Genomic DNA, 53,778 nt, shown 5'->3' on the forward strand with positions numbered 1-53,778 from the left:
TGGACCTACAAGATCATCCGCAAGGTGCAGGCTTCCAAGGAGCTGTGGGGCATGATCACCGGCAAGGTGGATACCCGTGAGAAGTTCGAGTCGCACCGGCGCGAGATGGCGGAGCGGGAGTGGCAACGAATGAAAGAGACCGATTCGCGCGAGTGCCGCAACTGCCACAACTTCGAGTACATGGACTTCTCCCTGCAGGGGCAGCGTGCCGCCAAGATGCACTCTACCAATCTGGCCAGTGGTGAAAGTACCTGCATCGACTGTCACAAGGGGATAGCTCACCAGCTGCCCGACATGACCGGGGTGAAAGGGTTCTGATCCTACGACGACAGGCCGGGTTTGCCCGGCCTGCGTTTTGTTCATATATGGGACAAGCATCAGATTTGTGTGTCTTTTAAATCCCATATCTCGTGAAACCTTTGATAGAATCAGCCCGCCGTCACACGCTTGAGCAAGTTGGTCACCCCTGTCTGCGTCCGTTTTTGCGCCCTGACAGCTGGCCTCTCATACCCCTTCTCTTCCTGCCTCGTTGACGGCCCATAGCCACAAGGAGCTGCCCGATGGGACAGAAACACAACGCATTTATTCCCCTCAAGATCGCCGTGTTGACGGTCTCCGACAGCCGCACCGCCGCCGATGACAGCTCGGGCGACTATCTGGTCTCGGCCCTTACCGACGCGGGCCATCAGCTGGCCGATCGGGCGCTCTGCCCGGACAACCTGTTTCGCATCCGCGCGCGGGTGAGCGAGTGGATCGCCGATGAGGGGGTGCAGGTGGTGCTGATTAACGGCGGTACCGGCTTCAATGAACAGAACCGGGTACCGGAAGCGGTCGGTGTGCTGTTCGAGCGCACCGTACAGGGTTTTGGCGAGATGTTCCGTCAACTCTCTTTTGCCGAGATTAAAGGCTCCGCCATGCAGAGCCGTGCACTGGCGGGACTCGCCAATCGCACCCTGATCTGCTGTCTGCCGGGCTCCACCGGCGCCTGTCGGCTGGGTTGGGAGCAACTGATCCGCGATCAGCTCGATGCCCGCACCAAGCCGTGCAACTTTGTCTCCCACCTCTGAGAGCAAACGATGAACCAGACCGATCCCAAGCAGACCCAGCCCAACCTGACGCATCTGAACCAGAGCGGCGAAGCCCATATGGTGGATGTGACCGACAAGCAGGTGACCGAGCGTGAAGCCCGTGCCGAAGCGTTTGTTGCCATGGCCCCCGAGACCCTGGCGCTGATCCTGAGCGGCCAGCACCACAAGGGGGACGTGTTCGCCACCGCCCGCATCGCCGGTATCATGGCCGCCAAGAAGACCTCCGATCTCATCCCCCTCTGCCATCCGCTGGCCCTGACCCGAGTTGAGGTGGAGATAGTGCCGCTGCCCGAGCAGCAAAAGGTGCATATCCGCACCCTCTGCAAACTCTCCGGCAAGACTGGTGTCGAGATGGAGGCACTGACCGCAGCGTCGGTAGCGGCGCTGACCATCTACGACATGTGCAAGGCGGTACAAAAGGACATGGTGATCGAACAGGTGCGGCTGGTAGAGAAAAAGGGCGGCAAGTCCGGCCATTTTCAGCTGGGGTCAAATAGCGGGGAGCAAGCATGATCAAGGTACTGTTTTTTGCGCAAGTAAGAGAGCTGGTGGCCTGCGATGAGCTGAGCCTGCCGTGCGACTACGCCACCGCCGAACAACTGCGCGCGGCGCTCTGTGAGCGTGGCGACAAGTGGGCGCTGGCGCTGGAAGCAGGCAAGCTCTTGGTCGCGGTCAATCAGACCTTGGTGCCCCTCGATACCCCCATCAATGATGGCGATGAGGTGGCCTTCTTCCCGCCGGTGACCGGAGGTTAAGGATGAGCGAGGCAACCATGACCGATCGCATTATGGTCCAGCGGGAGGATTTCTCGCTGGCGGACGAATATGCCCGTCTCGCCACCCGCCCCGACAGTGGCGCCATCGTCACCTTCGTTGGCAAGGTTCGCGACTTCAATCAGGGGGAGGAGGTGAAGGGGTTGGCCCTCGAGCACTACCCCGGCATGACCGAGAAGGCGCTGGCCGATATCGTGCAGGAGGCCCGTCGCCGCTGGCCGCTGCAGGAGTGTACCCTCATTCATCGTATCGGCGAGTTGTGGCTTGGCGATCAGATCGTGCTGGTGGCGGTGAGCAGTGCCCACCGCGACGCCGCCTTTGACGCCTGTCACTTCATCATGGATTTCTTGAAAACCCGGGCGCCGTTCTGGAAAAAAGAGCTGACCGCCGAGGGTGTGCAACGCTGGGTCGAGGCCAAGGAGAGCGACAACGCCGCCGCTGCCCGCTGGCAAGCCTGACCTGTTCATCACGAGGGGCGCAGGTTCAACGGGAACCACGGCCCCGCCAAGGGGCGCGGATGTGCGGGCCCCATCAGGAGAAAGGGAATGAAACCGTTGTTATCTGTTGTCATCGCCGGTGTCTGCGCCGCCACCTTGCATACCGGTGTCGTGCAGGCCGATGAAGTGAAAGTGGCCGTGGCCGCCAACTTCAAGGGAACCATCGAGCGTATCGGTAAGGCGTTCACCGCCAAGACCGGCCACACCCTGGCCATCTCGTCTGCCGCCACCGGGGTGCTCTACACCCAGATCAGTCACGGCGCACCGTTCGATCTCTTCCTCTCCGCCGATGCGGCGACCCCCGAGAAGCTGGAAAAAGAGGGCAAGGGGAGCGATCGCTTCACCTACGCCATCGGCCAGCTGGGGGTGTGGAAGAAGGGGGGGCCAGCCCCTGACGAGGCGACCCTGCGCAATTGGAAGGGCAACCTCGCCATCGCCAATGCCCGCACAGCTCCCTATGGTGCTGCCGCCATGGCGACCCTCACCCATCTCAAAATCGATCCCAAGCAGTACCGGCTGCTGACCGGCGCCAACATCGGCCAGACCTGGCAATTTGTCGACACCGGCAATGCCGAACTGGGCTTTGTCGCCTGGGCCAATCTGGTGGAAGCGGACAAGACCGGTGAAGCCTGGGCCGTACCGGCTGACTTCTATCCCCCCATCGAACAGCAGGGGCTGGTATTGAAGAAAGGGAGTGCGGTCGAGGCACTGGTCGCCTGGCTCAAGGGGCCGGGTCAGGCGCAGATCAAGGCAGCTGGTTATGCCCTGCCCCAATAAGGGGATGGGCCTGATGTGATACCCTGAGTGGTCGGCCTTCGGGTCGGCCACTCTTTGCAATAAGGATAGATACCATGCTGTTGGGGGCATTTATCAATCGGGAGGTCGGCAATGAGTGAAGGGGATCTGCTGGCGGTCTGGCTCACCCTGAAGCTTGCGGCCTGCACCACAGCGATTTTGCTGTTGCTGGCACCGCCGCTGGCCTGGTGGCTGTCGCGCAGTCAGAACCGCCTGCGGCCGCTGGTGGAGGCGCTGGTGGCGCTGCCGCTGGTGCTGCCCCCCACTGTGCTGGGTTTTTATCTGCTGCTCGCCTTCTCCCCCGAATATGGCTTCGGCGCCTGGTGGCGCGACACTTTTGGTGCCCCCCTTGCCTTCAGCTTTCCCGGCCTGCTGTTTGCCTCCATCCTCTATTCGCTGCCGTTTGTGGTGCAGCCGCTCACCTCCGCCTTCGTCAACATGGGCAACAAGGAATTGGAGGCCGCCGCTACCCTGGGGCTAGGCCCGCTGGAACGCTTCTTCCACATCATCTTGCCGATGACCCTGCCCAGCTTCGTGATGGCGGCGGCCCTCGGCTTTGCCCACACCCTGGGGGAGTTTGGCGTAGTGCTGATGATTGGCGGCAATATCCCGGGTGAGACCCAGGTACTCTCCATCGCCCTGTTTGATCATGTGGAGGCGATGGATTACCGACAAGCCCACTATCTGGCGGGCGGTTTGATGGCCTTCTCGCTGGTGATGCTGGTGCTGGTCTATGGTGTGCTGCAGCGTAGACAGCGGAGAGTGTTTGGATGAACCAGCCCGCCACTATGCCGCCAGTGAACGAGCCGCACCGCCATGCCCTGAACCTCTATGTTCGGCGCGAGTTTGGCTCCTTTACCCTCGATTGCGCACTGACCCTCGAGCTGGGGGGGATCCTCGGCCTGTTCGGCCCCTCCGGCTGCGGCAAGAGCACACTGCTGCGCATCATCGTCGGACTCGATCGCCGAAGTGGGGATCGCTTGCGGTGGCGCGATCGGGAGTATGCTCAACTTCTGCCCGAAGCGCGCCGGATCGGATTGGTGTTTCAGGACTCGCGCCTCTTCCCCCATCTGACGGTGCTCGGCAATCTGCAACTGGCGGCCCGCAAGGGGCGAGGGCGCTGGCAGCCCGAAGCGCTGGCGGCGCGACTCGGTTTTGCCGATCTGCTGGGGCAGCCTGCCCATGCGCTTTCTGGCGGTCAACGCCAGCGGGTATCGCTGGGGCGGGCGCTGCTGGCCGAGCCTGATCTGCTGCTGCTCGATGAGCCTTTCTCGGCGCTCGATCGGCGCAGCCGCATCCATCAGGCCCATGTGCTCAAGGGGTTGCAGCAGGAGAGCGGCATCCCGATGATCTTCGTCAGCCACGCTATGGAGGAGGTGAGTTTGCTCTGCGATCAGCTGGTGCTGCTGGAAGGTGGCAGGGTAGAGGCGCAAGGCAGGCCGAGGGAGATTTTCGCCCGCACCGATCTCTCGCTCGCCAGTCGCGACGATGCCGGGGTGATGCTGGCGGCGACCCTCTCTCACTACGATGAAGAGGAGCAGATGGCGACCCTGCAGCTTGGTGAGCAGCAACTGCGGGTCACCATGACCCATGTGCCGGACGAGAGCGGCCCCTTGCAGATCAAGGTGGCCGGGCGCGATGTGGTGATCGCCACCGCCCCCATCGAGCACTCCAGCCTTTCCAACTGTCTCGTCACCCGTCTGCTGGCGGTGCGCGAGGTGCGCCCCGGCCAGACCCTGTTGCAGTTGGCGCTGGGTGAGCAGATACTGCTGGCCCGGATCACCAGCCGCTCCGCCAGGCGGCTGGCGCTGGTGCCGGAGCAGCAGATCTACGCTTACATCAAGGCGGTGAGTCTGGTCAGCGAAGGCTGATGGGGCGCCGTGCTGATAACGTGGCAGGATGGCCACGGGCAACATAACAACAAGAGATGGTTCAGGTGATGAGTCGAGAGGCAATACACTGATGCGCCGCAATCAGGTGATGAAATTCAACGGTCTTGCCCTGCGCAGTGCGGGGGAGGGCCCCTTGCTGTTGCTGCTGCATGGGCTGGGCTCCTCCAGCCTCGACTGGCAGGCGCAGATCGAACGGTTTTCCGAGCACTACCGGGTGGTGGCGCTGGACTTGCGCGGCCACGGCCAGAGCATGCAGGAGGGGCCGTTCGATGTGGCGACCCTGGCAGCCGATGTGGTGAACTGGCTCGATGCACAGCCAGAACCCGCCTGGGTGGTGGGATTGTCGCTGGGGGCCATGGTCGCGCTGGAGCTGGCGCTGCAACTGCCCCACAAGGTGCAGGGGCTGGTGCTGGTCAACGGTTTTAGTGAGTTTCTGCTGGAGACCCCCAAAGAGCAGGAGCGTTACGCCCAGCGCCTCAAGTGGCTGCGCTGGTTTGGCATGCGGCCGCTCGCCTGGTGGCTGGGGCGCGAGCTTTTTCCCGGCCCGGAGCTGGCTCAGGTGCGCCACACCTTCCGGCTGCGTTTCGTGCGCAATAAAAAGAAAACCTACAAGGCGCTGCTGGAGGCGTTACCCGGCTGGTCGGTGCGCGCCCGGCTCGGCTCAATCTGGCAGCCGGTGGCCATCATCTCCACCAGTCACGACTACCTGCCGCTGGCCAAACGGGTAGAGCAGTTTGCCGCCTTGCCCAACGCCACCATCCACACCCCCAACGGCCACCACGCTTGGCCCGCTGAAGACCCCTCGGGCTTTAACCACCTGTTGCAACGGATCCTCACGACCCATTAAAGAAGGGGTTGTTAGGTGCAGATACCAAAAAGCCGAACCACAGGGTTCGGCTTTTTTGATCCCGTTTGCGTCAAGGATGGGAGCAGACCGGGCAGTCGGGGCGCTTGGGCAGCTTCATCTCGCGGAAAGTGCCGCTCAGGCCGTCGATCATCAGCAGGCGGCCGCTGTAGCTCTTGCCCATGCTGGCCAGTAGCTTGATGGCTTCCAGTGCCTGCAGGCTACCCACCAATCCCACCACGGGGGCGAGTACGCCCGCCTCGACGCAGGTGAGGGCCTGCTCGCCAAACAGGGCGCTGAGGCAGGCGTAGCAGGGCTCATCTTCCTGCCAGGTGAAGCTGCAGAGCTGGCCCTCCAGCCGGATGGCGGCGCCACTGACCAGCGGCACCCTGTGCTGGCGTGCTTTTTGATTCAGCAGGTTGCGAATGGTCAGGTTGTCGGTGCAATCGAGCACCAGCTGATGCCGTGGCAGTAGGGTATCGAGCAGTGCCTCATCGGCCACGGCAGCGTGGGTCTCGATGTTGAGCCAGGGATTGAGGGCACGAAGCGACTGCGCTGCTGAGTCCACCTTGTAGTGACCGATGCGCTCATCGTTGTGCAGCACCTGACGCTGCAGGTTGGAGAGCTCCACCTTGTCGAAATCGACCAGGGTGAGCTGGCCAACCCCGGCCACCGCCAGATACTGGCTGGCGGCGCAGCCAAGGCCACCGGCGCCGATCACTAACACCCTGGCTTGCTTGAGCGCCTCCTGCCCCTCGAAATCGAAGGATTTGAGGATGATCTGGCGGTTGTAACGCAGCAGTTCGGCGTCGCTCAGGATCTCGCTCACAGCAGCAATCCCCCGAATGGCTCCACGGTCACCGTTTCGCCCGCGGCGACGCGGCCCCGTTCCCGTTCAAGAACGATGTAGCAGTTGGCTCGCGACAGGGAGCTGAACACGGCGGAGTCTTGCGAGCCGGTGCTGCGCACCTCGAGGCCGTTTGGCCCCTGACTCAGGATGCCGCGCTGGAAGTCGAGTCGGCCCGGGCTCTTTTTGAGTGGCTCGGCCGCAATGGCTTGCAGCTGGAGCGGGCGCTCGAAGTGCTGACCTGCCAGCTTGGCCAGCGCCGGTTGCACCAGCTGATCGAAGGTGACCATGGCGGAGACGGGGTTGCCCGGCAGGCCGAAGAACCAGGCGCGGGGCAGACGGCCAAAGGCAAACGGCTTGCCCGGCTTGATGGCCAGCTTCCAGAAGCCAATCTCGCCGAGCTCGTCCAGCAGTTGTTTGGTGAAGTCCGCTTCCCCCACCGAGACGCCGCCGGTAGTGATGAGCACATCGGCCTCTTCATCGGCGCGGATAAAGGCGGCGCGCAGTTGGGCGGGCTCATCCGGGATGATGCCAAGGTCGAGGCAGTCGCAGCCCATGCGCGCCAGCATGGCCCGCACGCCGTAGCGGTTGGAGTCATAGATATCGCCGTGGGCGAGCGGGGTACCAACCGGCTTGAGCTCGTCGCCGGTGCTGAAGATAGCTACTTTCAGCGGTCGGCGCACCGTGACGGTAGCCACGCCGAGGGAGGCCAGCAGTGGCATTTCGCGCGGGGTGAGGCGAGTACCGGCTGGCAGCACGCAGGCGCCTTTGCCGATATCGCTGCCGGCGCGGCGGATATTCTGGCCCGGTTCGGGTTGTGCCAGAAAAGTGATCCGATCGCCGTCGGCCTGCGTTTCTTCCTGCATCACCACCGCATCGGTGCCTGCGGGTACCGGGGCGCCGGTCATGATCCGCACGCAGTGGCCGGCGGGCCATTCGCCCTGATAGGGCTGACCGGCAAAGGCTTTGCCCGCCATGATGAGCGGGATGCCAGCGGCGAGATCGGCCAACCGCACGGCGTAACCGTCCATGGCGGAGTTGTCGAAGGGGGGCACGGCGAGGGGAGAGGCGATGTCGCTGGCAAGAACCCGGCCAAGGGCCTCTGGCAGGGGCTGCTGCTCGCTGTCGCAGCAGCAGGCGAGTTGTTCCAGCATCCCTTGCAGGGCATCGCTTAAGGGGAGTAGTCCGCTGGTATCAAATCCCATCGTCATGACCTCTTTCTATGATTGAAGGCGGGATTATCACAAAAATCCCCGGGGATGGGCAGGTTATCTCAAGGGAATCTCGGGGTAATCGGCGCTGAAACGGGGTGAGATGGCCATAAAGTATGAGGTGACGCACAAGTTGACTTGAATCTTGGCGGCAATGGCCGTTTACTATGCCGCCATAACAGATGGCCGTTACATCTCGTGTGGCGACCATTACAGCGATACCGTCGGCCCTGTACGCCGCCATAACATAAGGGGTTGCTCCTTGAGCGGCCCTCACAGTCCCTGAGCGTGGGAGAGAAGATAATGACAACCTTAAGTCCGGAAGCCTTGCTGGTCAGGGCTGCCCTCGAAGCCCAGGGACTGGAAACCCCCCTGGTCACCAACGAGCTGAACAGCCAGCAGAAGCGGGAGAAGATCGAAGGCCATATGCGCTCCATCATGGAGACACTGGGGCTGGATCTGACCGATGACAGTCTGGCCGAAACGCCGCATCGCATCGCCAAGATGTACGTCAACGAGATCTTCTCAGGCCTCGACTATTCCACCTTCCCCAAGGTGACGGTGATCGAGAACAAGATGCAGGTGGACGAGATGATCATGGTGCGGGATATCAGCCTCACCAGCACCTGCGAACACCACTTCGTCACCATCGACGGCATGGCCCATGTGGCCTATATCCCTCGGGGCAAGGTGATTGGCCTGTCGAAGATCAACCGCATCGTGCAGTTTTTCGCTCGCCGTCCCCAGGTGCAGGAGCGGCTCACCCAGCAGATCCTGCTGGCGCTGCAGACCCTGCTCGGTACCAAGGACGTGGCCATCAGCATCAAGGCGACCCACTACTGCGTCAAGGCGCGCGGCGTGATGGACTCCACTTCCTATACCACCACCACCTCCCTCGGCGGTGTGTTCAAGACCCAGCCCGATACCCGGGCCGAATTTCTCGGTGGCCTGCGTGGATAAGATGGCGGTTGTTTTGTAACCGCCACGCTGAATAAACGAGACGCCAGCAGCTATTGCTGGCGTTTTTCATTGGTTCCGGATGAGAGTGGCGGCCTGCAACGGCTTGACCCGCGCGGCTTGCCTTATGCAAACGTTATGCATTTTTTCGATTTATTCATCTGAGCGGTATATTTAATCGAGTACGATAAATCCCTCGTTTTCACCTTACAAAAAGTAACCGGACAGACTCTTTCCGAACCGTCACAATCCGGTTACTCTAGCGCCCCCTCACGGCTCTCGCTGCCGCTCATGGAATTCAGAGATATTCATCAAGGTTAGATGGTGCGCCACTGAACAGGTGGCCAGATAGTTCATGTCAGGAGGGCGTGAACCGGACGAGTGCTACGAATTTAACGACCACCAGGATATCCCATGAATACCAGTACCATGACCATAGGTAAAAAACTCACCGCCGGCTTTGCCGTGCTCGGTTTGATGGTCGCCTTTATCGGCGGTTTTTCCCTTGTCCAGTTTGGCAACATGAATGATGTTGCCATCCGGTTTACCGACAGCATCCTGCCTGCGGTCAATCGCACAAGTGCGATCGGGGATTCTCTCGGTGAGTTGCGTCGTTATGAGCTGGGTTATTTCGTGGTGGCTGCCGAGCCGCTGAAAAGGGCTGAATATCGGAGTATTGCCAGTCAACAGCTTAACTCGATCGCGCAGCAGCTGATTGCCCATGACAAGACGATCTGGCCTGAGGATGTGGCGGAGCGCCGTACCTTCGATACGGTGAAATCTGACTGGGATCGTTACGTCGCCCTGCACCAGCGAGTCAAACAGCTGCAAGACAGCGATCAGCTTGCCGAAGCCCAACGCATCTTCCTTGAGGAGGGGGTTCCCCTTTACACCGCGCTGAGCAAGTCAGTGGCCTCCCTTATCCAGATTAACCATGGTTATGCGTCTGAATCCCGCAGCGATATTGTCGACTCTTATCAATCCGCCAATCTGAGTGTCACCATCGCGCTGGTGATCGGTTTGATCCTTGTGGTGGTGCTCTCCGTGGTACTGACCCGCCAGATCCGCGACCCGCTGATCATGCTGGCCCGTCAGGCCCAGCGTATTGCCAATGGCGATCTGGGTCAGGGCGAACTGCAGCAGTGGATCCGTGACAGCCGCTTCAACCGCGATGAACTGGGTCAGCTGGGTTCTGCCATCAACCGGATGCAGGGCTCCCTCTCCGAGCTGGTGAGCGAGATCGCCGGCTCCGTGAGCCAACTCAGCAGCGCAGTGGAGGAGGTGAGCGCCATCTCCAGCCAGTCAGCCAGCGGCATGGCCATCCAGCAGAACGAAGTCTCCCAGGTGGCGACCGCCATGAACGAGATGCAGTCCACCGTCAATGAAGTGGCCCGCAACACCACGGATGCCATGAGCGCCGCCAAGGATGCCTCCCGCACCTCCGCTGCCGGCAGCGAAGTGGTACGCAGCTCCATTGCCAGCATCGAAGAGGTGTCGGTCAAGATTGAACAGGCGGGCACAGTGGTGCAGCAGCTGGAGGCCGACAGCGCCAACATCAGCGTGGTGCTGGATGTGATCCGCGATATCGCCGGTCAGACCAACCTGCTGGCCCTTAACGCAGCCATCGAAGCGGCCCGTGCCGGTGAGCAGGGTCGTGGTTTTGCGGTCGTTGCGGATGAAGTGCGTTCATTGGCCCAGCGTACCCAGGACTCCACCGCCGAGATCAGCAAGATGATCGAGCTCTTGCAGAGCCGCGCCGCCGAGGCGGGCAACGCCATGCAGCTGAGTCGTCACCAGATGCAGGAGAGCGTCGGTCTGGCGCGGGATGCCGGTACCAGTATCGAGACCATCAATGGTGCCGTGGTGCGCATCACCGACATGAACACCCTGATCGCCACCGCCACCGAAGAGCAGAACGCGGTGACCGAAGAGCTCAACCGCAGCATCGTCAACATTCACAATGCCGCTGACGAGAATGCCCAGGGCGCTCATCAGATCGCCCAGGCTTGCGTCGAGCTGAGCAAGCTGGCCAACACCCTGCACCATATGACCCAGCGCTTCACCCTCTAAGGGTTGATGCATGGATAACAGAAGGCCCCGCAATTGGCGGGGCCTTGTTGTTTCTGGCGTTGTGGAAGGGCTCAGCTCAGGCCGACTATCTCGCCGTTCTCATCGATATCGATATGGCGATAGGCAGGCAGACTGCCCAGCCCCGGCATGGTCATGATGGGGCCCGCCAGCGCATAGACGAACCCGGCACCGGCGCAGAGCTTCACCTCGTCGATAGGCACCTCGAAATCGGTCGGCACCCCTTTGAGGGCTAGGTCGTGGCTGATGGAGAGCGGCGTCTTGGCCACGCAGATAGGCAAGTGATCCCATCCTTCGGCGGAGAGCTGTGCCAGCTGCTGGCGCGCTTTGTCGGAGAGCTGCACTCCGCGGCCACCGTAGCCGCACTCCACCAGGGTCACCAGTTTGCCGTCTAGGCTCATCTCATCGGGGTAGAGCAGTTTCACCTTGCTGGGTTGCTCGCAGGCGGCGACCACGGCGCGGGCCAGCTCGCTGGCACCGGCGCCACCCTGGGTGAAGGCGTTGGAGATGGCCGCGCCACAGGCACCGGCTTGCTGCGCTTCATGGGCCAGCAGCGCCAGCTCGGCCTCGCTGTCGGTGGGGAAGCGGTTGATGGCGACCACCACCGGCCCCCCGTAGCGCCGGGCGTTCCGGATATGCCAGGCGAGGTTGGCGCAGCCCTGCTTGAGGGTTGGCAGATCTTCCCCTTGCAGGCTGGCTGGCAGCGGCTGGCCCGGGCGGATATCGAGCAGGCCGCTGTTGGCCTTGAGGCCGCGCACCGTGGCCACCAGCACCACGCAGGCGGGGGTAATACCTGATTGGCGGCTCTTGATGTTGAAGAACTTCTCCAGCCCCATGTCGGAGCCAAAACCTGCCTCGGTCACCACATAGTCGGTCAGGCCAAGGGCGATACGATCGGCGATCACCGAGGAGTTGCCGTGGGCGATGTTGGCAAAGGGGCCGGCGTGCACCAGCACCGGCGTCTGCTCGGTGGTCTGCATCAGGGTCGGTTGCAGCGCATCTTTGAGCAGCACCGTCATGGCGCCCGCTACTTCCAGCTGTTCGGCAGTGATGGGCTTGCCGTGAATATCGCGGGCCAGCTGGATGCGGCCGATGCGCTGGCGCAGGTCTTTCAGATCGCTCGCCAGCGCCAGAATGGCCATCAGCTCGGAGGCGGCGGTGATTACGAAGCGATCGCTGCGCTCCACACCATCGGCAGCGCCCCCCTGTCCAATCGTGAGGTGGCGCAGTGCGCGGTCATTCATGTCGAGGGTGCGTGGCCAGAGGATGTTGTCAGCATCGATATCGAGCCGCGGGAGGCCGGTTTTGGCGGTGAACTCGGCACCCAGTTTCTGTTCGTGGAACAGGCGGGCATCGAGGGCTGCTGCCGCCAGATTGTGGGCCGCCGTCAGGGCGTGAAAATCGCCAGTGAGGTGGAGGTTCATCTCCTCCATCGGCACCACCTGGGCGTGGCCGCCACCGGCAGCGCCCCCCTTGACCCCGAATACCGGCCCGAGGCTCGGCTGGCGGATAGTGGCGATGCTGGGCTGGCCGATATGGTTGAGCCCCATGGAGAGGCCAAGGGTAGTCACCGTTTTCCCTTCACCGAGCGGGGTCGGGGTGATGGCGCTCACTAGTACCAGCTTGCCGCTCTGCTTGGGCTGAGACTTGAGCAGGTCGAGGCTGAGCTTGCCTTTGTAGTGGCCATGAGGGCTGAGCAGGTGCTGGGGGATGGCGAGGCGTTCGGCCAGCGCGTGGATTGAGAGACGGGGGGACTGGCGGGAGATCTCGATATCGCTTAGCATCAGCACCTCGTTGGCATATCGGGGTAAAATATGCGGCGCAGTCTAGTGGAATATAACGGGTAATCCAATGACGAAAACGATTTTATTTGGTGAAGGTGAGGTTCGTCAGAATCCTGTTCGGCTGGATCTCAACGCACTCTATCATCCCCCCAAGCAGCCGATGACGGCGCTGGGGATTGTCAGCGCGCTGGTGCCGTTGTTCGGTTTCGGCTGGCAGGCGATGACCCAGGACCCCGAAACCCAGCTGCGCCACGAGATCCGCAAACGGGTCAACAAGCACAAGACCGACGAGGCAAACCTCATTTTGATCCTGCAGCTGGCCGCCATGTTTGACTGCCCCGAGATTGAAGTGGCGCTCCCCTATGCCCTCAGTGAGCCGCAGTTGTCGGTGATCCGCACCCGTCTGCCACGCTGGCAGTTAAGCCTCGAGCAGGAGCGTCTGCTAGCCAAGCTCACCCCTGTTGCCGCATCCACCACCGCACCCGACCAGCGTTAGGTTTCAAGCTGGACCAGCAGGCCGTACCCTCTGCTCTGGCCATCAGGTCGTCGCATCCCACTGTTGCGGGGCGAGATAGCGCTCCTGCACGAACTCGATAAAGCAGCGCACCTTGGCCGAGACGAAGCGGCGGTGCGGATAGACCGCATAAAGTCCCACCTCTCCCTTGTCCCACTCCGGCAGCAGGCTGACCAGCTGTCCTGACCGCAGGGCCTCCCCCACGATAAAGGTGGGCTGCAATATGATGCCCTGATCATCACAAGCGGCGCGGGTCAGCGCCACCCCGTTGTTGGCCCGCAGCGGCCCCTGTGGCCGGATGCTCTGCTGCTCGTTTCCCCGTTTGAAGTGCCACTCCGGCTGGGTCAGGGTGTAGATCAGACAGTCGTGCTGCTTGAGATCCTCGGGTTTTTCCGGTCTGCCCTTGCGCGCTAGATAGGCGGGGCTGGCGCAAAGCTCGACCCGAATGGTGGCAAGCTGGCGCGCCACCAGCGAGGAGTCGCTGAGGTGGCCGATCCGCAGCGCCAGATCGAATCCCTCTTCCACCAGCGCTACCCGCCGGTCACTGTACTCGATATCGAGCTTGAGATCGGGAAAGCGCTGGCGAAACAGCGGCAGGGCGGGGGAGAGGTGCAGATAGCCAAAATCCATCGGCACCGAGAGCTTGAGGGTGCCGTTCGGCTGCTGGTTGTGGTGAGTCAGCTGGCTGTGGGTCTCTTCCAACTCCGCCAGCAGGGCGAGGGAGCGCTGGTAGTAGAACTGGCCCGCTTCGGTGGGATTGACCTGACGGGTGGTGCGCGACAGCAGCCGGGTGGCGAGGGACTCCTCCAGCTGCTGCATTAGCTTGGAGGCCATGGCGACCGAGATGCCGAGCTGGTTGGCGGCCTTGGTAAAGCTCTGGCACTCCACCACCTTGATAAAGGTACGCATGGCGGCGATCTGGTCCATTTTCCATCCTCAGTAAATAATGAATTTAATAAATCACTGATTATTCATCTTCAGAACGAGGTTAGCATTTTAACCACTGATGTGAACCCCAAGATGAAGGAACGAACGGATGAAAATGACCAAGGCTCTGCTGGCCTCCTGCCTGTTTATGGCTACCCCTCTGATGGCGGCGGATTACGATGTGGATGCGGCGCACACCACAGTGCAGTTCAAGGTGGGTCACCTGGGCTTCTCCGAGCTGGTGGGTCGCTTCAACACCTTCAGCGGCACCTTCAGCATGGATGACGCCAACCCGGCGGCCGCCAAGGCGAGCTTTGAAGTGGATGCCGCCAGCGTCGATTCCAACCACGAGGCCCGCGACAAGCACCTGCGCAGTCCGGATTTCCTCGACGTGAAGCAGTATCCCAAGATGACCTTCGTCAGCTCCGCTTACGAGGGCACCAAGGATAAAGGCGTGCTGAAAGGGATCCTGACTCTGCACGGCGTCTCCAAGGAAGTGGCTTTCGATCTGGTCAAGATCGGTGAGGGCAAGGATCCCTGGGGCGGCTACCGCAGCGGCTTCAACGCCTCCACCACCATCAAGCGCAGTGACTTTGGCGTGAGCTACATGCTGCCCGGCATTCCGGACGAGATGAACATCAACCTGTTTGTCGAAGGCGTGCGCAAGTAATGGGCGCGGAACTTCTGCTGCAAACCCTGGCGGCTCCTCTGGGAGCCGCTTTGCTATCGTGGCGCTGGCCGCGACTGGGTTATCTGTGGGGCGCGCTGGCGCTCTGGCTGGTGGGCTCATTGCTCGGCGGTCTCTATGGTATTCCGGCCAAGGCGTGGCAGTGGCTGCCGCTGACCCTGCTGGTGCCCGCCATTGCGGCTCAGGTGAACGATCTGCGCGGTTCACTGCTGCTCTTTGCGGTGTTCAGTGCGCTGGTGTGGTGGCAGGGATTGGCCTCGGTACTGGCGAGCGAACCCGGGATCTGGCTGGCGCTACTGCCCGCCATCCTCTGGTTTGGCTGGAGCTCCTTGCGCTGTGACAGCCGCGAAGGGCTCGGGTTTGCCCTCGGCTTTATCTGGTTGGCACTGGTGATCGGCATCGATGGCAGTCTGCTGATTGCCCAGCTGGCCGGTGCGCTGGCCACTTTCGCCGGTTTTCGTGCCCTGCTTGCCACCTTTGTTGGCACCAAGGTAGCCCCAGCCGGTCTGGCGCTGGCCCTCGCCTTCGTCCAGATGCTGGCCTGGCAATATGTGGAGGTGCCGCTGGTGGTGTTGCTGCCGGTCTGGTTGCTGCCGCTGCTGGAGTGGGCGTTACGTGACAAACCGTGGCCAGTGTGTTGGGGTGGGCTGATCCTGCTCGCTGCCGCGGGAACCGGGCTCAGCCTATGGTGGGTCTGGCCTGCTGCTTCTTTGTACTGATACTTGTGTGGAAAATGGTCAAATGGCGCCATTTTTGCATACCTGCTCATACTCTTGGCAGATAATGATTGAGCCCCCTATGTGTTTCAGATAAAAAGGATTTTCATTTTATTTGGACACACACAGAACCCGGCCGCGCCGGGTTCTGTTTGCCTGCTTTGCGGCACATAAGGAGGCCACAGTTGCGCAGTCAAGGATCTGAGCATCTGTTTTTTCGCCATTTCACCGGACAGGGACGTATCGACGGTCTCTGCATTCTGCTGGTCACTCACCTGCTTCCCGATCGCCCCCGTTTTATCGATGCCCTCGGTCAGATTGGGCGGATTGGCGCGATTTTACCCAAACCGAAATCGGTACACGGACCTACCTTCGAGTGGGTATCCCAGCACTATCCGGTGCTGCCCCTTAACCGGCACTGGACCAATGATCCCGACAGTCTCATCCAGCAAATTGCACCGCTGGTGGCCCCCCACGAGCGGTTGCTGATCCTCGACATAGGCGGTTACTTTGCCAAAACCCAGGTGATCTTGAGTGAATACTTCGGCCCCCGTTTCCTCGGGGTGGTGGAGATGACCGAGAACGGCCATCAACGCTATGAGCAGGAGGTGCTGGCGACCCCGGTTGTGTCGGTGGCGCGCAGCCCCCTCAAGCAGGCCGAGGATATCCAGATTGGTTTGAGCGTGGTCTACTCCGCGGAGTCGCTGGCTCGCACCCTCAATCGCACCTTCAACGTCTGCGAAGCCGTGCTCTTTGGCTATGGCAAGGTGGGGCGCAGCATCGCCCGCGACCTGCGCTGTCGCAACCTCCATCTCGGGCTGGTGGAGACCGATGTGCTGCGACAGGTCGAAGCGCTCTCTCACGGTTTTCGCCTGATCACCAAGGCCGAGGCGTTGAGCCGTGCCGAGCTGGTGATCTGCTCTACCGGCAACGGCTCGCTGGACTTGGCGGATCTGCAAGCGCTGCGCCCCGGCACCATGGTCGCTTCGGTCACCTCGGCTGACGACGAGTTCGCCTTCTCGCTGGCCCAGTTGCCGTGGCCGAGCGAAGAGGTGTGCCCCCATGTGCTGGCCCTCAACCGGCCGGATGGTACCCAGATCTACCTGCTCAACCGGGGCGAGGCGGTCAACTTCGTCCATGGCGCCGTGATTGGTGAATATGTCTATCTGGTGCTGGCGGAGATCATGGAAGGGATCCGGATGCTGGCGGCAGGCCCTCTTGCACCCGGCCTGTTCGAGCTGCCAGAATCGGCGATGCGTACCATTGCCCGCCATTGGCTGGCCGATTTTCATGGGGTTGATCAGCACTGATTTGACCAAACCGGGATCGGCCATTGGGCAGCGGTACGCCACTTCCCGCCATTGTCGCTTTTTTATGGAGTCACTCATGACCGAGTCTGAAACCCTGATCAGCAAACCCCGCATCGAAATCCGCTACTGCACCCTCTGTCGCTGGATGCTGCGCGCCGCTTGGCTGGCGCAGGAGCTGCTATCCACCTTTGACAGCGATCTGGGGGAGGTGGCGCTGGTGCCGGCCAGCAAGGGGGAGTTTCGCATTCTGGTGGGCGGGGTGCAGGTGTGGGATCGGGTGGTCGATGACGGCTTCCCCGAGGCCAAGGAGATCAAGCAGCGGGTGCGCGATGTCATCGCCCCTGAGCGGGATCTCGGCCACTCGGATCGCAAGGCGGCCGAGTAACGCCAGATGGGCCGAGCGCCTCGAAAAGGTGCTGAGCATGAGAGCGAAAGGAGAGGGAGGCGATGGCCTCTCTCTCCTTTTTTGCATTTGGCTGTTTGCCTGGCTCCAGCAGGGTTATAAGCGCGGCTCGGCCTGATGGCTGCCGATATAGCGGGCCCGCTTGTGGGACTTGATGCGGCTCACATCGACCCACACCAGCCCGTCGATGCAGTGGTTGAAGTCGGGGTCGATGCCAAAGTCCATAAACTGCACTCCGCCCGGCTCGCACAGCTCGGAATACTGCTTGTAGAGGGTAGGGATGGCGCAGCCCAGATTGTCGAGGCGGGCCTTGAGCGCTTTGAGGTCGGCGCCATAATCCACCCCTTCGAACAGAGGCTGCGTCTCGGGGTAGGGACGGCGGGAGGGGGCCAGAGCCAGCTCGGGGGCAAAGTGCTGGCGGTAGAAGCTCACCAGCAGATCCTTGGCCGCCGGCGGCAGGCTGCCGGAGAGCGACACAGGGCCAAACAGGTAGCGGTAGCGGGGATAGCGGGCCAGATAGGCACCGATGCCGAACCAGAGATAATCGAGCCCTCGCTTGCCCCAGTAGGCGGGCTGGATAAAGCTGCGGCCAAGCTCGATGGCCTGCTCCAGCCGGGGCAGCAGCTTATCCTCGAAGCCGAACAGGGTGTGGCTGTAGAGGCCATCCTTCCCCTTGCTGGCCAGCAGCTCCGCCACTGGGGCGAACCGGTAGGCGCCGATAATGTCGAGTCGGGCCGGATCCCAGAGGATCAGGTGGTGATAGTCGTTGTCAAAGCCATCGAGATCCCGCCGCTTGCCGGATCCTTCCCCCACTGCGCGAAAGGCGATCTCCCGCAGTCGCCCCAGCTCGCGCAGGATCACCGAGTGACTCAGTTCATGGCGGCGGTAGAGGTAGATCCCCTGACCATCCGGGGTGGTGCCGAGCTGTTCGCAGCTTTCGATGGCCTGTTTGAGCTGGCGGCGATCCTCCGGCAGGGCGATGGGGGCCTCGGTCAGCAGCCGTCCCGCCTTGCCACGGCCAATCCGGTAGAGGTGGTTGCGCACCAGCCGCGCCGCCGTCTTGGCGGGTAGATCCTGAAAACTGCCGAGTGGAATGCGTGCTCCTATGGTCACCGGCAGGGTCTGCCCCTGCTGGCGAAACAGCTGGCGTACCAGCAACAGGGCAGAGGCGGGCTTGTTGAGCCAGGAGGCGAGATAGAACCAGAGGCTATTGCGTCCCCCCAGATGGATGGGCACCAGCGGGGTGCGGGTGCGCTGGGCCAGCTTGATAAAGCCTGCCTGCCAGGGGCCATCTTTCACCCCCTTGAAGCCAAGCCGCGAGACTTCACCTGCGGGGAAGATCACCAGCGCCCCTTCATGGGCGAGGTGTTCGTTCATGGCGAGGATGGCCTGTCGATCGGTCTTGCCCTCCATATTGTCCACCGGCAATAGCAAAGGGCGCAGCGGCGCGAGCTGGGCCAGCAGCTGGTTGGCGACGATCTTCACATCGGGGCGGATGCGACCGAGCAGTTGCAGCAGCGCCAGTCCGTCCAGCGAGCCGATGGGGTGGTTGGCGACAAGAATGACCCGGCCGCTGGCGGGAATATGCTCCAGCTGCGCCTCGCTGACCCGATAGTCGAAATCGAGCTGGGTCAGCGCCTGCTCGACAAAGTCGAGGCCGCGCAGGTGCGGGTAGCGGGTGGCAAAGTCGGCAAAGGCACGTTCGTTGAGCAGCCAGCCCAGCAGCCGCTTGAACAACGGGGTAAGCAGAGGGTAGCCAAGCAGGTGGGGGAAGTGCTGGGTCAGCAGGGTATCGATAGTGAACATCTGGAGGGCTCCGGCGATCCGTTGCTCCCAGCATGATGTGGCACTGTTCCCGCGACATGTCAGCGGGATGACAGTTTGATGGCTGCGGCAGCCAGTAGCTCCTGAGCGACCCTCCCCGGTTTACCTTTCTTGATGGGTGATGGCCAGATAGCAAGGGGGGCCGGTTGACCGGCTCCCCCTTGGTTGTCGCGGTAAAGATAGCGACCCGATTAACCGCGCCAGGCTGCGGTGAGGCGCACCAGCTCCACCAGGGTGGCGACCGATTTCTCCATGGACTGCAGCGGGATGAACTCGTGCTTGCCGTGGAAGTTGTGGCCACCGGTGAAGAGGTTGGGGCAGGGCAGGCCCATAAAGGAGAGACGGGCGCCATCGGTACCGCCGCGAATGGGCTTGATCTTCGGCACCACGTCGGCGGCCTCCATGGCGGCCTTGGCCAGCTCGACGATATGCATGTGCGGCTCGATCTGGCTGCGCATGTTGCGATAGCTGTCGGTCAGGGTCAGCTCGATGCGGGCCTTGGGATACTCGGCCTGCAGGGCGGCCACCCGGCTCTGCATCTCGGCCTTGCGCGCGGCGAAGTGCTCGTCGTCGAAGTCACGGATGATGTAGTGCAGGGTGCTCTCCTCCACGGTGCCGCTCATCTGGGCCAGATGGAAGAAGCCCTCATACCCGTCAGTGCACTCCGGGGTCTCGTCGACTGGCATGGCGGCGTGGAAGCGGGCGGCCAGGGTCTGGCTGTTGATCATGCTCCCCTTGGCGGTGCCGGGGTGGACGTTATTGCCGATAAAACGCACCGTGGCGCTGGCGGCGTTGAAGTTTTCATACTCCAGCTCGCCCAGTTCGCCACCATCCACGGTATAGGCCCACTTGGCCGGGAATCTCTCCAGCGGAAACAGGTTGGCGCCGCGGCCGATCTCCTCATCCGGAGTAAAGCCGACCCAGATATCGCCGCGCGGGATCTCGGGGTGCGCCTGCAGGTGGTCGATGGCACTGAGGATCTCGGCGATACCCGCCTTGTCGTCGGCGCCGAGAAGGGTAGTGCCGTCGGTGGTGATGAGATCCTGACCCAGGTAGTTTTTCAGGAAGCGGTAGTCACGAATGGCGAGCACCTCGTCACCCTTGCCAAGACAGATATCGCCGCCCTGATAGTTCTCGATGATTTGCGGTACCACGTGCTCTGCCTCGTAGTCGGCGGTATCCATGTGGGCAATCAGGCCGATGGCGGGGGCGTCCGGCTGGTTGCCTGGCAGGCAGCCGGTGAGGTAGCCGTGCTCATCCAGGGTGACCCGGGTCAGCCCTAGCGACTTCATCTCTTCTTGCAGGGCACGGGCAAAGATCAGCTGGCCTTCGCTGCTCGGGCAGGCTGGATTGGTCTCATCGGAGCGGGTATGAAAAGTTACGTAACGCAGAAAACGCTCAAGCAGGGTATCCATTAGTCAGCCTCTAACCGATTGTGAGCGGCCATTGTGGCCAATCCGTGCGGGGCACTCATTGCGTCAGCGCAGGTTTTTCCCATTTTTTGACGCAAGGGGAGAGCGGGTGAGGTGCGGCGTGCGACGCAACGTCCGGGAGGGAGATCGCATAAATGTGGCATTTATTGCGATATTTAGGCGCTGGCGGTGGCGGCCAAATTCCCCTCAGCCACCGCACAGCAAGGCGTCAGCCCAATTGTGGCGTTTTCACACACTTTTCAAGGGGAAACCGGGCTGTCGCATAACCTGCGCCATCCCAGAGCCCGCCTGCCCGCCAGCAAGATTTGATCGACTCATTAAAAGGGGATTTTGAACACTATTTTTTATTGTCACTGCCCGCGGTAAGTGTGTACACTCCGCGCCGATCCAAGGGCAACCCTGAAGCAGGCAGAGCCGCCAGAAACCCGACCGATCATACGCCTATAGGGCGAGGCACGCAGAAACGACAGACACTGCTGGGGAATGGTTTCTTTAATACCGGTTAGGCTCCGGTATCAGGGAGAACAACAGACTCTCATCCTTCATTTGACCGAGTGGGCCACCGGCTCATCATCTTCCCTTGTCATGGGCGGTCACTGACGGTGAGGTGGGCTGTGGTTGTTGTCGTCTATCAACACGCATGCGTGCTGGCGCCTTCGCTTCTCTTCCTTGGAACCCTCTCCTTCTGTCGGGATCGCTGCCGAATGATGAACTGACGGCGTGGCTGATGTCGTCTGTCATCAAAGTACCGCGGCGCTACGGCATAGTGGCACCGCATACCGTTGAGCTTGATGTAAAGCCACCAGCCCCACATCAAGACTCGTTACTTCCCCAAGATCCACCAGGCAGCCTCTGGCTTGCCGCGATGTGCAAAGCGCTGGTTTGGGTGGCTGCGTCTCGTGATGGCAGCGCTCGCCGTACTCTGCACTAGATGGTCTGGATGTGATTGAGGGTAACGAAGGCGACTTTGGGTCGCTCATTTGCGAGGCATAGCCCATGACTAACTGGTCCAGCAAGGACTCCTTGAAGGTCTACAACGTTCCCTACTGGGGTGCGGGTTTTTTCAATATCAATGACGCCGGTCATGTGACCGTTGCTCCCGACAAGTCACGCCCTGACGCACAAATCGTGCTTTCTGACGCCATCGAACAGTTGCGTCAATCCGGGCTGACCACTCCGGTACTGCTGCGTTTCCCCGACATCCTCAAGAGCCGGGTCGATGCGCTGTTCAACGCCTTCGGTCAGGCCATCGAGAAGTCAGGCTATGAAGGGGACTACCTGTGCGTTTACCCGATCAAGGTAAACCAGCAGCGTCGCGTCATCGAGACCATCAGCCAGTCCTACAGCGACAAGCCCCGGCTTGGCCTGGAAGCTGGTTCCAAACCGGAACTGCTGGCCGTGCTGTCCCATCACCATGAGCAAGGCTCGGTGATCGTCTGCAACGGTTACAAAGACCGCGAATATATCCGCCACGCTCTGCTCGGCAACCTGATGGGCCACAAGGTCTACATCGTGGTAGAGAAGCCCTCCGAGCTGGAGATGGTGCTGGACGAGTCAGCTCGTCTCAACATCAAGCCCAATATCGGCGTGCGCGCCAAGCTCGCCTCCACTGGCTCCGGCATGTGGGAATCGAGCGGCGGCTCCATGTCCAAATTCGGCCTGTCAGCCTCCCAGATCCTGGCGCTGATCGAGCGTCTGCGCAGTGTCGGCAAGCTGGATTGCCTGCAACTGCTGCACTTCCATCTGGGTTCCCAGATCGCCAACATCCGTGACATTCAGGGCGGTATCCGCGAGTGCGGCCGTTTCTACGCCGAACTGCGTCGCCTCGGTGCCAACATCGAAGTCGTTGACGTCGGTGGCGGCCTGGGGGTGGACTACGAGGGAACCCGTTCCCAGAGCCACTGCTCCGCCAACTACAGCCTCTCCGAGTACGCCAACAACGTGGTCTGGGGTATCGGCGATGTCTGCCGCGAGTTCGACCTGCCGCACCCGACCATCATCAGCGAGTCCGGCCGTGCCCTGACCGCTCACCACGCCGTACTGGTCACCAACATCATTGGTGCCGAAGGGGTGGAGATGAACGACATCAGCGCGCCGGGCGAAGATGCGCCGACCATTCTGCAGAACATGTGGAAAGGGTGGCAGGATCTGAGTGGTGAAGATCCCTCCCTGCTGGAGATCTTCCACGACTCGGTTGCCGATCTGGCTGACGTCAACACCCAGTACACCATGGGGCTGCTCAACCTCGAACAGCGTGCCTGGGCCGAGATGCTGCATCAGAACACCTGTCTGGCGCTCAAAGAGCTGCTCAATCCGGTCAACCGCAACCACCGTGCGCTGGCTGACGAACTGAGTGAAAAGCTGGCTGACAAGTGCTTTGCCAACTTCTCCCTGTTCCAGTCCCTGCCGGATGCCTGGGGTATCGGTCAGGTATTCCCGGTGATGCCGCTGGCCGGTCTCGAGCGTCCGCTCAGCCGTCGCGGCATCCTGATGGATATCACCTGTGACTCCGACGGTCAGGTCGAGCACTACGTCGACGGTCTGGGGGTCGAGAGCACCCTGCCGATGCCGGTTTACGGCGAGAATGAAGAGTGCCACGTCGGCTTCTTCCTGGTGGGTGCCTATCAGGAGATCCTGGGCGATCTGCACAACCTGTTCGGTGACACCCACTGCGCAGAAGTGTGGCTGGACGAAGAGGGCAAGATGGACATTCGCAACGTGGTGCGCGGCGATACCGTCGACCAGCTGCTGCGTTACGTCAACATCGACCCGTCCGTGATCCGCGAGAACTATCAGCGGATCGCTTCCCACCCGGCGCTGGACGACGCAACCCGTAAAGCCCTGCTCGACGAGCTGGAGCTGGGTCTGCAAGGCTACGCCTATCTGGAAGACGAATAAGCCTTTTGGCTTGCCCCTCGCTTTGGCGGGGAGATGAAAAAACGGCGCCTGCGGGCGCCGTTTTTGTTGTGGAACGCCCGCAATGCTGTCGCGGGGCTTTCCCCATCTTCATTCGGATAGCAATGGGCCACTCCGGGCCGTGCAGGCCACAGATCCGGCAGATATCTGCGGTTGTCAGCCGCTTCTCTTGATCTGCATCAAGTGTGATCCGCGGCGGTTACTTTACGGTCAGAAGTGATGTTGATGGGATGTAACAAAAGGATGTGCATATGGAACTGAAAAGGGACCCGAGATGCTATACCGACGTCTGTATCGACGGTAAGTGGTATCACTACGACCACTGCAGCACCAATGTCTACATGCTGATGGGAGGCGCCGCGCCGAGCCTTCAGCTGGCCTATGAGCCGAGCAGCGAAGAGGAGCTAATCGAGATGCTCCAGCAGCTGGGGCGCTTCTGACTCACCGAATTGATGTCTTGCCATATGGCCATCGGGCACGTTGCCACGATGGCCACGACTCTTTACCGTTGTACCTAATCTCGACGGGTTTTATTGCCTAATAGCCCCTTGCCAATCACCAGCATGGCGACGGCTGCGGCATAGGTGCTATCGGACTTGCCTATCTCATCGGCCACATAGAGGAAGTTGGAGCGATACTTCTCCACCGCCTCGCGCGGGTTAGCTGCGTCGATAAAATCCTCTTCCACCTCGAACCCCTGCGTCAGCAGCGCCGCTTTCTCGGTCAGGAAGGTGGGGGAGGCCATGTCGATAAAAGTGTACTGCTGCCGGTTGGAGGCCGGGATAGAGAAAAACTGGTACTTCGCCATTTGCGATACCTCGCCTGAACGGTTGTGTCGTGATGCGAGCTTCCTCTCGCCGAACTCTTGTCGAACTGCCTATCGGGCGTCGAACTGATCCCCGGGCCTGTGGCTGGCAAAAAGGTAACGTTCGAATCTTATTGTGGCTGAAGATTACTCCGCTTTATCCTCATCGCACAATGGTTAGTCGATACTTTTTTCGCCAAGAAAAACAATGCTGCCTGATCGTCTGAATTTGCAAAAAACCAGCCCCGGTAGGGGCTGGCGATGGAGTGGGGGCGGGCGCTGGCTCAGAGCACGAAGCTCTGTACCATGGCGCGCAGCTGTTCGGTGAGCTGGTGGATCTGGCGGGCTGCATCGCGGGCGGCGTTGGCTACTTGCAGCGCCTCGTCGCTGCCATCCGAGATGCGCACCACGTTGCGTTCGATCTCGTTTACCACCGCACCCTGCTGCTCGATGGCGCTGGCGATGATGGCGTTGGTATCGACCATCCGATCCACCTTCTCGGTGATGGCGCCGAAGGCCTGTTTTGCCTCCTGCGCCAGCCCGACCCCCTCCTGCGCTTCATGGCTGGCCGCCGACATGGCGGTGACCGAGGCGCGTGCGCCGGATTGCAGCTGTTCAATCATCTGCTGGATCTCGACGGTAGCCCCCTGGGTGCGGTTGGCAAGAGACCGCACCTCGTCGGCCACCACCGCAAAGCCGCGACCCTGCTCACCGGCCCGGGCCGCTTCGATGGCCGCGTTGAGGGCCAGCAGGTTGGTCTGTTCGGCGATGCCGCGGATCACGCTGATGACGCCGCCAATCTGGCTGCACTGCTGCTCCAGCTGGCCTATGGTATCGGCGGTGCGCAGCACCTCGCGGTTGATATGGTCGATGGCCTTGATGGTGCGCTCCACCACATCCTCGCCCTGACCGACCACGTTCTGCGCCTCCTGGGTCATGCGGGCGGCTTGCAGGGCGTTACCCGCCATGTCCTGTGAGGTGGCGGCCAGCTCCTTGATGGCGGTGGCGACCTGATGGGTCTCTCCTTGCTGATCAGCAATCACCTCCTGTGAGCGGCAGGTGCGCGCTTCGATCTCGGTGGCGCTCTCCACCACGGTGACGCCATTTTCCCGCACTCGCAGCATCAGGGTGCGCAGGGTCTCCAGCGTCACGTTGTAATCGTGGCTGATGGCGGCCAGTTCGTCCTGACCGACGATCTCGATATGCTGGCTGAGATCCTGGGCGTTGACCCGGGCGGCAATATCACGCACCCGCCCTACGGTTTCGTGCAGGGAGAGATAGGCGCCGATCATCAGGTAGAGGTAGAGCAGCAAGCTGACGGTCAGCGGCGCTGTGACCCACCAGAAGTGGCGCTGGTTGGCGGCCAGCCGCTGATGCAGGTCGGCCTCCAGCCGCTGGCGTACCTGGCCTGCCAACGCGCTGATAGCCTCGTCCATCTTATCCCCCAGTGCCTGTACCTCCTTGGTGGAGAGCTGCACCAGCTGATCCTTCATCATCTTGTTTTCCATGGTCTCGACCCCCTGACGCACCCGCTGTATCAGAGCATCAGTTTGCTGACCCAGCTCGGTGCGGTATGCCGGTTCGATCTGGTAGAGCAGGGTCAGATCGGCCTCCAGCTCCTGCAGGGTGGCGTTGATGAGGTCGAGACGAAAACGCAGGCCGCTGTAGCCCTCTGCCTGAAACAGGCCGAAATCGGCGATGGTGGCGGCGCGATCCCGCACCTGGGCCAGCAAGTCGCGCAGCTGCGGCAACCGTTCGCTGGCGAGGATTACCATGTAGTAGGTACCGAGCGACGGATCCTGGATCAGGCTGCTGCTGGCGGTGATGTGCTTGTAGAGATGGCGTACTTCGGTCAGCAGCTTGTCGTGGCGCAGGTTGCTCTGCTCCACCTCCAGCTTGCCCGCTTTACTCTGCAGGGCAGCCCAGCCCTGCTGGATCACCTCAAAGGAGGGGTTGTTCTGGCGGGTGTCGGCAAAGGCTTGCAGGCTCTGATCAACTGTTTGTGCGGCCGCCTTGACCTGATCGTCACCGACCGGATCCACCTCATAGGCGTGACGGGTCACCAGGTTTCGATGGGTTAGCAGGGCTTGCTCGATAGCGGGTACAGGGGTGAGATTGACCACTCCCGCCAGCTCGCGGTTGGCCTGCGCGTTGTCATCCTGCAGCCGCCCCAGCAGATTGGTCATGCTGTAGGCCAGTGGCAGCAGCATCAGGCAGGACCAGAGCAGGAATTTGTATTTGAAGGAGAGCTGATTGCCCAGCTTGATGGCCGGGTTGAAAATCCATTTCATATGAGGCCTCGATAACCGATAAGACGGGTGCATGCGGTGATGCCTGAATATTACTCCGCACCAGGCCCCTTGGGGGAGGTCAGCTTGCAAGTTGTGATCCCCTTGGCTTTTTGCCCCGCGGGGTGACTTGGCAGCCGCAGCGACAGAGAGGCGGGTTGCGCCAATAAAAAACGGGCCACCCGAAGGTGGCCCGAAGTCGATAAGGAGGGCGTTTGCAATCGATCAGTTGAACGCCAGGAAGGGCGAGACACAAAGGAGCAGGCCGGTAACGATGATGATGTAGAGGGAGGTGCCCTTGTACTTGTGCAGCGCCGGTACCTGATAGACCAGATAGGCCGGGATGAGACAACCTACCATGCCGAAGATGGGGCTGCAGATGGAGGTGAAGCTCAGTACCGGTGCGTTGAGCACGATGGCCCCCCAGGAGAGCATGACGGTAAACACCATGATGCCCTTACCCACCAAGCCTTTGTTGATGCGGTTTTCCGGTAGCACCCGGCGCAACAGGTTCATCGCCAGACCCTGACAGGCTTCACGGAAACCGAGGTAAACGCCGAAGTAGGCGGTCATCACCGCGAAGATGTTGAGGGTGAGGCTCAGGAGCTTGAGGGTCTGGCCGGGCATCCCCTGGGCCACCATGGCCAGTGCGGAGATGTTCTCTTCGGAGGCTTTGACCGCCTGATCGTGGCCCATGGCCAGGGTGAAGGAGACTGCGTAGAAGAACACCACCACAAACAGGATGCCGAAGGCGATGTTCATGGCGCGCATCGCCTTGAAGCGAGCCACTTCCAGCGACTTTTCCCGCGAGCGATAGGAGATCACCATGGGGCTCAGGCTCTGGATAAAGAGGATGGATGTGAGGGTAAAGGGCAGCATGATGATGGCATCCTTCATCCAGTCACCGGCAGTGGGCATGGCGGTGATGTTGGCCGCATCCCACTTGTCCACCATCATAAGGCCGAGCACGGCCACCACGCTGATCTTGGTCAGCACCATAAAGGTGGAGATCTTGAACAGCAGGTTCTCGCCGCGCGACGCCAGTGCCACCAGGCCACAGATCAGCACCAGACCGTAGAGCGGGTTTTCGGAGAGCAGGCCGTCGGTGACGCCGAAGCTCTGCAGGAAGGAGGCGCTGTCATTGGTGATGGCGGTGGAGTAGACGAAGACCCAGATCACCAGCATCACGAAGTAGAGCGCGCCGAGCAGCACACCCCAGTTCTTGCCAAGGTAGCCGGTGATGACGCTGGGGTAATCCTTGCACTCCGGCGAAGTGGCCAGGGTGTTGATAAAGAGGCGCTGGAACATATACATGGCGGGGTAGCCGATCACCGCCGAGAGCAGAAAGACCCACAAGCCCATCAGACCCACCTGTACCGGCAGGAAGACGATCCCTGCGCCGATGGCCATGCCGATGCTCATGATGATCCAGCCCCAGTCGGTGCTGTCGAAGCGAACCGCTTCTTTCCATTCCAGCGTGCCCATCACGGGGCTGGCGAGTGTAGTGCTATGCGCGTCCATTAAAACCTTCTTTTTTGTAGGGATGTGGGAAATTGGCGCAAATATAGTTGAATGAAACTGTCATAAACAATGCCCATAAGAGTACTTTTGTTCAAATCAGGATGGTGATCACGGTTTATATTGAGGCCGAAAGGTGCCTTTAAACGCCATTTTTGTATCTTTTTGTTGAATGGATAAAATAAAAAGCAAATAATGTTGAACGGAATGAGATTCATGATTGCAAAAAAAATTGCACAAACAGGAGTGGCTATATGAAACGCATCATCACAGCAGCAGCGGCACCTGACGCTATCGGTCCCTACAGCCACGGCACTGCCTATGGCGACCTTATCTTTACCTCCGGTCAGTTGCCGGTCTGCAAGCAGCAGGGTGGTGTGGTGGAAGGGGGGATTGCCGCCCAGACCCGCCAGTCACTGGAAAACCTGAAATCCGTGCTGGAAGCCGCGGGCGGCTCGCTGGATACCGTGCTCAAAACCACCTGCTACCTCGCCGAGATCAGCGATTTTGCCGCGTTCAACGAGGTCTATAAAGCCTATTTCCAGAAAGATTGTCCGGCGCGCAGCTGCTTCGCAGTGAAGGATCTGCCGATGGGCGTCAAGGTTGAAGTGGAAGCGATCGCCCATATCGCTCGTTAATGCTGATAAAAAGGTTCAAGTGATGAAACAAGCGTGGCAGCAGTATCTGCAGATTATTCAACAGGTTGTCAAACCAGCGCTGGGTTGTACCGAGCCAATCGCCGCCGCCTATGCCGCGGCTGTCGCCGTCCGGCAACTGGGCCGTGAGCCCGGTCGCCTCGAGGTTGCGGTGTCGGACAATCTCTATAAAAACTCGATGGGTGTCTATGTGCCGGGCACCGGCAAGATCGGTCTGGCCATTGCGGCCGCGGCCGGTGCCATCGGCGGTAACGCCGATGCCGGGCTGGAGGTGCTGGCCGCGATCCAGCCAGCACAGGTGGATCGTGCCCAGCAGCTGATCGATGCCGGCAAGGTGCAGGTGAGCCGCACCGCCGCCCCCGAGTTTATCTTCTGCCGCGTGACCGTTTATGGCACTGATGACAAGGGTGAAGAACACAGCGCAGAAGTGACCCTCTGCGGCGGTCATACCCGCATCGTCGAGCAGCGCCGCGATGGCGAGGTGACCTTCACCGCCGATCAGAGCCAGGGCGGCGCCACCGGTTCCATCTGCGATGGCGTCGATATCAGCATCGCCGCCATCTACGAGTTCGCCACCCAGGTGGAGTTCGAGCAGATCAGGTTCATCCTCAAAGCCTCCGAGCTTAACGGCAAGCTCTCTGCCGAGGGGATGAACAACCCCTATGGCCTCGAGATCGGCCGCACCATGCAGCAGAACATCAATGCCGGTCTTATCGGTGAGGATGTGATGAACCGCATCGTGATGATGACGGCGGCTGCCTCTGATGCCCGCATGGGGGGGGCGACCCTGCCAGCCATGAGCAACTTTGGCAGCGGCAACCAGGGCATTGCCGCCACCATTCCGGTGATGGTGATTGCCGAGCGCTTTGCGGCCAGCGAAGAGCAGCTGGCTCGCGCCCTCATCATGAGCCATCTGGGCGCCATCTATATCAAGTCTCACTATCCGCCGCTGTCGGCCTTCTGTGGCAATACCGTGACCAGCGCGGCCGCCTCCATGGCCATGGTCTATCTGGCGGGCGGCAGCTTCGAGCAATCCTGCTTCGCCATCCAGAACGTGCTGAGCGACAGTGCCGGTATGGTATGTGACGGGGCGAAAGCCTCCTGCGCCATGAAGGTGAGTACCTCCTCCGGTGCGGCGGTGCGCGGCTTCCTGATGGCCCTCAACAGCCACTCGGTGTCGGGGCAGGGGATCGTCGCCGGTGACGTGGATCAGACCATCCGCAACGTCGGCCAGATGGTGAAGGAGGGCATGTCTGCCACAGACAGCACCATTATTGATATCATGTCCGCCTGATGTCCCTGTTGGTTGCTGCCCGGCGTCTATTGTCCGGCAGCAACCCTTGCAAGAAGGTCCCATTGTGAAGCTGCAAGAGTTGAGTCCGAGCGATTTTGAGATCCTCAAGTCGATGGAGAACATAGTGGACGGCATCGCCGCCATGTATGGTCAGCACACCGAAGTGCTGCTCCACAGTCTGGATGCGCGCAATCCCTCGATCGTCAAGATTGCCAACGGCCATATCACCGGCCGCAGTGTCGGCGCCCCCATCACCAACCTGGCGATGATGAAGCTCAAGAGCGGGCAGGATATCTCCAGCCCCTACATGACCAAGTGTGCCACCGGCAAGACCCTGCGCTCCATTACTACCGTGATCCGCAACGGGGAGCACAGGGCCATCGGGTTGCTCTGTATCAACAGCGACATGGATGCCCCGCTGCAATCCGTGCTGCGCACCATGATGCCGGAGTGCATGCACCCCCACGAGAGCCATGCCACCCCGGAGGTGTTCGCCCGCAACATCGACGAAGCGCTCAACAGCACCATCGACACCGTCAGTGCCGAGGTGCGAGGCAACGAGGCGGTGCCCCCGTCCCAGAAGACCCGGGTTATCGTCAACCAGCTGCACGACATGGGGATCTTCGAGTTAAAAGACAGCGCCCAGATTGCGGCGCGCCAGCTCGGCATTTCGGTCCACTCCATCTACCGCTATCTGCGGGAGATCAAGAAGGGCTGAGCCGACACACTCTGGCCAAATTGGCAGCAAACGGGTCAGTCCTGACCCGTTTTTTACGCCCGCTTTAGCCTCTCTGTTCGGGCCATCCTTCGGGCTCATCTGCTATCATTTTCCCCCTTTATTTTTCTATCTCTCTGAACGTGCTGGAGAAATCATGTCTCGACTCATCTATCTGCTGCGCCATGGCCAGACCCGCTTCAATGCTGAGCAGCGTCTGCAGGGGCGTTGCAACTCCGATCTGACCGACAAGGGTGAGGCGCAAGCCATCGCCATGGGGCGGCGCCTTGCTGGCGAACTGGCGGATCCTGCCCGCTGGACCGTCTATGCTAGCCCGCTCGGCCGTGCTCGTCAGACTGCGCAGCTGGTGTGCGAGCAGTTGGGACTGTCAGCTGATCGCATCATCTGGGACGATCGGTTGATGGAGCTGGGGATGGGAGAGTGGGAGAGCTGCCAGATCCCGGTGCTGCGGCTCGCTCATCCCGAGCTCGATATCGGCAAGGGGGACTGGTATCTGCAGGCACCGGGGGCCGAGAGCTTCGAGAGTATTCAGCGCCGGGCGCACCTGTGGTTGCAGGATCCCGCGATCGCCGAGCGGGCCATCGTTATCTCCCACGGTCTGCTCGGTGCCATGTTGCGCGGCGTCTATGCCGATCTCGGCTATGAGGCGACCTGGTCACAGGAGTTGCCGCAAGATGCCTTCTATAAGCTGCAGGATGGCCACATTACCCGCATTGCCTGCTAGTTGCCGTGAGGTGGCACCATGGCATGGACCATGATTGCCACCTTCGGATGCCCATTTTTGCCGCAGTTCAACACATCAGAGCACCTTATCGCGGCAAGATGAGGTATCTTATGCCCCGATTTCATCCATTAAACGGATCCGAGACCCCATATGATCATCAAACCCAAGGTTCGCGGCTTTATCTGCACCACCACTCATCCGGTCGGTTGTGAAGCCAATGTTCGTCGCCAGATTGCTTACACCAAGGCCAAGGGCACCATCGAGAATGGCCCCAAGAAGGTGCTGGTGATCGGCGCTTCCACCGGTTATGGCCTGGCCTCCCGGATTGCGGCTGCCTTCGGTAGCGGCGCCGCCACCCTCGGCGTCTTCTTTGAAAAAGCGGGCACCGAGTCCAAGACCGGTACCGCTGGCTGGTACAACTCTGCCGCTTTCGACAAGGCAGCCAAAGAGGCGGGCCTCTACGCCAAGAGCGTCAACGGCGATGCCTTCTCCAACGAGTGCCGCGCCAAGGTGATCGAGCTGATCAAGCAGGATCTGGGTCAAATCGATCTGGTGGTCTACTCCCTGGCCTCTCCGGTGCGGAAGATGCCGGAAACCGGCGAAGTGGTGCGCTCAGCCCTCAAACCGATCGGCGAGGTCTATACCACCACCGCCATCGATACCAACAAGGATCAGATCATCACCGCTACCGTCGAGCCGGCGAACGAGGAAGAGATCCAGAACACCATCACAGTGATGGGCGGTCAGGATTGGGAGCTGTGGATGGCTGCCCTGCGTGATGCAGGCGTGCTGGCCGACGGCGCCAAGTCGGTGGCCTACTCCTACATCGGCACCGATCTGACCTGGCCAATCTACTGGCACGGCACCTTGGGCCGCGCCAAGGAAGATCTGGACCGCGCCGCTGCCGCCATCCGTGGCGATCTGGCTGCCAAGGGCGGTACCGCTCACGTAGCCGTGCTGAAATCCGTGGTGACCCAGGCCTCTTCCGCCATTCCGGTGATGCCGCTCTATATCTCCATGGCTTTCAAGATCATGAAGGAGAAGGGCATTCACGAGGGCTGCATGGAGCAGGTAGATCGCATGATGCGCACCCGTCTCTACGCGTCTGACATGGCGCTGGACGAGCAGGCTCGCATCCGCATGGATGACTGGGAACTGCGTGAAGATGTGCAGCAGACCTGCCGTGACCTGTGGCCATCCATCACCAGCGAAAACCTCTCCGAATTGACTGATTACACCGGTTACAAGCAGGAGTTCCTGCGCCTGTTCGGTTTTGGTCTGGACGAGGTCGATTACGATGCGGATGTGAATCCGGATGTGAAATTCGACGTGGTCGAGCTCTGAGTCTGACTCAAGTGAAAACAGGGCCCCGCGGGGCCCTGTTTTTTTGGCAAAAATTCCGCCAAATTGCGGAATTTTATTATCAGCGATCACCTTTTTCCCATATCAAACCCGCTAGTCTTGCGCTGATCGGATCACAGACGGCATTGCCGAGGAACGGAAGCTATGACCACTCCAAATGAGGCGCCCAAGAAGCGCCAACTCCCCACTGTCTATACCCTGCTTTTTATCATCATCGCCTTGATGGCTGGCCTCACCTGGGTGCTGCCAGCGGGCAAATATGACTATGTCACCGCCAAGACCCAGCAGCCGGTGGCGGCAGCGGCCGTGGCCGATTACAGCGGCGACGAGCGGTTGTTGCCGGTGCCTGGCAGCTACACCGAGTTACCCGCCCACCCGCAAGGGGTATTCGAGGTGCTCAAGGCCCCCATTCAGGGCTTTCACAAGGCGGCCGACGTGGCGCTGTTCGTGCTCATCATCGGTGGTTTTCTCGCGGTGACCATGCAAAGCGGTGCGCTCGATGCCGGGGTGGGGGCCATTGTGCGCGGCTTTGCCGGGCGTGAGCGGCTGCTAATTCCTGTGCTGATCGCCCTGTTTGCCCTCGGCGGCTCCACCTTCGGCATGGCAGAGGAGACGGTGGCCTTCTGGGCGCTGATCGTGCCGGTGATGATGGCGGCGGGCTTCGATCGCATGGTGGCGGCGGGGATCATCCTGCTCGGCTCCGGGGTCGGGGTGCTCGCCTCCACCGTCAACCCGTTTGCCACCGGTATTGCCTCTGGTTTCGCCGGTATCCCCATTGGTGAGGGGATTGGCCTTAGGGTTATCCAGTGGCTGCTGCTGGTGATCTTCGCCTCCTGGTTCGTGATGCGTTACGCCAAGCAGGTGCAGCAGGACAAGTCCCGCTCCGTGCTGGCCGACATCACCTATGACGACGAGTTCTCCCAGATGAAGAGCGGCAACCTCGCCTTCACCGGCAAGCAGAAGCTCACCATGCTGGTCTTCTTCGGCACCTTCCTGCTGATGATCTATGCGGTGGTGCCCTGGTCCGATTTGGGGATCGATCTGCTGCCCACCTTTGGCTGGTGGTTTGACGAGCTCTCCACCCTGTTCTTCAGTGCCTCCATCCTGATTGCTCTGATCAACCGGATGCCGGAGTCCAACTATGTGGCGACCTTCTTGAGCGGCGCTCGGGATCTCATCGGGGTAGCGCTGGTAGTGGCGGTGGCGCGTGGCATCTATGTGGTGATGGAGCAGGGCGTCATCATCGACACCATTTTGCACTGGGCCGAAGGGCTGGTGACCGGACTCTCCTCATCGGTCTTCATCCTGATGGCCTATCTGGTGCACATCATTCTGAGCTTCTTTATCCCCTCCACCTCGGGGCTGGCGACTGTCTCCATGCCGCTGATGGGGCCGCTGGCTGACTTCTCCGGCATCTCCCGGGATCTGGTGATCACCGCCTATCAGTCCGCCTCCGGCTGGATCAACCTGTTCGCCCCTACCGCCGCCCATCTGGTGGCGGGGCTGGCGCTCGCCAAGATCCCCTACGATCGCTTCGTGCGCTGGGTGCTGCCCTTTATCATCGGCGTAGCCCTCATCACCATGGCGGTGCTGGTGGCCGGTGCCCTGCTGCACGGCTGATGGCACGGATAAAACCACAGATAACAAAAAGGCTCCCGCGGGAGCCTTTTTCATGAGCCTTGCTTACTGCTTGTAGCCCTTAAGGAAGCGGGCGAGGCGGCCGATGGCATCCTCCAGCTCCTCTTCGCGGGGCAGAAACACCAGCCGGAAGTGATCCGGCGCCGGCCAGTTGAAGCCGGTGCCCTGTACCAGCAGCAGCTTCTCCTGTTGCAGCAGGTCGAACACCATCTTCTGATCGTCGCGGATGTCATACACCTTGGGATCAAGGCGCGGGAACATGTAGAGCGCCCCCTTGGGTTTGACGCAGGAGACCCCGGGGATCTCGTTCAAAAGCTCCCAGGCCTTGTCACGCTGGCGGCGCAGGCGACCGCCCGGCAGGATCAGCTCGTTGATGCTCTGGTAGCCGCCAAGGGCGGTCTGGATGGCGTGCTGCATCGGCACGTTGGCACACAGCCGCATGGAGGCCAGCATCTCCAGCCCTTCGATATAGCCTTTGGCACGGCCCTTGGGCCCGGTGATGACCATCCAGCCCTGGCGGAAGCCGCAGGCGCGGTAGGCCTTGGAGAGGCCGTTGAAGGTCACCACCATCACATCGTCGCACAGGGTGCAGACGCTGGTGTGGGAGATGTCGTCGTAGAGGATCTTGTCGTAAATCTCGTCGGCGAAGATGATGAGGTTGTGCTGGCGGGCGATCTCGATCACCTCCAGCAAAAACTCGCTGCCGTAGACGGCGCCGGTCGGGTTGTTGGGGTTGATCAGCACCAGGCCGCGGGTGCGCGGGGTGATACGGGCGCGGATGTCGTCGAGATCCGGATACCAGTCGGCCCCTTCGTCGCAGCGGTAGTGCACCGCATGGCCGCCGGAGAGGGTCACTGCCGCGGTCCAGAGCGGGTAGTCAGGGGAGGGCACCAGCATCTCGTCGCCGTTGTTGAGCAGCGCCTGCATCGCCATCACGATGAGCTCGCTGGCGCCGTTGCCGATGTAGATGTCGTCGATGTCGACCTTGCGCATCCCTTTCTGCTGGTAGTACTGCATCACCGCCTTGCGGGCGGAGAAGAGCCCCTTGGAGTCGCAGTAGCCCTGGCTCTGGGGCATGTTGAGGATCACATCCTTGATGATCTCTTCCGGCGCTTCGAAGCCGAACGGAGCCGGGTTGCCGATGTTGAGCTTGAGAATGCGGTGGCCTTCGTCTTCGAGACGGCGAGCCTCTTTATGCACCGGGCCGCGGATGTCATAGCAGACATCGTCGAGCTTGTGCGACTTGTCGATTGTGAACATGGTGAGTGTGATTCCTTCCCCACAGGGACGCGTTGGCGAAAAAGGCGATTTTTAGTATCAAATTTCTTTTCCCCTATTCTTCACAGAATTGAATGCTAGAACAATCCTCTTTTTAGAAGAATTCCCTGATTTTTAGCCCTAAAACAGGGTTGCTAGAACGTTAAATTCAGCACAATCTTTGGTGCCAACCAAGGTTAACTAGTGAAACATGGGGAACGAATTAACAAAGCTGCTTGACTGTGTTGCAATATCCGGATCCTGTGGCACGATTGGCTTGTGTAAAAAATCGTCTTTGTCCCCCTTTTCGATGAGTTGACCGGCACTCATGGTGTCATCTTTATGTGGTTCGCTCATCGGTGTTCACTTCTGCGAGGTTTTCCCATGCAAGCACCCGTTCCAGGCCGCTATCGCCACTTCAAGGGGGGTTACTATCAAGTGCTTGCCCTGGCTTTGCATACCGAAACCCAGGAGCAGCTGGTCATTTATCAATCCGAGCAGGATGGTCAGGTCTATGCCCGTCCCGTCGCCATGTTTATGGAGTGGATTGAGCATCAGGGGCAGGTTGTCAGCCGTTTTGCCCCTGCAGGAGACTGACCACGCCTCCGTTTTTATCGTTCAAGGGATGAGCACTCGAGCTAAATGGTGTCACAAGTTGTCGCATGACGCCCTTGGGCATGAGATGTGCAGTCAGCTGTCTTAATGATAAATCTCTTATCTAATCAACTAATTGTGACGAACATCACATTCAGTGAGCCCTGCCTGCCGGGTTCGCAATCTGGACTCACACTCCCATAATGCTGCGCTTGTTCAAGCATGGGCCCTTCTCGGGTCTTGTTCGGTGTTATCTCAAATGGGAGAAATAATGTGAAACCTGTTGCTGCTGAGTTTATGGGCACTTTCTGGCTGGTATTGGGCGGGTGCGGCAGTGCCGTGCTGGCTGCAGCCTTCCCTCACGTCGGGATTGGTCTGCTGGGGGTCTCGCTGGCTTTCGGTCTGACCGTGCTGACCATGGCGTTTGCCATCGGCCATATCTCCGGTTGCCACCTCAATCCGGCCGTCACCGTCGGTCTGTGGGCGGGTGGTCGTTTTCCTGCATCCGGTGTACTGCCTTATATCGTGGCGCAAGTGCTGGGTGGCATTGCCGCCGCTGCCGTGCTTTACGTGATTGCCAGCGGTCAGGCCGGGTTTGATCTCTCTGCCGGTTTTGCTTCCAACGGCTACGGTGAGCACTCTCCGGGTGGTTACAGTCTGACTGCCGCACTCGTATGCGAAATGGTGATGACCGGTTTCTTCCTGTTCGTCATCATGGGCGCCACCGATAGCCGTGCGCCTGCCGGTTTCGCACCGATCGCCATCGGTCTGTGCCTGACCCTGATCCACCTCGTCAGCATTCCGGTGACCAATACCTCGGTCAACCCGGCTCGCAGTACCGGCGTTGCGCTGTTTGTCGGTGACTGGGCGGTCAGCCAGCTGTGGTTGTTCTGGGTTGCCCCGATTGTCGGTGCCATTCTGGGTGCGCTGGCTTATCGCCTGGTGGCGACGGAGCAGAAGTAATCATTTGCGAAACAAAGTGTGGTATCGACACGCCTGAGGGCGTGTTTTTTGTTTCTGGAGGAGTGAGATAAGAGAACTCACCAAGCCAAACGTCAGAGTCCCTTGGCCTGCAGCATCTCTTTGTAGCGCTGATGGAGCAACTGGACGCGCTCCACATAAGCGCGCGTTTCCGCATAGGGTGGGATGCCGCCATGTTTTTGTACGGCGCCCGCCCCGGCGTTGTAGGCCGCGGTCGCCAGCGCAATGTTGCCGTCATACTGCTTGAGCAGTCCCGCTAGGTATTTCACCCCGCCGAAGATATTCTGCTCCGCCAGCAGGGCATTGCCGACCCCCAGCTCCCGCGCCGTGGCAGGCATTAGCTGGGTCAGCCCCATCGCCCCCTTGCGGGAGACCGCCAGTGGATTGAAAGCCGATTCGGCGTGAATGAGCGCTCGGATCAGCGCAGGCTCAACCTGATAGGTCTTTGCTGCTGCCTTGATGGTGCTGGCATAGTCATAGAGAAACAGTCCTGTGGTCTGCCAGTTGACGCTGGATTTGGGGTCGCAGGCGAAGCAGTCGTTGAACAGCAGCAGTTCGTAATGGCCCTGTTCGGGCGCCATATCGGAGTAACGTACTACCCCGTTTTGCTGCACCGATTTATAGACCTGGATCTGCTTCTTGCCGCCAGCGGCGGTTGCCGCTGTTTGAGTGGTTTCGGGTTGTGGGGCGGGCGCAGCATGATTGACCGGGCGCAAGGGAGAGGGGGCTGCGGTCAGGAAGACCACCTCCGCGGGAGGGGGCGTCTGGCTCCATCCACTCAAGGGGATCAACACCATCTGGCCTGCCAGCATCCATGCTTTCAACCGTCACACTCCTTCCCTGGATCATCATGTTGAGTAAAGCACCATGGCGAGTGCAGAACAAGCGTACAAACAGGGAGTTGTGAAGTGGAGGGGGGATTTGACCGAGGGACGGGGGGATGCCGGAGTATGGCCAGGAGAGGCGCCAAAAGGTGGAATTTTCCGGTAGCTAATGGTCATAAGCGTCTTAGGGAAGTGCTCCAGCATGCTCGCTTTTTTGTTAATAAAAGGCATGCTATCTTGCTGGTGTAAGCTGGTCTGGCTAGTTAGTTTCAATCTATCTTATCTACTGATTATAAAGGAATTTTTTTGTGTCAGGAATGCTGGCGATGGAACTCATCTTCGAGGAGTACTGTGACGCCGATCTCTCTCTCATCAAGGATTATTACGAGACGACTTTTTCCCACTATGTGCCGGATCTGGCAGAGCGGGTCTTTGTCGTACGTGATGCTCACTGGCTGGTGGGGGCGGTTCGGTTGCGGGACGAGGAGGAGTTTTATCATCTGTGCGGCTTTCGTCTGTTGCCTCACTACCAGTCGCTGGGATTGGGTTCACGGCTGTTGCAGCACGCCTGTCACGGTCTGGAGGACAAACCGGTAGTCTGTCAGGTACTGCCTTTCGAGAAACCCTTCTATCTCAAGGCCGGTTTTGCCGATATCTCCCTCAACCAATTGAGCGGGTCACTCTTCTCCCTTTATGAGCAACAGCAGCAGCAGGGTTATCAGGTGGAGCTGCTGGTACGGGATACCAGCCAGCCCCTCCTGAATTGAGCGGGCTAGCGGGGTCTGGTCAGCAGGTGGATTTTGCCCGGTGACAGCTCCAGCCCCAGCAGGTTTTCTTTCAGCCAGGCTTGTTGCGGATCCTTGTCATCCAGTCGGTAAACCGGTTTGCTCTCAAGACGCTTCTCCATGCTCTGCAGCAGCATACCGAGCATCATGCCGAACTTTCTCTCTGCCGCCTCCGGTTCCAGCTTGTACTCCACCAGTTTCATGTTGTCGAGAAACAGCGCGCTCTGGCTCTTGTCATAGCGGGGTCTTGCCTCATAGGTCATCTGCAGGCGGGCGTCATATTCGGTATTGTCGGGCAGGGCGATCTTGAGCTTGCCCTTGCCATAGACTCGGGCGGTGTCTGGCTGTTGACGGCCAATCTGGACATCGCTCTGCTCCAGCTTCACATGGGCCTTTATGATGCCGGGCAGCTCCAGCTGTTTGTCGACTTGCACCTGGGATTGCAGGTACTGATTGATCTGCTGCTCATTGATGTCATATGAGCCTTGACCTAGCATGGCCAGGCTGAGCAGCATGGATTGCAGAATCATGGGGGCAACCTGATAGAATGGATTTGCCTTACAGCATACCATTCCTGACTGGCAGGATCTGCCGACCACTGTTTGTTGATGAAAAGGAGTTACCGTTGCTAAACGGTCTGGAACATGATCTCCACCTGCTGTTCTCCCGCTTTCTGGGCTGGCTGCTACTGCTTTTTCATACCGTTATCGTCGCGGGTGTGTCGTTTCGGGTAGTGATGAAACGCCGCCCCATCGGGGTGTCGCTGGCCTGGCTGGCGCTGATCTACGCCATTCCGTTTGCCGGCGTCGGCTTTTACTTGCTGTTTGGTGAAATCAAGTTGGGGCGCCGCCGCGCCGAGCGGGCACAGGCCATGTATCGCCCTTACGCTATCTGGATTCGTCAGTTGGCCCGCCTTTTCCCCCAGCATTGCTGCGAGGTGGGGGAAAAGGCCCAACCATTGCACGATCTGATCCAGGGGCGGTTGGCCATGCCCATGCTCTCCGGTAACCGGATGACTCTGCTCAGCCAACCCGACCAGATCCTGCATGAGATTGCTCAGGATATTCGCCGCTCGACGCTCTCATGCTATCTGGAGTTCTATATCTGGCACCCCGGCGGTGATGCCGACGAGGTGTGTGAAGCACTGATGGAAGTCGCGCTGTGCGGCGTGGATTGTCGTTTGTTGCTCGATTCGGTGGGCAGCAAGCACTTCTTCCGCTCCGGGTGGCCGAAAAAGCTGCGCAAGGCGGGGGTCAAGCTGGTGGAGGTGCTGCCGGTCGGCGCCTGGCGCATTCCGTTCCAGCGGCAGGATTTGCGAATGCACCGCAAGTTGGTGGTGATCGATGACAAGGTCGGCTATACCGGCTCCATGAACATGGTGGATCCCCGTTTTTTCAAGCAGGATGCCGGGGTCGGCCAGTGGGTCGACATCATGATCCGGGTGCAGGGGCCCATGGTGCCGCTGATGTGGTCGATCTTTGTCTGGGACTGGGAGATGGAGACCGGCGAGCGGCTGCTCGACAGTCTGCAGCATGAGCCGGAAGCCTGGCCCCAGACCAACTACCGCGCCCAGCTGATCCCGTCCGGCCCCTTCGTCGGCGGCGACTGCATCCAGCAGAGCCTGCTGCTGGCCATCTATCAGGCGCGCAGCCATCTGGTGCTGACGACCCCTTACTTTGTGCCCGACGATCCGCTGGCGGCCGCACTCAGTTCGGCGGCGGCGCGCGGGGTGCAGGTGCAGCTGGTGTTGCCGGCACGCAACGACTCCATCATGGCCAATTACGCCTGCAACGCCTTTATGGAGGAGCTGCTGGCGGCCGGGGTGGAGATCTACCGCTACGATGCCGGTCTGCTCCATACCAAGAGCGTGCTGGTGGATGATGACTTCGCGCTGGTGGGGACGGTCAATCTGGATCGGCGCAGCCTCTGGCTCAACTTCGAGGTGACCCTGCTGGTGGATAACCCCTCGTTCGTGGCCCAGATGACCCGGCTGGTACAGGGCTATATGGCGGAAGCCACCCCGATGACCCTGGCCCAATGGCAGGCCCGCCCCTGGTACAAGAAGGCGATGGAGAACATCTTCTATCTCTTCAGCCCCTTGCTGTGATGTTGTGGCGAGCCGCAAGAAAGTGGACTCGCCATCTGATTGGACTTGCCTAGCCCCGAGTCCGCCCCGTAGAGTGCAGTGACAACTCCCTGGAGACACATGGATATATGAAAAAGATAGTGGCCCTCGCCGTGGGTGCGGCACTGGTAGGTGGTGGTCTGGCTGCGTGTTGGTACACGGGCAACAGCTTCGACAACATCATGGCGGAGCAGATCGCCAAGGTAGAGCAAGAGACCGGTATCGATATGCAGTGGCAGCCGAGTAGCAGCAGCCTCTTCACCCGTGACGGGGTCCTGAAGGTCGTGGTGACGCCGGAGGAGCTGGCCTCCATCGACAGCGAGCTGGAAGGCAGCCAGCCCATCGAGTTACAACTGCTGGTCAAGAGCCGGATCCTGCCGCTCTATATCAAGAGCCACTTCCAGCTTGATACCCATAATGGCACCCTGGCGCCAGTTTTCACCGCACTGGGCATGGAGCAGTGGCAACTTGGTCTGGAGTCGGTCACCAGTCTCTGGACCCAGGGTAACAGCAGCCGTTTCTGGGCCAATGAATTCAAGATCAAACAGGGGCTGGACGAGTTCAGTTTCCTGCCCCTGAGCGGTGAGTTCCACGGCAATCTGGAGGGGAATGGTCACCTCACTATGACCTGGCAGGGGATGACGGTCCATGAAGAGCAGAGCAAGATGGACTTGGTGCTGGCCGACCTGAAAGGGAGTGCCGACATTGCCGAGATCAGCGGTGTGATCCTCTCGCCCCAGAGCGAGATGACCCTCTCGGCCCTCACGATACAACTGCCTGACAGCGTCAAGGTCGCCCTGCAGGGGATGACAACCGAGACTCAGCTGACTGGTGATGATGCCCAGACCCTCTCCAGCAGCTATCAGATGAAAATTGCCAAGCTGGATCTGGAGAACGAGACCGACACCCTGGCGGTGACCGACAGCAAGTTGGCGCTCAACCTCAACGGTCTGGATCTGGAAGGGTATCAGGGGCTGCAGGCCGCCGGTGGCAAGGGGGTTGAAGATGCCGCCATCCAGCAGGCGCTGGATAAGATGCTCAAACGTGGCGCGACTCTTGAACTGGCCGATCTCAGCGCCAAGCTCAACGGTGAGGCGGTGACCATGAAGGGGGACGTGAAGCTGGCCTCCACCTCGCTGGAGCAGCTGTTTAACAGCGACGCGGGGATGCAGGCCCTCTCCGGCGTGCTGCATGCCAGCCTCAGCGACAAGCTGGGCAAGGCGGTGCCGCAACTGGCCCCCATGCTCGATCAGCTGACCCTGATGGGTTATCTGAAGGCCGACAAGCAAGCGCTGACCTCCGAGCTGAAGCTGGAGAAGGGCGCGTTGACGGTAAACGATCTGCCGCTCTGACACTCGGCGCAGAAACAACAACGGCTCCCATGGGAGCCGTTGTTGTTTCTGGCGTTTGCATATGGGCCGTGTGGGCGGATTACTTGAAGACCACCGTCTTGTTGCCGTAGACGAACACCCGCTCGTTCAGTACCAGCTCCAGCGCGCGGCTCAGCACCGATTTCTCCACATCCCGACCCGCCTTGGCCATGTCGTCCGCACTGAAGGCGTGACCGACGTGGATCACGTCCTGTTCGACGATGGGGCCTTCATCCAGATCGTCGGTCACGAAGTGGGCGGTGGCGCCGATCAGCTTGACGCCACGGTCGAACGCCTGCCGGTAGGGGCGGGCACCGATGAAGGCGGGCAGGAAGGAGTGGTGGATGTTGAGGATCTTGCGCGGATAGGCCTCGACGAAGCTCGGGGTCAGCACCCGCATGTACTTTGCCAGGATCACATAGTCAGGCTCATAGCTGTCGATGATGGCGCGTACCTGCTCTTCATGTTCGGTCCGGCTCAGATCCTCGTGACTGACGGTGTGGAACGGGATATCGAACTTGCCGGTGAGCTCGGCCAGGGTGTCGTAGTTGCCGATCACCGCGACGATATCCATATCCAGCGCGCCCGCGTAGTTCTTCATCAGAATATCGCCGAGGCAGTGGGTCTCTTTGGTCACCAGAATGACGATGCGCTTCTTGCCCGCCTTGACCAGACGGCGCTGGGCGCCGGTGGGCAGGGCATCATCCAGATCCGCCAGCAGGGTCTCGTCGTTGAAGCGCCCCTCCAGCTCGGTACGCATAAAGAAGCGGCCATTCTCGTGATCCACAAACTCATCGTTCTTGATGATGTTGAGCTGGTGCTTGTAGCAGATGTTGGTGATCTTGGCGATGAGCCCTTTGGCATCCGGGCAATCCGTGAGCAGTATTTTCTTTTCCATCTCTGTCATTTTCCGTTTGTGGTGTTGGCGCTGCTGTCTGCGCCGGCAGCGTTGTTCAGGCTCTCTTTTCGGGCACTGTTTTTGGTTTCAGGCACTATGCCATAAACCGATCCGAGCCATAAAGAAATTCGCCAGTCATGGCCTCGCACGCTGGCGAGCGGGCCGCAGAGCGGGATCCCGGGCGCAATGTTGAAACGCTTTTCAGCCTGCGGGGGATTTTGGCTGGTATCTGCAACCGTTTTTCTTTAGGCTGTCTGCGCTTATTCTCAGGGCGGGGTGCAATTCCCCACCGGCGGTATCCCGATTGACTCGGGGAGCCCGCGAGCGCCCGACTTGGCTGATTGCCAGGTCGGGGTCAGCAGATCCGGTGAGATGCCGGAGCCGACGGTCATAGTCCGGATGAAAGAGGATAAGACAGACCTTGCCGTTTTGGCCCTTGTGGGCTGGCCGCTGCATGCCCGTCTCTGTCTGCCTTTCCATGCCCTGATTCTGGTCCTTGTCTTGTTTAGGAGTTTTACCATGAATCAGTCTCTACTCAGTGAATTCGGTGATCCCGTTGCCCGTGTCGAAGCGGCCCTGTCTGCCTTGCGTGCCGGAGGCGGCGTGCTGGTGGCCGACGATGAAGATCGGGAGAACGAGGGCGACCTCATTTTCGCCGCCGAATCCATGACCAATGAACAGATGGCGCTGATGATCCGCGAGTGCTCCGGCATCGTCTGCCTCTGCCTGCCCGAGGAGCGGGTTCGCCAGCTGGAACTGCCAATGATGGTGGAGGCCAACTCCAGTCACTACCAGACCGCCTTTACCGTGACCATCGAAGCGGCGCAGGGGGTCACGACCGGTGTCTCGGCGGCTGATCGCATCACCACCATCCGCGCGGCTATCGCTGACGGCGCCAAACCGGGTGATCTGCATCGCCCGGGCCATGTTTTCCCGCTGCGGGCGCGAACCGGTGGGGTGCTTACCCGCCGTGGTCATACCGAAGCGACGGTCGATCTGATGCAGCTGGCTGGCCTCAAACCGTTTGGTGTGTTGTGTGAATTGACCAAAGAAGATGGCTCGATGGCGCGTCTGCCAGACCTGGTTGCGTTCGGTCGCAAGCACCAAATGCCGGTGCTGACCATCGAGGATCTGGTGCAATATCGTCAATTGTTGTCAGAACGTACAGCCTGAGCCTCATACGAAATTGTAATAAGGCAAAAATTTGGTTAACCTTTGTCCGTGCCCCCACCACACGACACTCATTTTTTAGACGAATCTGGACAAAAACTGTTCATTCAAAAAAAAATGAGGGTTTTAATGCATTTATCTGTGGTGGGGACTATGCAAAGTAGGATTTTTTTGTGCCATAATCACGCCGCTTGCTAAACGTCTGGCGAGTTCAAGGGAGCTTTAAAAATGAAAAAATTGTTGTTGGTAGGTGTTGTTGGTCTGTCCGCTCTGCTGGGCGGTTGTGCAAACACCAGCGAACTGGAAACTTCCGTTCAGAATCTGTCTAACAAAGTTGACCAACTGGCTCAAGATGTTAGCGCAGTTCGTGCTGATCAGTCCAAAATCGCTGCTGATGTTGCCGAAGCCAAGCAAGAAGCTATGCGTGCTAACCAGCGCATCGACAACATGGCTACTTCCTACAAGAAGTAATCCATGCGAAAAAAATGGCGCAGTTTTGCGCCATTTTTTTTTGCCTGAAATTCACAGTATCTCCACTATTCCCACAGCACCTTATTCCCACAGTACCTTCTTCGTACTTGACCCATGAGGTCATGCCGGTCTCCCGGCACTCCCCCATCATTACCAGCCAGTTCGATTCCGATCAGTAGAGCAGACTATAGAGTTTGCGACGGTAGCTCTGCGCCTGTGGTGTGTTACCCATAGTGGCGAGAATATCGAGATAGGTCTTTCTGGCTTCGCCGAATGCCAAGTCCCGTTTGAGGATCGCCAGCAGCAGTTCCAATGCCTCTTCCTGACGGCCGGCCTGGTTGTATTGCACAGCAAGTTCTTGTGCCAGACCAAAATCATCAGGCTGTTCTGCATGACGGGCTTCCAGCGCGCGCAGTTCCGGGCTGTCTGCCGCTTGCAGGGCCAGCGCCAGTCGTGAGCTCAGGGTATGGAAGTGACTTTCCTGTGCCACCATCGGGATGGTGCCGAGGCGCTCCTGCGCTTCATCCAGCAGATTGAGGTCGAGCGCAGCTTGAATGAGCCACAGGCTGATGTCGTGGCGTTCAGGGGCCAGCTGGTGTGCCTTGGTCAGATGTGCATAGGCGATGCTGGGCTGCTCGTCAGCCAGCGCCTGTTGTCCCTTGGCCAGCAACTCTTCCTCTTCTTTGGGGGCGAAGGCGGCGAAATACTGGCGCAGGGTGGCTTCATCCTGCGGCCCTTCGATGATCCCCTGTTCGTCAGGGCGACCCTGATGGAACAGCACCAGCGCCGGCAGGGCGCGCAGGCCGAGCTGGCTGGCCAGCGGTTGCAGCTGGGGATCGTTCATATCCACCTTGGCCAGGGTGACCTGCTCATTGGCGGGCCCAACCAGTGATTCGATCAGCGGTGTCATCCCCTGGCACTCCGGCATCTGCGGAGCATGGAAATAGATGACGACCGGCTTCTTCATGGACGCATCGATAAGTTCAGCGTGAAAATTCTGGGGAGTAATGTCGACGATCATGAGTTGGACTCTTCAGAAAGGGTGTTGAGTAACATGGGGTTAAGCGAGTGGCAATTCAAGCGCTCATCCAGCCGGTAAAAGGCCACGGGGGTTGCCGCCGCCGCGAGGCTGAGCCAGCCGCTGGCAAAGGGCCAATCCTGTACCTGATAAGGGGTGTCATCGAGCCGGTTGTCGAGTCGCCACCCTTCCTCCGGGAGAAACCGCACCTTCTCCAGTCCCGCCGCTATGCCGCCACCGTGGGCTTTCAGTATCGCCTCCTTGCGTGACCAGAGCCGGTAGAAGGCGCTCTCCTGCTCTTGGGCAGGCAGTGCGCAGAGCCACTCATATTCACTCTGTGCATAAAACCGGCGGGCCAGGGGGAGGGGATGATGCTGCCGTTTGCCCAGTTCGATATCCACCCCAAGCGGTCCATGCGGGCAGAGCGCCAACACCAGCCAGCTGCCACTGTGGCTCAGATTGAACTGCCAAGCATCATCATGTAGTTGGGGCTTGCCTTGGGGGCCGTTGCAAAATTGCAGCCTGGCAGCAGGGCGTTGCAGCCGCTCGGCCAATAGCTGGCGCAGCAGGGCGCGGCTTACCAGATATTCCTGACGCCGTTCAGGATGGGTCATGGCTTGCCAGATATGCTGCTCATCGGTTGACAGCCATTCAGGCAATTGAGCAAGCAGGTCCTGGCATACCCTGGCCGGTTTTAACAAAAAAAGATCGGTTTCGATCATGATTTTTCACTTTAAAAAGGTGCTGAAGCAGGGATAAAAGCCAGTTATCTATGAGGCCCAAGGCTCTTTTTGCGATTGTATATTGTTTGGGCATGATCACATTAATTATGAAAAATCGTGCATTTCCTTGCAAAAATGTGAGCTTGATAGGGATTTTCACTTGCCTCGATAGAATTCTTGGATATAGTCGGGTGCTGTTGCCTTATAAATTGCCCTTTGGGGCCGTATTTTAACAAGATTTACTATTTAGCGGGGATAAAGGATTGCGCCACCTGATGCTACTGCTGGTCGCGCTCGGAATGGTGGGTTGTGCCTCGGCACCCCAACCCGAGGTCGCGAGCAAGATCGAAGTTTCCATGATGGAACCCGTTATTGAACCGGAAGCTTCGCAGACACCCGATGTGAATGAAATCCTGACAGTATACAGAGAGTGGCGCGGTACCCCTTACCGCTACGGTGGTACAACCGAACGTGGTATCGATTGTTCCGCCTTCGCCCGTGAAGTGTTTCGCAATGCGGTCGGTATTGAACTTCCCCGCGATACCCGCTCCCAAGTTCACGAAGGGACGCGCGTTTCCAAGCAGGATCTGGTCGAAGGTGATCTGGTCTTCTTCAAAATCAATCGTCGTCTCAACCACGTTGGTATCTATGTCGGGAATGGCGAATTCATTCACGCCTCGACTCGAGCCGGTGTGACCCGCTCCAAGCTGGACAGCCAATACTGGCGCAGCAAGTTCTGGCAAGCTCGCCGGATCGATATCTGAGTCAGGCTGGACAAACGGCTCGCAGTACGGACTGTTTTTCCAACCTCACTTGAACCGGGCTCGATAGCCCGGTTTTTTATTGCCCTCGTTTAGACTTTCCCGAGTCAAATCACTATAGTGTGGGCCCGTTTTCTTCGGCAGGCTCAGCATGAAACCCCGCATCCCATCAGCTGGTGGCCCCAAGTCGGGCGACCGTAAATCCGGACTTCACTCCCGTAATCGCCATGAGGCGGGTTACGACTTTGAGGCGCTCTGCCTGCGAACTCCCGAGTTGGCCGTCCACGTATTTATCAATGACTACGGTACCCGCACCATCGATTTTGCCAATCCCGATGCAGTGAAGTCCCTCAATCGCGCCCTGCTGGCCCATCACTACGGGATTGCCCACTGGGACTTGCCTACCGGTTACCTCTGCCCGCCTATCCCGGGACGGGTGGACTACCTGCACTGGGCGGCCGATCTGTTGGCCGAGAGCGCAGGCCAGCTCCCTACCGGCAAGGGGGTGAGAGTGCTGGATATTGGGGTGGGGGCAAACTGCATCTATCCGCTGCTAGGCTGCCGCGAATATGGCTGGCGTTTTGTCGGATCGGATATCGATCCGGTCTCGGTCAAGGCGGCCACCCTGCTGGCCAAGAGCAACGGGCTCGGCAATCAGATTGAGTGTCGCCTGCAGGGCAACCCCAACCATGTGTTTCGCGGCATCATAGGGCCAAAGGAGCGCTTTGCCCTGACGCTGTGCAATCCGCCGTTCCATGCGTCGCTGGAAGAGGCGAGCAAGGGGACGGAGCGCAAGCTGCGCAATCTGGGCAAGGAGGTGACAGGCGCCCCTGTGCTCAACTTCGGCGGCCAGAAGGCCGAGCTCTGGTGTGAAGGGGGCGAGGCGGCGTTTCTGGCCAACATGATCGCCCAGAGCAAGGAGTTTGCCACTCAGTGCCTCTGGTTCAGCTCGCTGGTGTCGAAAAAAGAGAATCTGCCGGGGGCGAAAAAGGCGTTGAACCGGGTGGGGGCGCGTCAGGTACGGGTGATCGACATGGCGCAGGGCAACAAGGTGAGCCGGATCCTCGCCTGGTCCTTTCTGGATGAAGAGGGATTGCGTAGCGGCTGGTCGAGCGCGCGCTGACCTACACCACAAGGCCCGACGAGGGCCTTTTTTCATAACGACCCCGATGAATTTCCCCTGCTGGCGGCATCTCTGGTAATCGTTTTCCTCATTGGCAGATCGTGCTGGTTTACATTGTGTAAGTAGTTACTTCCGCCTTGGTACAGGTGTACGCCGAGATTTTTTTGCACTTACAGCTGAAACTTTAATAAAATAGGACTGGTTAGACCTCTTTACAGGCAATGAATCACATAGGGATCGGAACATGAAAGTTGTCGATTTTCTGAAGCGCAAGCGCGAAATTCTGGCGCAGCACCCCTTTGAGCTCAAGGATTGGCTCTCACCGGCGATCCGCGACTACTGGCGTGAGTTTCAGCAAAAGGCACATCTTCACCCTTTGCTGGGTCGTGTACTGGACTTGCAAACCGAGACCCAGAGCGAGCAGCAACAGGATGCAGCAACCGTGGCTCGGGTTGCCAACGGTCAGCCTGCCGTCGCTCAGGAACCCGCAGTTGAGCTGGGGGCCGAGGCGGCCGAGCTCTATGCCGCCCTGCAAGCCCGCATTGGTGAAGAGACCCATGTCGGCGAGTGGCTCCACGTCAGCCAGCAGATGATCGATCAGTTTGCTGCAGTGACCGGGGATCACCAGTGGATCCACACCGATCCGGAGCGTGCGGCCGCCGAGTCGCCTTTCAAGACCACCATCGCCCACGGATTCCTGACCCTGGCGCTGCTGCCGCAGTTGACCGGCTCGGTCGATGAGGCCACCCCCGAGTTCCCGACCGCCCGCATGGTGGTGAACTTCGGGCTGGATCAGGTACGTTTCCCGTACCCCATCAAGGTGGACAGCAACATCCGCGCCCGCACCAAGCTGGCCCGGGTCACCCCCATCAAGGGTGGGCTGGAGCTGCTCAAAGAGATCAAGGTGGAGATCGAAGGGATCCGCCGCCCGGGTTGCGTCATCGAGTCGGTGACCCGCATCTACTTCTGAGCACCCTCATCGGCATGAATGGTGAAACGGGCCCGCTGTCGTGTGCAACGAACAGCGGGCCCGTTTTTTTGCCTGTTTGTTGCAAGGGTTGAGGCGTCAGCCATAGCGCGCCGACCCCAGCTTGATATGACTCACAAAACGGTGCGCCGTGCAGTTAGCCAGCTCTCATTTTGGCGAGATAGCCGCGTGAGGCGATAGCATATTATGCCACTATTGGCTTCTTACTCCCGATCCTGGAGACAATAGTGCCCATCAATAACAAGATTATTCTGCCACTGCTGCTGAGCCTCACCATCCTGCTGATCCCGACCCACTGGATCCCGCTGGAGGGGATCACCGTCATCGAGCAGCGGGTCGTGGCTATTTTCGTGCTGGCTGCCCTCTGCTGGATCCTGGAGCCCATCCCCATCTTCGCCACCTCGGTGCTGATCATCGTGCTGGAGCTGCTGTTGCTCTCCGACAAGGGGCTCTGGTTCATGACCGCCGACAAGGCTGAACCGGGGTTTGGTGAGCTGCTCAAGTCCACCGAGGTGATGGCGACCTTTGCCTCGCCGGTCATCATGCTGTTTCTCGGCGGTTTTTTCCTCGCTATTGCGGCGACCAAATACCATCTGGACGTCAATCTGGCGCGGGTGTTGCTGCGCCCGTTCGGTCAGGATCCCCGGATCGTCATGCTGGGGCTGATGTTGATCACCGCCACCTTCTCCATGTTTATGAGCAATACCGCCACCACCGCCATGATGCTGGCCATCCTTACCCCTGTGCTGGCGGCATTTCCCGACAAGGACCCGGCCAAAATCGGCTTTGTGCTGGCTATTCCGCTGGCGGCCAACCTCGGCGGGATCGGCACTCCCATCGGCACTCCGCCCAACGCAGTGGCCCTCAAATACCTGACCGGCGAGCATGCCATCTCGTTCGGTCAGTGGATGGGATTTGCGGTGCCCTTTGTGGTGTTGCTGTTGCTGCTTGGCTGGTTCCTGCTGGGGCGCTTCTTCCCGAGTTCCCTCAAGCGGATGGATCTCAAGATTGAGGGGCGCTTTATGCAGACCCCCCGCGCCTGGGTGGTCTACCTCACCTTTATCACCACCATAGTACTCTGGCTGCTGGGGGATCTGCACGGCATGAGCTCCTACGTGGTCGCCATGATCCCGGTGGCAGTGTTCCTGACCACCGGCATCATCACCAAGGACGATCTGCACAAGATCTCCCTCGATGTGCTCTGGCTGGTCTCGGGTGGTATCGCGCTGGGGCTGGCGCTGGAGGACTCCGGGTTGGCCGAGCGGCTCATCACCCACATTCCGTTCCACGAATACTCCACGCTGGCGGTGCTGATTGGTGCCTGTCTGCTGGCAGTGGTGATGGCCAACTTCATGTCCAACACCGCAACCGCCAATCTGTTGCTGCCACTGGTGGCGGCACTGGCGGTCAGCATGCCGGAGCTGGCAGAGTGGGGCGGCAGCCACACCTTGATCCTGGCGGTCACCATTTCGGTTTCGCTCGGGATGTCGCTGCCCATCAGTACCCCGCCCAATGCGCTGGCCCACGCCACCGGTCTGGTGGAGAGCCACCAGATGGTGCGCATCGGCGTCATCATGGGATTGGTCGGCACACTGCTGGCGATGGTGTGGATCTACCAGATTGCCGCTTGGGGGCTGATCTAGCGAGCCTGTCTGCCTAAAGCAAAGAGGAGCCGAATTGGCTCCTCTTTGAGTGTTGGGGATCCGGGGCTAGAAACTGACGCCAAGGCTGAGCAGGTGTCTTAATTCGCTCTCCCGGGGTTCTGGGCTGCCTGTGTCGACAAGGATGTCAGCATCTTCCCAATTCAGCTCACTCGACCAGGAGAGGCGCAGATGGTCATTGAAGTAGTAGCGCAACCCTATGCTGCCTTTCAGGTCCTGATTACGGGTGACATAGGGGGAGGGTTGTGCCAGATATTTCAGATAGCGCCCCTGGCTGAACAGTTCCATTTTCTCCTGCCAGAGGGAGAAAGGTTGGCGATAATCCCAGTTCAGGCCAGCGAAGGGGTAGTCAATGACCCGTTCACCCAGAAAAACGCCGGTGATCTTGCTATCTTCACGGAAGTAGAGCCGGCTTAGCCCCCCTTGGGCCATCAGCTCCAGTCGGCGGCGTTTGTCGTTCCAGAAGCGATAGCCAGGTCCCGAGCCATAGTCCATGTAGAGATAGCGATCTTTATCCAGCATGTCATATTCGGCATCGAGTGAGGTACGCAAGAACCACTGCTGGTTGAAGAAGTAGTCCAGCGTAGGGTTGAGCTGATAATCATGGCTGTCGGTGACGTTGTCAGCGGTCTCATAGGTATATTCACCGGAGAAGCTGTAACGCCAGTCCAGATTGGCCAGCTCGCTTTTCCACTTGAGGTTGACGTTGTTGGTCTGCTTGTCATTCTGTTTGAGTTTGACATTGAGATCGCCGCTGCCGGTCCAGAGCCAGGCGTTGCGTTCATCCTGGTCATCCTCGAACAGCTTGAGCCCACCCTTTGCCGTCGCCTTGGGTTTGTCCTCTTTATCGATACGCCAGCGTTTGATGGCCTCTCGCTGGACGGTGACTGCGCCGCTGTAGGGCAGGGCGATGCGCACCGACTGTTCGGTCACCTCCTCGATGTTGCCGGTCAGACGATCGCCATTGTTCATCCAGAGAATGTCCTTGGCCCACAAGGAGTGACAGACCAACAGGAGCAGGAGGGGCAGGAATTTCATGAGGTAAGGTGACTCCGGTGCGACTCGGGCGCTGGTGACTTAACCACTGACAAGTTGGCTGCTGATGGGGCGGGGCAGGCCATTTTTGCTCTCCAGCGCCGCCGTCACCTCATCCTGCATCACGTCAGGTGCACTGATAAAGCTCTCTATGGCCGGAGATAGCACCAGCGGGGCGCCATTTTCAAGCTCCTCTTCGGTGCGGGAGAGCGGGGAGTGCACCTCCAGCCAGCGCCGACCATCCGGTTCGATGGCGACCTTGACCGGTTGATTGATGACCCGTACCGGCGTGCCGATCGGCACAATCTTGAACAGGGCCTCAATATCGTCAGGTCGCAGCCGGATGCAGCCTGCACTTACCCGCAGGCCAACGCCAAAATCCTTGTTGGTGCCGTGGATCAGGTAGTCGCGCTTGCCATAGCCAAGGCGCATGGCGAACTTGCCGAGGGGATTCTCCGGGCCGGGGGGCACCACGGCGGGCAGGGTGATCCCTTTTTGCTCCAGCCAGGATTTGCGCACCATGGGGCCGGGTACCCAGGTCGGGTTGGGATTCTTCTCGATGACGGTGGTGGTCATCTCGGGTGTTTCGCGGCCGATATCGCCAATCCCGATGGGCAGCACGATGACCTCGCTCTTCCCTTTGGGGAAGTAGTAGAGGCGCAGTTCGGGCAGATTGATGACGATCCCCTCGCGAGGCACATCAGGCAGCAGCATCTGGGTGGGCAGCGTCAAGCGGGTGCCCGGCTTGGGTAAATAGGGGTCTACACCCGGATTTGCTTCAAGCAGCGCCAAAAATCCAATTTGTGTATTTTTGCCAACCAGCTCCAGATGTTCATTCTGCTGGATGATGTAATCCTCCAGCTCACCGATTAGGCGACTCCCGGCAGGTGGCAGCGGGTAGCGTTTGGCCTCTGCCGGCGTGGCGCAGAGCAGGATCGCTGCCAGCAGCAGGGAAAGGGCGGGCGTTATGTAGAGGGGCATGAGTTTCGGCAATCGCATAAGGAGATCCATCAGTTCAATCGGGGCGGAACATCATCAACACAGCCGCCAGGATGGCGCGATTGTTCCTCAATCAGCCCATGATTACCAGCTTGCCGCGCACCCGCAATGATGTGGGGATACATAGGAAACCTGCCAAAATCGGCATCACCCATAAATTTGAGCGCCAAGCAGGAAAAAGAGACGCCTGATGGCAATGGGGGAATATCACGACGTGGATAATGGCCGGGTGTTCGAGAGGGTTAATGTCTGGTGGATGCAGGGTGGCCTTGCAACGCGAACAGCACGCGCCGCATTGTGAGCCTGCTCCCAGATATCTGATTCAGCCATTTGATATCTAAGAAATTTTTATTGCATCCTCGGCCCAGCTTGGGTAAAACTCTCTCCCCACGGAGAGATGCCGGAGTGGCCGAACGGGATTGACTCGAAATCAATTGTGGCAGCAATGCCACCCAGGGTTCGAATCCC

Annotated in this window: 52 protein-coding genes and 1 riboswitch; of the genes, 35 read left to right on the forward strand and 17 right to left on the reverse strand. The window is 59.8% G+C overall.

The annotated features are described in order from the left end of the window. The 9 genes from G5358_RS04380 to G5358_RS04420 all read left to right on the forward strand — a co-directional run. Positions 1 to 318: NapC/NirT family cytochrome c (locus G5358_RS04380; RefSeq protein WP_421323688.1), on the forward strand; the 318-nt coding region annotated here is incomplete at its 5' end. Between the two features lie 242 nt (positions 319 to 560). Continuing rightward, positions 561 to 1,067, forward strand: a complete 507-nt coding sequence (moaB, locus tag G5358_RS04385) for a molybdenum cofactor biosynthesis protein B (RefSeq protein WP_120415734.1) — start codon at positions 561 to 563, stop codon at positions 1,065 to 1,067. Between the two features lie 9 nt (positions 1,068 to 1,076). Beyond that, positions 1,077 to 1,601 (forward strand): cyclic pyranopterin monophosphate synthase MoaC, encoded by a 525-nt coding sequence (gene moaC, locus G5358_RS04390; RefSeq protein ID WP_144715204.1) that lies wholly within the window; start codon positions 1,077 to 1,079, stop codon positions 1,599 to 1,601. After that, complete coding sequence (gene moaD, locus G5358_RS04395) at positions 1,598 to 1,843, forward strand: molybdopterin synthase sulfur carrier subunit (RefSeq protein ID WP_005353453.1); 246 nt, start codon at positions 1,598 to 1,600, stop codon at positions 1,841 to 1,843. The genes moaC and moaD overlap by 4 nt, the downstream gene beginning before the upstream one ends. 2 nt (positions 1,844 to 1,845) lie before the next feature. After that, on the forward strand, positions 1,846 to 2,319 hold the full coding sequence (gene moaE / locus G5358_RS04400) for a molybdopterin synthase catalytic subunit MoaE (RefSeq protein WP_139407100.1): 474 nt from the start codon (positions 1,846 to 1,848) through the stop codon (positions 2,317 to 2,319). Between the two features lie 87 nt (positions 2,320 to 2,406). Continuing rightward, on the forward strand, positions 2,407 to 3,135 hold the full coding sequence (gene modA / locus G5358_RS04405) for a molybdate ABC transporter substrate-binding protein (RefSeq protein ID WP_216951733.1): 729 nt from the start codon (positions 2,407 to 2,409) through the stop codon (positions 3,133 to 3,135). 111 nt (positions 3,136 to 3,246) lie between these two features. After that, positions 3,247 to 3,927: a molybdate ABC transporter permease subunit gene (gene modB, locus G5358_RS04410; protein WP_005344133.1), complete on the forward strand. Its 681-nt coding sequence runs from the start codon at positions 3,247 to 3,249 to the stop codon at positions 3,925 to 3,927. Then, positions 3,924 to 5,024, forward strand: coding sequence for a molybdenum ABC transporter ATP-binding protein (gene modC, locus G5358_RS04415; RefSeq protein ID WP_421244095.1), 1,101 nt, complete (start codon positions 3,924 to 3,926; stop codon positions 5,022 to 5,024). Before modB ends, modC begins: the two co-directional genes overlap by 4 nt. A gap of 91 nt (positions 5,025 to 5,115) precedes the next feature. Next, a complete protein-coding gene (locus G5358_RS04420) occupies positions 5,116 to 5,892 on the forward strand; it encodes an alpha/beta fold hydrolase (RefSeq protein ID WP_421323689.1) in 777 nt (258 codons plus the stop codon). 70 nt (positions 5,893 to 5,962) lie between these two features. Here G5358_RS04420 and moeB read toward each other — a convergent pair whose 3' ends face one another. Both moeB and moeA read right to left on the reverse strand, forming a co-directional pair. Next, positions 5,963 to 6,718 (reverse strand): molybdopterin-synthase adenylyltransferase MoeB, encoded by a 756-nt coding sequence (gene moeB, locus G5358_RS04425; RefSeq protein ID WP_337072682.1) that lies wholly within the window; start codon positions 6,716 to 6,718, stop codon positions 5,963 to 5,965. Next, complete coding sequence (gene moeA / locus G5358_RS04430; protein WP_322112721.1) at positions 6,715 to 7,941, reverse strand: molybdopterin molybdotransferase MoeA; 1,227 nt, start codon at positions 7,939 to 7,941, stop codon at positions 6,715 to 6,717. Before moeA ends, moeB begins: the two co-directional genes overlap by 4 nt. A gap of 309 nt (positions 7,942 to 8,250) precedes the next feature. Here moeA and folE point away from each other — a divergent pair, with 309 nt between their 5' ends. After that, entirely contained in the window at positions 8,251 to 8,907 is a 657-nt protein-coding gene (gene folE / locus G5358_RS04435; protein ID WP_005334419.1) for a GTP cyclohydrolase I FolE, read from the forward strand. A 411-nt stretch (positions 8,908 to 9,318) separates the two neighbouring features. Next, positions 9,319 to 10,974, forward strand: coding sequence for a methyl-accepting chemotaxis protein (locus tag G5358_RS04440; protein ID WP_236319253.1), 1,656 nt, complete (start codon positions 9,319 to 9,321; stop codon positions 10,972 to 10,974). Positions 10,975 to 11,045: 71 nt separating this feature from the next. Here G5358_RS04440 and G5358_RS04445 read toward each other — a convergent pair whose 3' ends face one another. Next, on the reverse strand, positions 11,046 to 12,776 hold the full coding sequence (locus G5358_RS04445) for a formate--tetrahydrofolate ligase (protein ID WP_421323690.1): 1,731 nt from the start codon (positions 12,774 to 12,776) through the stop codon (positions 11,046 to 11,048). 67 nt (positions 12,777 to 12,843) lie between these two features. On the opposite strand from G5358_RS04445, the gene G5358_RS04450 reads away from it, so the two are divergent. Further along, positions 12,844 to 13,272 carry a hypothetical protein gene (locus G5358_RS04450; RefSeq protein WP_106842653.1) on the forward strand — a complete coding sequence of 143 codons (429 nt, stop codon included), beginning with the start codon at positions 12,844 to 12,846 and terminating at the stop codon, positions 13,270 to 13,272. A gap of 42 nt (positions 13,273 to 13,314) precedes the next feature. Here the strand turns inward: G5358_RS04450 and G5358_RS04455 are convergent, their stop codons facing one another. After that, positions 13,315 to 14,217: a LysR family transcriptional regulator gene (locus G5358_RS04455; protein WP_421205844.1), complete on the reverse strand. Its 903-nt coding sequence runs from the start codon at positions 14,215 to 14,217 to the stop codon at positions 13,315 to 13,317. 109 nt (positions 14,218 to 14,326) lie between these two features. On the opposite strand from G5358_RS04455, the gene G5358_RS04460 reads away from it, so the two are divergent. The 4 genes from G5358_RS04460 to G5358_RS04475 all read left to right on the forward strand — a co-directional run bounded on the left by G5358_RS04460 (position 14,327) and on the right by G5358_RS04475 (position 17,316). Next, positions 14,327 to 14,887 (forward strand): YceI family protein, encoded by a 561-nt coding sequence (locus G5358_RS04460; protein ID WP_245133292.1) that lies wholly within the window; start codon positions 14,327 to 14,329, stop codon positions 14,885 to 14,887. Then, positions 14,887 to 15,624, forward strand: a complete 738-nt coding sequence (locus tag G5358_RS04465; protein WP_421323691.1) for a hypothetical protein — start codon at positions 14,887 to 14,889, stop codon at positions 15,622 to 15,624. The genes G5358_RS04460 and G5358_RS04465 overlap by 1 nt, the downstream gene beginning before the upstream one ends. Before the next feature lie 182 nt (positions 15,625 to 15,806). Continuing rightward, positions 15,807 to 16,931, forward strand: a complete 1,125-nt coding sequence (locus G5358_RS04470; protein ID WP_421211662.1) for an adenosylhomocysteinase — start codon at positions 15,807 to 15,809, stop codon at positions 16,929 to 16,931. A 76-nt stretch (positions 16,932 to 17,007) separates the two neighbouring features. Next, positions 17,008 to 17,316 carry a SelT/SelW/SelH family protein gene (locus tag G5358_RS04475; RefSeq protein ID WP_019445942.1) on the forward strand — a complete coding sequence of 103 codons (309 nt, stop codon included), beginning with the start codon at positions 17,008 to 17,010 and terminating at the stop codon, positions 17,314 to 17,316. Between the two features lie 114 nt (positions 17,317 to 17,430). On the opposite strand, the gene G5358_RS04480 is transcribed toward G5358_RS04475, so the two are convergent. Together G5358_RS04480 and pepT are read right to left on the reverse strand one after the other, a co-directional pair. Next, entirely contained in the window at positions 17,431 to 19,140 is a 1,710-nt protein-coding gene (locus G5358_RS04480) for a lysophospholipid acyltransferase family protein (RefSeq protein ID WP_421323692.1), read from the reverse strand. A 209-nt stretch (positions 19,141 to 19,349) separates the two neighbouring features. Then, a complete protein-coding gene (gene pepT, locus G5358_RS04485) occupies positions 19,350 to 20,573 on the reverse strand; it encodes a peptidase T (protein ID WP_421323693.1) in 1,224 nt (407 codons plus the stop codon). Positions 20,574 to 21,587: 1,014 nt separating this feature from the next. Here pepT and speA point away from each other — a divergent pair. Beyond that, complete coding sequence (gene speA, locus G5358_RS04490; RefSeq protein ID WP_041208699.1) at positions 21,588 to 23,489, forward strand: biosynthetic arginine decarboxylase; 1,902 nt, start codon at positions 21,588 to 21,590, stop codon at positions 23,487 to 23,489. Between the two features lie 269 nt (positions 23,490 to 23,758). Further along, positions 23,759 to 23,947: a hypothetical protein gene (locus G5358_RS04495; protein WP_005334402.1), complete on the forward strand. Its 189-nt coding sequence runs from the start codon at positions 23,759 to 23,761 to the stop codon at positions 23,945 to 23,947. 74 nt (positions 23,948 to 24,021) lie between these two features. Here G5358_RS04495 and G5358_RS04500 read toward each other — a convergent pair whose 3' ends face one another. From G5358_RS04500 to G5358_RS04510, 3 genes are all read right to left on the reverse strand, one after another. After that, positions 24,022 to 24,315 carry a hypothetical protein gene (locus G5358_RS04500; protein WP_421323694.1) on the reverse strand — a complete coding sequence of 98 codons (294 nt, stop codon included), beginning with the start codon at positions 24,313 to 24,315 and terminating at the stop codon, positions 24,022 to 24,024. A 281-nt stretch (positions 24,316 to 24,596) separates the two neighbouring features. Then, the gene (locus G5358_RS04505; protein WP_421323695.1) at positions 24,597 to 26,603 is read right to left on the reverse strand and encodes a methyl-accepting chemotaxis protein; all 2,007 of its coding nucleotides are present in this window, start codon (positions 26,601 to 26,603) and stop codon (positions 24,597 to 24,599) included. A 222-nt stretch (positions 26,604 to 26,825) separates the two neighbouring features. Then, positions 26,826 to 28,121 carry a hypothetical protein gene (locus G5358_RS04510; protein ID WP_319920420.1) on the reverse strand — a complete coding sequence of 432 codons (1,296 nt, stop codon included), beginning with the start codon at positions 28,119 to 28,121 and terminating at the stop codon, positions 26,826 to 26,828. A 251-nt stretch (positions 28,122 to 28,372) separates the two neighbouring features. Between G5358_RS04510 and G5358_RS04515 the strand changes: the two genes are divergently transcribed. From G5358_RS04515 to G5358_RS04540, 6 genes are all read left to right on the forward strand, one after another. Beyond that, positions 28,373 to 28,756: a Rid family detoxifying hydrolase gene (locus tag G5358_RS04515; protein WP_005344164.1), complete on the forward strand. Its 384-nt coding sequence runs from the start codon at positions 28,373 to 28,375 to the stop codon at positions 28,754 to 28,756. 22 nt (positions 28,757 to 28,778) lie between these two features. Then, positions 28,779 to 30,068, forward strand: a complete 1,290-nt coding sequence (locus tag G5358_RS04520; RefSeq protein WP_058059917.1) for a serine dehydratase subunit alpha family protein — start codon at positions 28,779 to 28,781, stop codon at positions 30,066 to 30,068. Positions 30,069 to 30,132: 64 nt separating this feature from the next. Then, entirely contained in the window at positions 30,133 to 30,786 is a 654-nt protein-coding gene (locus G5358_RS04525; protein WP_005334376.1) for a helix-turn-helix transcriptional regulator, read from the forward strand. A 154-nt stretch (positions 30,787 to 30,940) separates the two neighbouring features. After that, on the forward strand, positions 30,941 to 31,528 hold the full coding sequence (locus G5358_RS04530; protein WP_159157263.1) for a histidine phosphatase family protein: 588 nt from the start codon (positions 30,941 to 30,943) through the stop codon (positions 31,526 to 31,528). Between the two features lie 150 nt (positions 31,529 to 31,678). Continuing rightward, positions 31,679 to 32,872 carry an enoyl-ACP reductase FabV gene (fabV, locus tag G5358_RS04535; RefSeq protein ID WP_005353312.1) on the forward strand — a complete coding sequence of 398 codons (1,194 nt, stop codon included), beginning with the start codon at positions 31,679 to 31,681 and terminating at the stop codon, positions 32,870 to 32,872. Positions 32,873 to 33,034: 162 nt separating this feature from the next. Further along, positions 33,035 to 34,510, forward strand: coding sequence for a YfcC family protein (locus tag G5358_RS04540; RefSeq protein ID WP_421323696.1), 1,476 nt, complete (start codon positions 33,035 to 33,037; stop codon positions 34,508 to 34,510). Between the two features lie 63 nt (positions 34,511 to 34,573). On the opposite strand, the gene G5358_RS04545 is transcribed toward G5358_RS04540, so the two are convergent. Continuing rightward, positions 34,574 to 35,788, reverse strand: a complete 1,215-nt coding sequence (locus tag G5358_RS04545) for a pyridoxal phosphate-dependent aminotransferase (RefSeq protein WP_421323698.1) — start codon at positions 35,786 to 35,788, stop codon at positions 34,574 to 34,576. Positions 35,789 to 36,169: 381 nt separating this feature from the next. Between G5358_RS04545 and G5358_RS04550 the strand changes: the two genes are divergently transcribed. After that, entirely contained in the window at positions 36,170 to 36,382 is a 213-nt protein-coding gene (locus G5358_RS04550; RefSeq protein ID WP_005334366.1) for a DUF1653 domain-containing protein, read from the forward strand. Between the two features lie 270 nt (positions 36,383 to 36,652). Further along, complete coding sequence (gene aqpZ / locus G5358_RS04555) at positions 36,653 to 37,342, forward strand: aquaporin Z (protein ID WP_042656004.1); 690 nt, start codon at positions 36,653 to 36,655, stop codon at positions 37,340 to 37,342. Positions 37,343 to 37,434: 92 nt separating this feature from the next. Here aqpZ and G5358_RS04560 read toward each other — a convergent pair whose 3' ends face one another. Continuing rightward, positions 37,435 to 38,184: a lytic transglycosylase domain-containing protein gene (locus G5358_RS04560; RefSeq protein ID WP_421309607.1), complete on the reverse strand. Its 750-nt coding sequence runs from the start codon at positions 38,182 to 38,184 to the stop codon at positions 37,435 to 37,437. Positions 38,185 to 38,510: 326 nt separating this feature from the next. Between G5358_RS04560 and G5358_RS04565 the strand changes: the two genes are divergently transcribed. Further along, positions 38,511 to 38,951 (forward strand): GNAT family N-acetyltransferase, encoded by a 441-nt coding sequence (locus tag G5358_RS04565; protein WP_266134531.1) that lies wholly within the window; start codon positions 38,511 to 38,513, stop codon positions 38,949 to 38,951. Positions 38,952 to 38,956: 5 nt separating this feature from the next. Here the strand turns inward: G5358_RS04565 and G5358_RS04570 are convergent, their stop codons facing one another. Beyond that, complete coding sequence (locus G5358_RS04570) at positions 38,957 to 39,499, reverse strand: DUF1439 domain-containing protein (protein WP_005344183.1); 543 nt, start codon at positions 39,497 to 39,499, stop codon at positions 38,957 to 38,959. A gap of 95 nt (positions 39,500 to 39,594) precedes the next feature. Here G5358_RS04570 and cls point away from each other — a divergent pair, with 95 nt between their 5' ends. After that, positions 39,595 to 41,076 carry a cardiolipin synthase gene (gene cls / locus G5358_RS04575; RefSeq protein ID WP_421205839.1) on the forward strand — a complete coding sequence of 494 codons (1,482 nt, stop codon included), beginning with the start codon at positions 39,595 to 39,597 and terminating at the stop codon, positions 41,074 to 41,076. A gap of 107 nt (positions 41,077 to 41,183) precedes the next feature. Continuing rightward, complete coding sequence (locus tag G5358_RS04580; RefSeq protein ID WP_421323700.1) at positions 41,184 to 42,446, forward strand: DUF945 family protein; 1,263 nt, start codon at positions 41,184 to 41,186, stop codon at positions 42,444 to 42,446. Between the two features lie 79 nt (positions 42,447 to 42,525). On the opposite strand, the gene purU is transcribed toward G5358_RS04580, so the two are convergent. Next, entirely contained in the window at positions 42,526 to 43,362 is an 837-nt protein-coding gene (gene purU, locus G5358_RS04585) for a formyltetrahydrofolate deformylase (RefSeq protein ID WP_005361738.1), read from the reverse strand. Positions 43,363 to 43,620: 258 nt separating this feature from the next. Continuing rightward, positions 43,621 to 43,777, forward strand: a riboswitch (FMN riboswitch). Positions 43,778 to 43,881: 104 nt separating this feature from the next. Between purU and ribB the strand changes: the two genes are divergently transcribed. Then, positions 43,882 to 44,535: a 3,4-dihydroxy-2-butanone-4-phosphate synthase gene (gene ribB / locus G5358_RS04590; protein WP_040065398.1), complete on the forward strand. Its 654-nt coding sequence runs from the start codon at positions 43,882 to 43,884 to the stop codon at positions 44,533 to 44,535. A 225-nt stretch (positions 44,536 to 44,760) separates the two neighbouring features. Next, positions 44,761 to 45,003 (forward strand): Lpp/OprI family alanine-zipper lipoprotein, encoded by a 243-nt coding sequence (locus G5358_RS04595; protein ID WP_005334342.1) that lies wholly within the window; start codon positions 44,761 to 44,763, stop codon positions 45,001 to 45,003. A 172-nt stretch (positions 45,004 to 45,175) separates the two neighbouring features. On the opposite strand, the gene G5358_RS04600 is transcribed toward G5358_RS04595, so the two are convergent. Then, complete coding sequence (locus G5358_RS04600) at positions 45,176 to 46,024, reverse strand: tetratricopeptide repeat protein (protein WP_421323701.1); 849 nt, start codon at positions 46,022 to 46,024, stop codon at positions 45,176 to 45,178. Next, positions 46,021 to 46,743 (reverse strand): 4'-phosphopantetheinyl transferase family protein, encoded by a 723-nt coding sequence (locus G5358_RS04605; RefSeq protein ID WP_216951712.1) that lies wholly within the window; start codon positions 46,741 to 46,743, stop codon positions 46,021 to 46,023. Before G5358_RS04605 ends, G5358_RS04600 begins: the two co-directional genes overlap by 4 nt. 275 nt (positions 46,744 to 47,018) lie before the next feature. Between G5358_RS04605 and G5358_RS04610 the strand changes: the two genes are divergently transcribed. The 4 genes from G5358_RS04610 to G5358_RS04625 all read left to right on the forward strand — a co-directional run bounded on the left by G5358_RS04610 (position 47,019) and on the right by G5358_RS04625 (position 51,258). Further along, positions 47,019 to 47,507, forward strand: coding sequence for a C40 family peptidase (locus tag G5358_RS04610; RefSeq protein ID WP_216951711.1), 489 nt, complete (start codon positions 47,019 to 47,021; stop codon positions 47,505 to 47,507). Between the two features lie 148 nt (positions 47,508 to 47,655). Next, a complete protein-coding gene (gene rlmF, locus G5358_RS04615) occupies positions 47,656 to 48,627 on the forward strand; it encodes a 23S rRNA (adenine(1618)-N(6))-methyltransferase RlmF (protein ID WP_216951710.1) in 972 nt (323 codons plus the stop codon). Between the two features lie 244 nt (positions 48,628 to 48,871). Beyond that, positions 48,872 to 49,597, forward strand: coding sequence for a MaoC family dehydratase (locus G5358_RS04620; protein ID WP_204483864.1), 726 nt, complete (start codon positions 48,872 to 48,874; stop codon positions 49,595 to 49,597). A 245-nt stretch (positions 49,598 to 49,842) separates the two neighbouring features. Continuing rightward, a complete protein-coding gene (locus G5358_RS04625; RefSeq protein WP_204481267.1) occupies positions 49,843 to 51,258 on the forward strand; it encodes an SLC13 family permease in 1,416 nt (471 codons plus the stop codon). A 66-nt stretch (positions 51,259 to 51,324) separates the two neighbouring features. On the opposite strand, the gene G5358_RS04630 is transcribed toward G5358_RS04625, so the two are convergent. Both G5358_RS04630 and G5358_RS04635 read right to left on the reverse strand, forming a co-directional pair. Next, the gene (locus G5358_RS04630) at positions 51,325 to 52,314 is read right to left on the reverse strand and encodes a DUF481 domain-containing protein (protein WP_323913161.1); all 990 of its coding nucleotides are present in this window, start codon (positions 52,312 to 52,314) and stop codon (positions 51,325 to 51,327) included. Positions 52,315 to 52,353: 39 nt separating this feature from the next. Then, on the reverse strand, positions 52,354 to 53,310 hold the full coding sequence (locus G5358_RS04635; protein ID WP_323913162.1) for a L,D-transpeptidase family protein: 957 nt from the start codon (positions 53,308 to 53,310) through the stop codon (positions 52,354 to 52,356). Positions 53,311 to 53,778: the final 468 nt, after the last annotated feature.

The organism is Aeromonas sp. 604176 (genome assembly GCF_049170755.1).
In the GTDB taxonomy this organism is placed as follows: domain Bacteria; phylum Pseudomonadota; class Gammaproteobacteria; order Enterobacterales; family Aeromonadaceae; genus Aeromonas; species Aeromonas veronii_A.

Bases quoted from the DNA above. Each gene is read 5' to 3' on its own strand.
- moaB (WP_120415734.1), top strand. From the start codon at position 561: ATGGGACAGAAACACAACGCATTTATTCCCCTCAAGATCGCCGTGTTG.
- moaC (WP_144715204.1), top strand. From the start codon at position 1,077: ATGAACCAGACCGATCCCAAGCAGACCCAGCCCAACCTGACGCATCTG.
- moaD (WP_005353453.1), top strand. From the start codon at position 1,598: ATGATCAAGGTACTGTTTTTTGCGCAAGTAAGAGAGCTGGTGGCCTGC.
- moaE (WP_139407100.1), top strand. From the start codon at position 1,846: ATGAGCGAGGCAACCATGACCGATCGCATTATGGTCCAGCGGGAGGAT.
- modA (WP_216951733.1), top strand. From the start codon at position 2,407: ATGAAACCGTTGTTATCTGTTGTCATCGCCGGTGTCTGCGCCGCCACC.
- modB (WP_005344133.1), top strand. From the start codon at position 3,247: ATGAGTGAAGGGGATCTGCTGGCGGTCTGGCTCACCCTGAAGCTTGCG.
- modC (WP_421244095.1), top strand. From the start codon at position 3,924: ATGAACCAGCCCGCCACTATGCCGCCAGTGAACGAGCCGCACCGCCAT.
- G5358_RS04420 (WP_421323689.1), top strand. From the start codon at position 5,116: ATGCGCCGCAATCAGGTGATGAAATTCAACGGTCTTGCCCTGCGCAGT.
- moeA (WP_322112721.1), bottom strand. From the start codon at position 7,941: ATGGGATTTGATACCAGCGGACTACTCCCCTTAAGCGATGCCCTGCAA.
- folE (WP_005334419.1), top strand. From the start codon at position 8,251: ATGACAACCTTAAGTCCGGAAGCCTTGCTGGTCAGGGCTGCCCTCGAA.
- G5358_RS04440 (WP_236319253.1), top strand. From the start codon at position 9,319: ATGAATACCAGTACCATGACCATAGGTAAAAAACTCACCGCCGGCTTT.
- G5358_RS04445 (WP_421323690.1), bottom strand. From the start codon at position 12,776: ATGCTAAGCGATATCGAGATCTCCCGCCAGTCCCCCCGTCTCTCAATC.
- G5358_RS04450 (WP_106842653.1), top strand. From the start codon at position 12,844: ATGACGAAAACGATTTTATTTGGTGAAGGTGAGGTTCGTCAGAATCCT.
- G5358_RS04455 (WP_421205844.1), bottom strand. From the start codon at position 14,217: ATGGACCAGATCGCCGCCATGCGTACCTTTATCAAGGTGGTGGAGTGC.
- G5358_RS04460 (WP_245133292.1), top strand. From the start codon at position 14,327: ATGAAAATGACCAAGGCTCTGCTGGCCTCCTGCCTGTTTATGGCTACC.
- G5358_RS04465 (WP_421323691.1), top strand. From the start codon at position 14,887: ATGGGCGCGGAACTTCTGCTGCAAACCCTGGCGGCTCCTCTGGGAGCC.
- G5358_RS04475 (WP_019445942.1), top strand. From the start codon at position 17,008: ATGACCGAGTCTGAAACCCTGATCAGCAAACCCCGCATCGAAATCCGC.
- G5358_RS04480 (WP_421323692.1), bottom strand. From the start codon at position 19,140: ATGTTCACTATCGATACCCTGCTGACCCAGCACTTCCCCCACCTGCTT.
- pepT (WP_421323693.1), bottom strand. From the start codon at position 20,573: ATGGATACCCTGCTTGAGCGTTTTCTGCGTTACGTAACTTTTCATACC.
- speA (WP_041208699.1), top strand. From the start codon at position 21,588: ATGACTAACTGGTCCAGCAAGGACTCCTTGAAGGTCTACAACGTTCCC.
- G5358_RS04495 (WP_005334402.1), top strand. From the start codon at position 23,759: ATGGAACTGAAAAGGGACCCGAGATGCTATACCGACGTCTGTATCGAC.
- G5358_RS04500 (WP_421323694.1), bottom strand. From the start codon at position 24,315: ATGGCGAAGTACCAGTTTTTCTCTATCCCGGCCTCCAACCGGCAGCAG.
- G5358_RS04505 (WP_421323695.1), bottom strand. From the start codon at position 26,603: ATGAAATGGATTTTCAACCCGGCCATCAAGCTGGGCAATCAGCTCTCC.
- G5358_RS04510 (WP_319920420.1), bottom strand. From the start codon at position 28,121: ATGGACGCGCATAGCACTACACTCGCCAGCCCCGTGATGGGCACGCTG.
- G5358_RS04515 (WP_005344164.1), top strand. From the start codon at position 28,373: ATGAAACGCATCATCACAGCAGCAGCGGCACCTGACGCTATCGGTCCC.
- G5358_RS04520 (WP_058059917.1), top strand. From the start codon at position 28,779: ATGAAACAAGCGTGGCAGCAGTATCTGCAGATTATTCAACAGGTTGTC.
- G5358_RS04530 (WP_159157263.1), top strand. From the start codon at position 30,941: ATGTCTCGACTCATCTATCTGCTGCGCCATGGCCAGACCCGCTTCAAT.
- fabV (WP_005353312.1), top strand. From the start codon at position 31,679: ATGATCATCAAACCCAAGGTTCGCGGCTTTATCTGCACCACCACTCAT.
- G5358_RS04540 (WP_421323696.1), top strand. From the start codon at position 33,035: ATGACCACTCCAAATGAGGCGCCCAAGAAGCGCCAACTCCCCACTGTC.
- G5358_RS04545 (WP_421323698.1), bottom strand. From the start codon at position 35,788: ATGTTCACAATCGACAAGTCGCACAAGCTCGACGATGTCTGCTATGAC.
- G5358_RS04550 (WP_005334366.1), top strand. From the start codon at position 36,170: ATGCAAGCACCCGTTCCAGGCCGCTATCGCCACTTCAAGGGGGGTTAC.
- G5358_RS04565 (WP_266134531.1), top strand. From the start codon at position 38,511: ATGGAACTCATCTTCGAGGAGTACTGTGACGCCGATCTCTCTCTCATC.
- G5358_RS04570 (WP_005344183.1), bottom strand. From the start codon at position 39,499: ATGATTCTGCAATCCATGCTGCTCAGCCTGGCCATGCTAGGTCAAGGC.
- G5358_RS04580 (WP_421323700.1), top strand. From the start codon at position 41,184: ATGAAAAAGATAGTGGCCCTCGCCGTGGGTGCGGCACTGGTAGGTGGT.
- purU (WP_005361738.1), bottom strand. From the start codon at position 43,362: ATGGAAAAGAAAATACTGCTCACGGATTGCCCGGATGCCAAAGGGCTC.
- ribB (WP_040065398.1), top strand. From the start codon at position 43,882: ATGAATCAGTCTCTACTCAGTGAATTCGGTGATCCCGTTGCCCGTGTC.
- G5358_RS04595 (WP_005334342.1), top strand. From the start codon at position 44,761: ATGAAAAAATTGTTGTTGGTAGGTGTTGTTGGTCTGTCCGCTCTGCTG.
- G5358_RS04600 (WP_421323701.1), bottom strand. From the start codon at position 46,024: ATGATCGTCGACATTACTCCCCAGAATTTTCACGCTGAACTTATCGAT.
- G5358_RS04605 (WP_216951712.1), bottom strand. From the start codon at position 46,743: ATGATCGAAACCGATCTTTTTTTGTTAAAACCGGCCAGGGTATGCCAG.
- G5358_RS04610 (WP_216951711.1), top strand. From the start codon at position 47,019: ATGCTACTGCTGGTCGCGCTCGGAATGGTGGGTTGTGCCTCGGCACCC.
- rlmF (WP_216951710.1), top strand. From the start codon at position 47,656: ATGAAACCCCGCATCCCATCAGCTGGTGGCCCCAAGTCGGGCGACCGT.
- G5358_RS04620 (WP_204483864.1), top strand. From the start codon at position 48,872: ATGAAAGTTGTCGATTTTCTGAAGCGCAAGCGCGAAATTCTGGCGCAG.
- G5358_RS04630 (WP_323913161.1), bottom strand. From the start codon at position 52,314: ATGAAATTCCTGCCCCTCCTGCTCCTGTTGGTCTGTCACTCCTTGTGG.
- G5358_RS04635 (WP_323913162.1), bottom strand. From the start codon at position 53,310: ATGCGATTGCCGAAACTCATGCCCCTCTACATAACGCCCGCCCTTTCC.